Source organism: Bacillus norwichensis (assembly GCF_014836955.1).
GTDB lineage: Bacteria > Bacillota > Bacilli > Bacillales > Bacillaceae_C > Siminovitchia > Siminovitchia norwichensis.
The window spans coordinates 57,672-115,342 of sequence record NZ_JACSPV010000003.1 but is presented as its reverse complement, the minus strand read 5'-3'; the positions used below and the strand labels follow the sequence as shown (position 1 = coordinate 115,342).

Below are 57,671 nucleotides of genomic sequence, written 5' to 3'. Positions count from 1 at the left end.
CACTGACAACAGCAAGAGTTCTCGCTTTTTTTCGGGGCTGTCTATTAATTTTTCTGCGTAAGTTTTCTGCCTGATCCTTCCTCATTCACTGCCATCTCCAAAAATATAATCAACAAACAATTCCGGTACAGCTATGATGATGTCGTCTGGAACGTCCTGACCTGTTGTGACAAACGCTGTTGGCAAGTTGTACTTAAGCATAATATTCACCATCGATCCAAATACTTTTGTTTCGTCTGCTTTTGTAAAAATCAACCTGTCAATAGACATATGCTGAAAATTGTCCATAATTGACACAATATCTCTTTCTTTCATCGTTACACCCATAACAAGAAAAGTCTCAAGATCGTTTTCCATGGATAAGATGTTATGTAATGCATGAACGAACCCAGCGTCCCGATAATTTCTACCTGCGGTATCAATAAAGACTTGGTCATAGTCAGCAAAGCTTTCTACTGCTTTAATAAAATCCTCCGGCTCATAAGCAACTTCAACCGGAATATCAAGTAATCCGGCATATGTTTTTAACTGATCAATAGCGGCAATACGATAGGTATCCAAAGTAATAAATGCAACTTTCTTCTTCTCTTCCAACGCTGCATGTGCTGCCAGCTTCGCCAGAGTGGTTGTCTTCCCTACCCCCGTTGGTCCCACAAGTGCAACAAATTTTTTCTCTCCTGATGGAGAAAAGTCGAGTTGATCTATTTGTTCTGCAAGAATTTTTTTCGCTTCTTGGATGACGTCCTTTTCTGACGGCTCTTTTTTAGCCTGCCGCCAGCTTACTAGCAATCGCTCAGCGATTTTCGCTACATAGCGTTCGTCTAGTTCCTGATCTAATAAGAGTTCAAGCGCCTTTTGGATCGAAGAAGGATAAACTGCCAAATCCGGATCAATCGCTTTCTGATTGGATGTTACCATTTCTTTCAGTTCCGCTAATTCATTCAGGAGCGATTGTTCATATTCCACAGGTTTCTCTTCGATTAAATCCACGGTCTCTGTTAAAACAGGTAAAGGAACGCTTTCTTGCAACTTATTGTCATCATCCATAACAGCAACGACTTCAAACTGTTTTTTCTTGAAAAAGCCAAACACGCCACCAGTCCAAACTACCCTAGAGCTCAAAATGACTGCTTCTTCTCCAACCTCATCTTTTACTTTTTGAAAGGCTTCCGGCATTGAAGGAGCCGTGATTTTTTTTATACCCATTAAACGTTCACCACCCCGATACTTTGGACTTCCACATCCGCTTCCAATTCATTGTATGAAAGGATGGGTACCTGAGGAAAATATCTCTCAGTCAATTGGCGCATATACATCCGCACAGCCGGAGAACATAAAAAGATCGGTGTTTGCTGGATTTGTGACAGTTCTTCGATTTGAGTAGCGGCCGCTTCCAGTATCCTTTGGGATTCTCCTGGGTCCATTGCCAAATAGTTTCCATTCTCTGTCTGCTGAATGCTGTCAGCAATCATTTTTTCTACCTTCCCGGAAACCGTAATAACTTTTAATACCGGCTCATCATTCGCATATTGCTTCGTGATCTGTCTCGCCAAAGCCTGACGTACATATTCGGCAAGTATATCCGTATCCAGTGTCGCTTTTCCATAATCAGCCAGGGTTTCAAAAATCAATGGCAGGTTTCTGATCGAAACATTCTCTTTCAATAACTTAGCCAATACTTTCTGGACTTCCCCGACTGTCAGAGGATTAGGCGTTACTTCCTCAACAAGAATCGGATAAGATTCTTGCAAATGATCGATAAGCTCCTTCGTTTCTTGCCTGCCGATCAACAAATTCGCGTTTATTTTCAAGACTTCTGTTAGATGAGTTGATACGACAGACGGTGGATCTACCACAGTGTACCCCTCAATTTCAGCCTGTTCTTTCACTTCTTCCGAAATCCATTTTGCAGGAAGGCCAAATGACGGTTCAATCGTGTCAATCCCCGGTATCGTATCTTCCGTTCCTGGACTCATCGCCAGGTAATGATCCAGAAGAAGAGTTCCTCTTGCTACTTCGTCACCTTTTATTTTGATCAGATATTCATTCGGCTCCAGTTGGATATTATCTCGGATTCTAACAACCGGAATAACAACACCCAATTCCAAAGCCAGCTGCCTGCGAATCATGACAACTCGGTCTAAGAGATCTCCACCTTGGTTGACATCCGCCAATGGGATCAGCCCATAGCCAAATTCAAATTCAATCGGATCCATCTGCAATAAATCAAGAACGCTATCAGGTGATTTCATTTCATCCGCTGCCGCTTCCTCTGCTGTTAAGGCCAGAGGATCTTCGGTACTTTCAGGAATACGGCCAAGTGCGTATCCTCCCGCCGCCAATGCTCCCGCAATCGGAATGGTAATCATATTACTGATAGGGGTCGTTAAACCCAACAAGAAAATAGTTGCCGCTGAAATATAGAGGATTTTTGGATAAGCAAACAACTGCCCCGCAATATCAGACCCAAGATTGCCATCCGAAGCTGCACGTGTGACAACAATTCCCGTTGCAGTTGAAATTAAAAGTGCCGGAATCTGGCTGACTATGCCATCTCCAACAGTCAGCATTGAATATCTTGTGGCCGCTTCAGCAATTGGAAGGCCCTGCTGGACCATTCCAATCAATATTCCAAAGAGCAGATTGATAATGACAATGACAATACCCGCAATGGCATCTCCCTTTACGAACTTGCTGGCACCATCCATCGCTCCGTAAAAATCTGACTCACGTGAAACCTTTTCCCTGCGGTCTCTTGCCTCATGTTCTGAAATAATTCCTGCATTTAAATCTGCATCAATGCTCATCTGCTTACCAGGCATTGCATCAAGCGTGAACCTCGCAGCTACTTCCGAAACACGCTCCGCACCTTTTGTAATAACGATGAACTGAATAACAATTAAGATAAAAAACACAACAAGACCAACAAGTATATTGCCTCCGACTACAAACGTGCCAAACGTTTCAACAACACCGCCGGCATCTCCTTTAGAAAGGATAGACCTTGTGGTTGAAACGTTAAGCCCCAGTCTGAATAAAGTAAGGAGCAATAATAATGAAGGAAATATTGAAAACTGCAAAGGCTCATTCACGTTCATCGTAGTCAAAAGGACCAGTAATGCTAGTGATATATTGATGATAATCAAAAAACTTAACATCCATGGCGGGAATGGAATGACCAGCATGGCAACTATTAAAATAACACTTAGTAATACCGCAATTTCCTTTGTCTTCATCATGTCTGGCCCCTCCTTCCATTCGCTGAATTTCATATCTTATGCTTGATGCGATAAACATAAGCCAATATTTCGGCTACCGCCTTAAAAAACTCGTCCGGTATGGCGTCCCCTATATTAGCCTGTTTGTAGAGTGCTTGTGCTAGCGGGCGGTTTTCTACAAGCACGACCTTATGCTCTTTTGCTACCCGTTTTATTTTCTGGGCCATGAAATCAACCCCTTTGGCCACGACAACCGGGGCATCTGCTTTTTCTTCGTCATACTTCAGGGCAATGGCATAGTGGGTTGGGTTCGTTATGACAACATCAGCCTTTGGAACCTCCTCCATCATCCTTGCCATCGCTATTTCTCTTTGCTTCTGCTTAATTTTTGATTTAATCAGCGGATCGCCTTCCATATTTTTAAATTCATCTTTTACATCTTGTTTGGACATCCTAATATTTTTTTCGAAATCATACCGTTGATATAAATAATCAAATAAGGACAGAAATAATAATGCAATAGATGCACTGATCCCCATTTGTAAAGTCAGACTGCCAATCGTTTTTAAAGCGGAGGGAACTGACTTATGCGATAGGATAAGAACTTCATCAATTCGAAGCCACAAAACAAGAAATGTAATAAAGCCGACAAAGCTAATTTTTAAGATAGATTTTAACAGCTCAACAATAGCCCTGATCGAGACAATCCTTTTGAATCCCTTAATGGGATCAATTTTTTCAAGCTTCGGCTTCATTGGTTCCGCGGTAAACAGAAACCCGACTTGCAGGAGGTTTGCGCCGAGACCTGCCACCAATGCCACCAGCATGATGGGGCCTAACAGCACAGCAACCCCCAGAATCAAGTCCAAACCAATTTGATGTAAGTTTTCCGCTGTTAGATCCATGAGCATATATTGACTGAATGTCCTGCGGAAAATATCCATCACTACTTGACCCACATTAGATGAAAAAAACATCAGAAAGCCGAAGACAGACAATAAACTAATAGCGGTATTGACATCCTGGCTCTTGGCCGTCTGCCCTTTTTGTCTCGTATCCTGTCTTTTTTTCGGTGTAGCTTTTTCTGTTTTTTCACCGGCGAAAAACTGCAAATCTAGTTGTAGCAGCTTCATTCCAAACCACCGAGTCTTTCCATGACATCCCTCATTGTATGTCCAATCGTTTCAAACAAGTTTTGCACGATGCCCAAAATAACACCAATGACAATAAAAATAACAATAAAACTTACTGCAATTTTGATAGGAAAGCCGACAACAAACACATTCATCTGCGGAACGGTTCTTGCCACAATGCCCAGAGCAACATCAACAAGAAACAACACTGCCACAACTGGGACAGCCATTTGAAAAGCAATGACAAACATCATGGCAAATGCTTTGACTACGTATTCCACTAGGCCTGCATCTCCAAACCCTAGAGTTACCTTATCAATCGGGACGAATTGATAACTGTAGAATATCCCGTCCAACAGCATATGGTGGCCATCAATAGCTAAAAGCAGCAGCAGTGAAAACATATATAGATACTGTCCAATCAAAGGAGATTGGGCGCCCGTCTGCGGATCTATGACATTGGCAATCGCAAATCCCATCTGAAAATCTATGAAGCTTCCAGCTGCCTGAACGGCTGACAAAATCATATATCCCATGAAACCAATGAATAGTCCGACAAGCACTTCTTTTATAATTAACAAAAAATATTCCAGGTTAATCTCAAGAGGTGAGGCATCCACCGTATAATACATGAGCAGCGAAATAAAAAAAGCAAACCCAATCCGGAACATAGCCGGAAGTGTTCGGTATGAAAACAGCGGCATGGTTACAAAGAAAGCGGACACCCGCATAAAAATTAGGAGAAACACTGAAAAAGCCGGGACGATGTCTATCATTCTTTCAACCTACAAACCGAGTCAAATTTTGAAAAATATCTGTTGTATATGAGAGGAGCCTGCTCAGCATCCATGGACCAAAAAAGACAATTCCTACAAGGACTGCAATGATTTTTGGTATGAAGGCCAGTGTCTGTTCCTGGATTTGTGTTGTAGCTTGAAAAATACTTACAATCAATCCAACCGCCAACGCTAAAAACAGCAGCGGCCCAGCTACAATTAATATGGTAAATACTCCTTTTCCAGCTAAAGAAATGACTGATTCGGCGCTCATAACATCACCTTCCTTGGGATTGTAGTCAAATGAATAAGATATGCACTAAAAACTCTGCAGCAGCGATTTGACGACTAAATACCACCCATCAACTAAAACAAACAGTAGTATTTTGAACGGTAGCGAAATCATCACTGGCGGCAGCATCATCATCCCCATTGACATTAATACACTGGCTACAACCATATCAATCACAAGGAACGGGATGAAAATCATGAATCCGATTTGAAAAGCTGTCTTTAATTCACTTAGGGCGAAGGCTGGGACAAGTGCTGTTAATGGTATATCTTCGATCGTTTTCGGACGTTCTGCTCCCGAATAATTTAAAAATAATTCCAAGTCTTTCTGTCTTGTATAAGAGCTCATAAATTCTTTAAATGGCACCGCAGCCCGTTCATAAGATTCTTCCAAAGAAATTTCATCATTAAACAGCGGCGTCAGCGCTTCTTTGTTCACTTCGTTCAAAGTCGGCGCCATCACGAAAAAGGTTAAAAAGAGCGCCAACCCAACAATAATCTGATTCGGAGGCATCTGCTGGGTAGCCAGCGATGTCCTGACAAAAGAAAGCACAATGACTATCCTGGTAAATGATGTCATGACAATCAGGATTCCAGGTGCAATCGACAAAACTGTCAGCAACAAGAAGAGTTTCACTGATGTTGACACGGTTTCAGGTGAACTGTTGAAAAACTCCATAACTTCATTCACTTTTCATCGTGCCCCTTTCCCTGTAACTCTTTTAAAATATTTTGTCGCTGCTTCTTAATAGCATCCATTTCATTCTGGAAATGTTCTTCAAATGTGTTAGGATTTTTTTTGTCTTTTTTGGACTTCAACATGTCTTTTATATTTGCGGCAACCTTTGTCACCATATCTGCCGATTGGATGCTTCCTTCGAGCTGCTCATTATATTGAGTTAAAATTTCCTGCTGTTCTTGTTCATCCGTAATTTCCCTCAGAAGCTGGACGTTTTCCCCGACACCCAATACGAGCAGACGATTGCCGGCTTTCACAATCTGAATCGAACGGTTTCCGCCAAGAGCAGTTCCGCCTAGATTTTGGACAATGCGATTTTGCTGATATGACTGGCTCTTTTTATTAATGAATTTTAATAAGAAATAAAGCAATGCGATGACAAACACAAGGGCGAAAATCGTTTTGAACACATCCAAAAAGCCAATCGAGAAAGATTCATTTCTGCTATCATCCATTTGTGATTTGTTTAAGTCTTCTGGCTCCTCGCATTTGTCGGGGTGTTTTAAGCATTCTTCTACGGAACCCTTTGGACTCGCATGAACAAGATACGGTTTGGAGTTTGTGAGAACGATCAAAATCAAGAATAGAACCATCCATTTATTTTTCATACTTGCATACCTAAATTCATTATCATTTTTATCTTGCATGTTCCCATCTGGGTGGTAGAGCTCTTCATTAACACGATCGTTCCCTCACAATCCGATTTCAAAACTTATTTCAAATGTTGCAGACGGTTTTTTCTGCTCAAAATGTCCGTTACTCTAACCCCGAAACTCTCGTCAATGACAACAACCTCTCCTTTAGCAATCAGACGATTATTAATCAGGATGTCCACCGGTTCACCGGCTAATTTATCCAGTTCAATAATGGAGCCAGAGCCCATTTCAAGAATATCTTTGACCGATTTATGGGTTCTTCCCAGCTCAACAGTCACCTGAAGCGGGATATCGAGCAAGACATCAAGATTTTTTGTATCTGTTTGCTCTCCAAAACCATTATCAAATTGTGTAAAGCTTGCACGTTGAACATTGACATTCTGATTTTGGTCCTGAGGCGGTTCAGCAGAATAGTGCTGCGTTGGTGAAGAAACTGGTTCTTCCATCTGATTAGGTTGTTCCAAAGTTACAGCTGCAGCAGTTTCTGCTGCCGATGTCTGAACTGCTTCTTTTGCTTCACTTGTTTCCTCAGCTTGGGACCATAACTCTTTAACCAAGCTTTTAGCAAAGTTGACTGGAATGAACATCGTCAGCTTTGAATCGATAATGTCCCCAACCTTTAAGTCGAAAGATACTTGCGCAAAAGGAGATTGATCTGAAAGCTCCTGAAGCACTTCACCTAATGTTTCATTAGATACATGAAACGTCGGGGTAGAAATATCTACTCTTTTTTCGAAGAACGAGGACATCGAAGTAGCCGAGGAACCAATCATCTGGTTCATTGCCTCTTGTACAGCACTTTGCTGGATCTCGTCCATTTCTTCTGATGGATTTGTTCCATCACCGCCCATCAAAACATCCGCAATGACCGAAACATCCCTCTTTTTCAGAAATAACACATTGACACCTGAAAAACCTGATGTATAAGTGACTTGAACAGCCATACCCGGGTCTTTTGATTCTGATAAGGTCTTCCAATCGATGATGGAGACAGTTGGGGTAGTGATTTCTACTTTTTGGTTCATCATAGTGGAAAGCGCAGTCGCTGCATTCCCAAAAGAAATATTTCCCACTTCTCCCAGGGCGTCTTTTTCTAATTCACTCAGCTCATCCGTTGCCTTTGTTGATTCGTCTTCTGATTGGTTCATTTCCGCGAATAACATCTCAATCTCTTCTTGGGAGAGCTTCTCACCATTCATCGTCCTCATCTCCCTCATTTATCATATTTAAAATTTGAACAGCCAAATGGTTGTGTTTCATACCGGGCTGCCCCGTGAATTTCGGAACTCCCGCAATTTTGACAGTAAGCGGCTCGTCAATACGATTCCGAAGCTGAAATACATCGCCTTTGTTTAACGCAAGAAAATCCCTTATCGTCAAATAAGTCTTGCCCAATTCAACGTCCACCTCAACATTTGTTTCTTTAATACTTTGCTTCAGTGCATCAAGAGCTTCCGGTTTTTTTTCTTTAGATCCGGACTCCATCCAATATTGAGCAGACAGCTTTGAAATAATTGGCTCCAGAACAACATGCGGGAGCATAATATTGATCGTTCCGTTTGTATCACCAATCACCGCATGCATTGATACGACGACAACCGTTTCATTTGGTGAGACAACCTGCAAAAACTGCGGATTAACCTCTATCTCAGAGAGCTCAGGTTCAATGTGCGAAATACTTGCCCACGCTTCCTGCAAAGGATCTAGAGTCTTTTGGAATAGATTTGTCAGCAGCTTCATTTCAATATCAGTCAAAAGGGAAATTTTATTCATGCCTGTCCCTTTTCCTCCCAAAACTCGATCCATCATCGCATAAGCGATATCAGGCTGAACCTCCATGATCATCCTGCCTTTGAGCGGCGGAATTTCAATGACATTCAAAAAAGTCATGCTGTCGATTGAACGAATATATTCCCCGTAAGGAACTTGACCAGAAGAAACTACTGAAATATGTGCATAAGTCCTTAAATGCGCCGAGAATAAAGTTGTAAGCAACCGAGCAAAATTTTCATAAATTCTTGTTAAACTACGTATCTGGTCTTTCGAAAATCGGAGCGCCCTTTTAAAGTCGTAGACTTTGACGATTTTTTCAAGCTCTGTTGAAACCGGGGCCTGTTTCGGCTCTTCATTATCGTTACCGGTCGCTAGGGACGAAATCAGATCATCAATTTCTGTTTGTGATAAAACCCCTTGGGATAAGACATCGTCTGGCATTGCCGTCACCTCCTAACATTGCTTTTTCGCATCCTATGAAATGATATAAGAGGTAATGTAAACCTTGACTACTTCCCCTTCTTGCATAATTTCATTGATTTGTGATTTTACTGCCTCTTCAAATGACTGCTTGCCTTCCTTGCCTTCCAATTGGGGCGACTTCATATCAGACAGTTCAGTAATGATGATATTCTGCACTTGGAACTTTCGTTTCTCCAATTCCTCTTTTGCATCCTTACTACTTGTTTCAACCATGAAAGAAATTTTTACGTATCTGTTATCAAGCAGGTTTGTTGCAATTTCCCCCATGTCTACCGACAGCTTTATGACATCATCAATCGACTGTTCCTCACTAGCCGCTTCTTTTTTTCCGAGGCCGAGCTTGTCATAGATGAGCAGTCCGGCAGCTCCAACAAGTAAAATAACAGTAATAACAATGAGTACTTTATTCTTTTTCATCAAGATCCTCCTGCTGCCCACGTCCTAATAATTGAATCGACTGATAGAACTTGAAAATTTTCTCCCTTACAAACTCTTCAGACTCTGCCACTACATATTTCCGGCCGTTCAACATCGTGATCGTCGTATCGGGAAAAGATTCAACCGTTTCAATGTACAATGCATTCAAATGAAAGGTTTTTCCATTCAATTTCGTAATATGTATCAATGAACCATCCAGGACCGGAAAAAGCCCGGTCCTGTCCCTCCCTTACTTATCGTTTTAAATTGACAAGCTCTTGCAAAATCTCATCTGAAGTCGTTATAATTCTTGTATTTGCTTGAAATCCCCGTTGTGCCACGATCATTTCAGTGAACTCCTCTGAAAGGTCAACATTGGACATTTCGAGAACACCAGAAACAAGTTTTCCGGCTCCGTTCTCGGTTGGCCTACCCGTTTCAATTGTTCCTGCAGCGTTTGTATGAATGTAATTATTCTCACCCACTTTTTCTAGCCCGCCATTGTTGGAGAATCTGGCAATAGCTATTGTCCAATCAGAGAAAGTATCTTCACCTTTTTTATAAGAGATGACCCCATCCTCGCCAATGCTGAGATTTGATATTGTTTCTGGGTTATCAATCTTTATCCCTACGAGTTCACCGTTCGCATTATATCCCTGAACAATATCGCCGGACGCTGTTACAAGGTTACCGTTATTATCAAAGAACAGGTTACCTGCTCTTGTATACTTTTCCATACCACTTGAATCTTTAACGACCAAGTAGCCATCACCCTGTATTCCTACATCAAGTACCCTTCCGGTAGTCTGCATGCTTCCCTGTGTATCAACTGTATCAATAGATGCGAGCTGTGAACCCAGTCCGACCTGCTTCGGGTTTACCCCTCCGCGATTTCCATCTCCTGCACTTGCTCCGGAAATTGTTTGGCTTACCATATCCTTAAACGTGACACGGCCTTTTTTAAACCCGAATGTGTTGACGTTGGCGATGTTGTTTCCGATGACGTCCAGTTTGGTCTGAAAGTTTTTCATTCCGCTAATTCCTGAGTACATTGAACGAAGCATGTTCCCATTTCCCCTTTCGTGTCAGCCGGCGGCTGCTGGCCTCCTATTAAGGCCCATCTATTTTCTAGTCAACTAAAATTATTCCATCCATATTGTTAAAGATTCGTTATTGCGATGTTTTTCAGCTTGCGCTTCAGTCATACAAGGCTGGAGCTGCCTTTGTCAATTCGATAACGACTTTCCGGTCTTGCCAATTGTCTGCTTTGAATTCAAATGAAGAAGATGGCTGAAATCTTATTCTCGGTCATCTTCTTTATTCAATTTTTGTCAGCTTTTTAGATTCAACTACTGAACCATCATCCAAGATGACCGAAATCGTACCATCCTTTGATGTTACAGACTTAACTATTCCAGACTTTTCCTCCTCGCCATCCATCCACATCACTTTCTTGCCAATTAAATGGCTGGCTGTAACAAGCGAGTTTTCGCCACTGCTTTGATGCATTTCCGATATGTTCGCCGGAGTCAATTCCTTTCCATCTTCAAGAATGATTTTTACAGAATCACCCATAAACTGCACCGAGCTGACCACGCCTTTTCCTTCAATTATTTCCGGATCTTTTAACGGGTCATCGTTCTCGATGATTTGATGCCATGTCACTTCTTTGCCTACAAATTCACTAAAAGCAATTAAATTCGCTTGAGAAGCACTTTCTACAAACTTCTCTAATGTTTGGTTCATGTTTGTCAATTGTTCTAAGGAGGAGAAAGTCGCCATCTGTCCTATAAATTCTTTGTCATCCATCGGACTGAGAGGATCTTGGTTTTGAAGTTGTGCGAACAGGATTTTTAAAAAAGCATCTTTTCCTAATGAATCGTTACCTGACGTCTCCCTTTTCATCGTCTCAGTCGGCAGAAAATAATCACTGCTAATCGTGTTTGACATGCTTCGACACCTACACTTCCATCTCAAATAACACTTTTTGTAAAAAGTCGGTAAACCCTTCTTCTTCCGTTTCTTCTACAAAGGTACTTTCCTCGGAACTTTGATCTGATCCAGGCTGCTCCTGATCACTATTCCTGCGATCTTGACTGCTATAACTCTCTAGACCTTCCTGAAAGGAAACCTCTACTTTGTCCACCTGAATATTCTGCTGGGTGAAAGCCTGCCTTAGTTGATGAATCTGCGAATCTAGCATATCTTTTGCCATACTCGTGGACGTCAGAATCCTCGCGATCATAGCACCATCTCTTTGTGTTAGTTCTATCCTGAGTGAGCCAAGATGTTCCGGATACAGGCGAATTGTCATACTTTTAGTCTGAAGCCCCTGACTGAAATGTGATTTTTGCAAAACCGTTGTAAATTGTCTGACAAGCTCTCTTCCTTTCCTTTCATTGGAGCCTGTTTCAGCAAGTCGAACAATGACTTCTTCCGTTTCTTTTCTGTTCACGCTTGATGCTTGAACAGTATTTGAATCTGACTTCGTTTGTCGATTAACGATCTCTTCATTTACTTTCGCAGTGTTCTCAGTCAACGAAGCTATACGAGGAATGCCCTCTTTTGCAATATGTACGGTTTCTAAACGAATCGATCCTGGTCTTTCCTCTTTTGTTTCTGCGCTTTCCGTGTTGGATATAAATTGTAAAGGAGCATCTTTTATCCATTGCTTATCACTGTTCCCAGACTTTATATCCCAACGGGTTGGCATATTCTGCTTTACAGGTAGTTGGCCGGTCACTAGAAAGTGAGGTTCTCCGATCTTTGGGAAAACAGAGTTTAGAGATGCGCTCTGCTCCAACTTATTAGTTAACTCCTTCAATGCTGTATCCAGATTTTCGATATCTGTATCAGCATTGGAATCAAGCTGTTCAAATTCCACCAGGATCTGGTTCAAAATCAGCTCCAAGTCCACTGTTACTTTTGGGAGTTCAGTTTCCTTCAAATCCTCCAGCAAATGAATTGCCTGCTGCAACAGTTCCTGTTCGTCCTCGTCTAGGTCAGATTCACCGTTTTCCTGAAGTTCTTGCAAAGCCCCTAATACATTTGTCAATAGATCGATCAAGTCAGATTGTTCTTCATCCGCATCTGTCACTTCATTTGTGGGTTCAGACTGAAAGCTTTGAAGTTTCATATTCAGAATATCTCCAAATAGGCCGTTTCCCTGCCCACTCTTATTTTCAGGCTGGTTCACCATTCCAAGATTGGGAGAAGCTTCAAATATAGGTATCCTCACTTTATTTATCTCCCCTCGGTTGTTCTCACAGCTAGCATTTGAGTATACCCCGCCGCTTTTTCAGGCGGCATTTTTTCCATGATTCTTGCCAGTGGTTCAGAGCCCAGGCTCGATAAGATGCTAACAGCTTCTTCATCCTTCATTTCTACAATAATTGAAGCTGCTCGCTTGGGCATCATCGTTTCATAAACCGCCACGATTTCATTCATCTCTCGTTTCTTATCATTATCCACCTGGCTTTTTTCTTCAATCGTCGTTTCAAGCCTTTTCTTATCTTGGTTTAGGAGATCTATTTCAGACTCTTTATCTTCTACTTTTCTTTCTAATCGGCTAATTTTCGCATTTTTTTCTTCAATTTGGGCTTGAAGCTTTACGATGGCTTCATTGTGTTCATCAATGCTCACCGTCTCTTTTCCACCGAGGATAGAAGATATAACCGGAATCTTTCCCCCGATTTCCTTTGCTTTTTCATATACATTCACTCCGGTAAGCGTAGCAGCTAGCAAGGTGAGAAACAGTATGAGCAGCAGCGGAATCACTACCCATGAAAAAAGCTTTTGAAAAAGGCCTGTTTTCTTATTATCTTTTTGCGTATCTTCAGTACTAGCCACCTTGTCACCTAATTTCCTTTTCGATGTTGAAATTGTATGGCTGCTATTTCATCCATTTGATTATTTTCATAGTGATTGACCCACTGTTGAAAATAATCATAGCTTTTATCTTTTATCTTTTCGTATTTTTTAACTTCGATATTACTTTCAAGAAGCTTCTCTTCCCAATATTTCATCTCTTTTCGTGTCGAAATGACCTGTTTCTGCCAATAATTGATCGTTTCTTCAAGGTTATGAACGAAAATCTGATTATGCCTAATCTTTTGAATGGAGTAGCCTGTCTCCAATTTCTCTGACTGAAATTGTTCCAGGACCTCTTTTTTCTTCAATAGTTCATATAATTTTTGGGCAGCACGCTCAAATTGACGGACCGACTCTTCGTAAAGAGAAAAGGTCTCTTCCTTTTCTCTTTCTTTGAGCGTCAATATATGCTGGAATTTATAATTAAATTTCAACGAAATTCACCTGTTTCTGCCAAATTGATCAAAGACCGGATACTTTTTTCCTTCGCCGCTTTCTCGTGAGTCTCTTGCTGCAAAAATCTTATGATTTCCGGCTGATAATCAATCGCTTCATCAATCTCTTTGGATGCACCTTTCTTATAGGCACCAATATTAATCAAATCTTCTGCGTTCACATATGTACTCATATAGTTCCTAATTGTGTTAGCAGCCGTCTGATGTTCAGGTAGGGCAAGATGGTTCATGAGCCTGCTGATGCTTTTTAGCACATTAATCGCAGGATAATGACCTTTGTTTGCCAAGGAACGGTCTAAAACAATATGCCCGTCCAAGATCCCCCGCACGGTGTCGGCGATTGGCTCATTCATGTCATCACCATCCACAAGCACAGTATAGAAAGCCGTGATTGAACCCAGCGGGCTTGTCCCTGTTCTTTCAAGAAGACGGGGCAGCAAAGCGAATACGGAAGGAGTATACCCCCTTGTGGCGGGAGGCTCACCAACAGCCAGGCCTACTTCCCTTTGGCTCATGGCAACCCTCGTCACTGAATCCATCAAGAGATTTACTTTACAGCCTAAATCCCTAAAATATTCGGCTATCGCCGTTGCTGTAAAAGCTCCTTTGATTCTCATCAGCGCAGGCTGGTCTGAGGTTGAAGCCACCAGAATCGATTTTTTTAGCCCCTCTGGTCCAAGGTCATTTTCAAGAAACTCTTTGACTTCCCTTCCACGCTCTCCGATTAGAGCAATGACATTAATATCAGCCGTCGTATTTCGAGCAATCATGCCAAGCAACGTACTTTTTCCTACACCACTTCCAGCAAAAATCCCCATTCGCTGTCCGTTTCCAACTGTAAGCATGCTATCAATTGCCCTAACCCCTACTTCAAGCTGCTCTGAAATCGGAGGTCTTGTCAATGGATTAGGAGGGTCACAATCAATTTGCACCGTTGCCATGCCACGGGGGATGACCGATTCATCCATCGGATTCCCGAGTGCATCCACAACCTTACCGATCATTTCAGGACCAACATGCACCTCTAGCGGGTTTCCTGTGGACTCAACGAGACTTCCGGGAGCTATGTCCAGCAAATTGGTATAGGGCATTAAAATCAAATGTTTCTCTTTAAATCCAACAACCTCCGCCATGACCGTACGGCTATTTGCCGAATCTCCCGTATGTATAAGACAAACATCCCCGATGGAGCTTTCAGGTCCAAATGACTCAATCATGAGCCCCACAACCTTAATGACTTTCCCATACTTTTTAAGAGGATTGATATTTTTTATATGAGGCAGGAGCTCTTGAGCCTTCATGTTTTATGTTCACCGGCAAGGAGCTCTGCCAGCCTTTCTTTCAACTCGTTTAGCTGGCTATCAATGCCGGCATTGATTCTGATTGTTTCGCATTCTACAATACAATCATTCTCATTTAATTCCTCATTCGGATATATGTAGCATTGCACTTCTCGCGGAAAAACAGATTTCAAGGCATTTCTGGATGTAACAAGCAGATGAAACTTAGATGGGTGCACAAAAATCTCAATTTCTTTTTCATTTTTCAGTTCAACAAGCGCCTTTTTTACCACACCTACGAATCTCTCAGGCTCTTCAGAAAGTAATGACCCTAGGATAGATTCTGTACTTGCCACAGCCAAATCCAGAATGGTTCGCTCTGCTTGGACAGTATATGTTTGAGAGTCCAGTTTGGCCTCATTGATTGTGTTGACAGCTGTTTCAATCAAACTTTTATACTCACTTTTCCCTGCTGTTCTTCCTTCTTCCAGCCCATTTTGATATCCTTCGTTCCACGCTTCTTCAGACAACCTTCTTTTTTCATCATCCCAAAGATTCTTTTCCTCTTGAATGGCATTTCTTAAATGTTCCGCTTCTTGTGAGGCTTCTTCGATTAATTGTTCTGCCTTTGCTTCTGCTATTTCCATCAGTTCTTTGGCTTTTGATTCAACTAAAGGATCTATAGCTTCCTGTTCACAGCCAGGCTTCTCTACAATCCGTGGAGTGATTACCTTGGAACTCGTCAAAACCCGATCCGAATGAAGCTTGATGATGTTAGACAATGATTTCATCCCCTCCGCGAGCAAGGATAATTTCTCCAGCATCTTCCAGTCTGCGGATAATAGCCACAATGCTTGATTGAGCTTCTTCAATTTCACGTAAACGTACAGGTCCCATCAATTCAATTTCTTCCTGCAACGTCACTGCCATCCTAGTAGACATATTATTGAAGATCGTTTCCTTCACTTCATCACTGGCTACTCTAAGTGCCAGCATTAAGTCATCGCTGTCACATTCTCTGATCACACGCTGAATGGAAAGATTGTCCAAAATAACGATGTCTTCAAAGACAAACATTCTTTCCCTGATATCTTCTGCAAGTCCAGGATCTTGGATGCCTAGAGTATCGAGAATGGTTTTCTCAGTTGCACGGTCAACCCCTTGAAGGACCTGAACAATCGATTCGATACCGCCACTTTGTGAATAATCGTCCGTAACAGTAGCAGACAACTTTCTTTTAAGTATTTCTTCCACCTCACGGATAACGTCTGGAGATGTCCCATCCATAACTGCGATTCTTCTTGCAATATCAGCTTGCGTATCATTCGGAAGCTCCGACAAAATTTGACCAGCCTTTTCTGGATCTAAATACGAAAGGACCAACGCAATTGTTTGCGGATGCTCATTTTGAATAAAATGTAAAATTTGCCCCGCATCTGCCCTTTTTGCAAAATCAAATGGACGAACCTGCAACGAAGCGTTAAGCTTTTTCAGCATTTTTGAAGCCTCTTCATAACCGAACGCCTTTTCCAGCACTACTTTGGCATAGTCCAAACCGCCTTGTGTAATATATTTTTGGGCAAGGGCAATGTGATGAAATTCATTGACCACCCTATCTTTTCTTTCAGGCGTCACGTTTCTAAGACTGGAAATTTCCATCGTCAGTTTTTCTACTTCTTTTTCTGTCAACTGTTTATAGATTTTTGAAGCAGTATCGGGACCAAGAGAAATGAGAAGTACTGCGGCCTTTTGAAGGGCTGACATTTTTTGCTTTTTTTCCATTTCTCTAAATCTCCTCCTCGTCTTCAGCAAGCCATGCGCGCAGCAAGCTAGCAAATTGTTCCGGGTTCTCTTTCGCTAATTCTTCTAGCTGCTCCCGGTTCTCAGCTGCTTTCTGTGCAGCCAGTTCTTCCATAGACGGTCGCGGAGGCTCTTCCGGTTTATTTTCTGTGACCTCAAGCACTTCTTCAAACTCTGCTGCTTTTCGTGCTCTTGCCTTTGTCCATAAGACAATAAGAGCGGCAATGATAGCAAGTAGAAGTCCACCAATAACGTATCCCCACCAAGGTAAAATGCTCTTGGCTGATGTTTCTCCACGGTCCATATTCCCGTTAAACGGCTGGACGGTAACAACAACCTTTTCATCAATGGCTGCGTCAGAAATATCTGTACCACTTTCTTTATCAATAGATGTCCTTACAATAGTCGATAATAGCTGCCTGATATCTTCCCTTCGCTCTTCCGGGAAAGAAGCAGGCTCCTCTGAATCTGGCGGTTCAACCATGACCTGAATACCAAGATCCCGGACTTTATAAGGGCTTTCCACGATCTCCTTGCGAACTTTATTGACTTCATAATTTAATGTTTCTTCAGATCGTTCATAATCGCCTGAGTTACCGCTGCCTTCCAGGTATTGGCCTGCTCCACTATCTGCTGGATCACCGCCTTGCGGAATACCGCCAGCTTGAGCTTCATCACCTGAAAATGTTTCTGTGATTCTTTGAGCGCTAATGGCAATTCCTCGCATATTTTCTTCATCTACAGGAGTAACAAGGTTTTCCTCCCTGTTTTCTTGGGTAAAATCAATATCTGCTGTAACGGAAGTGATAACCTTATCATGTCCCATCAATGTTCCAAGCATCTGTTGCACTTGGCGTTGTATATCTCTCTCTAGCTTTTCTTTGACTTTCATTTGCTGATCAATTCCATTGTCAGCATAAGAACCATCGTTTAGGTCGAAGTATTCTAAATACTGGTTTCTGATGACAATGTTATCTGTCGGCAAGTTAGGGACACTTTTTGATACTAGGTGGTACAATGATTTAATTTGTTTCTCATTAAAATCTTGTCCCGGTTTTGTATGTAGAATGATTGACGCTGATGCTTCCTCATTGTTTTCTTTAACAAAGACACTTTTTTCCGGCATTGTAATCATTACATTTGCTTCTTCAATTCCATCAATGCTTTTGATTAGAGTTGCCAGCTCATTCTGAGTGGCATCAAGTTTCAAAACATTGAATTCATTATCTGTCATGCCAAAACCAGCGTTTTCACTGAAGAAAGAGTAGTCAATATTCCCTGATTTTGGGATACCCTCTGCCGCAAGCTCGACCATCAGGTTTTCCGCGTTTCCTTCAGGAACCATTATTGTTGTACCATTCTCCGTGATTTCCGACTTTACTCCCCTCGTATCAAGCTCTTCTTTAATAGCCCCTGTCTCTGACGGAGACAAGTTCGTATAGAGAGGAACCATTGTCGTACGAGTTGATAAGATCGTTAGAATAATAATGAATAGCAGTAAAATAATTGCCGATGAAACAAATACGAGCTTTTGTTTTTTTGTTCTTTGCAACCAATACTCTTTCAAATTTGAAAAACGCTTAAACAGTAAATCTTTCATCGATAATCCCCTTAAACATTCTGGTTACACTTGCATTCGCATGATTTCTTGGTATGCCTCGACAGCCTTATTTCTAATTTCGAGCGCTGCCTGCATCGATATGGACGCTTTCTGGCTAGAAACCATCACATCATGCAAATCTATTTTCTTACCTTCTGCAAACATTGTGGTCGCTTTGTCGGATTGAATTTGCAGATTGTTCAAATCCTGAACTGCATTTTTTAAATAATCCCCAAAATTATTCCTTTTATTTAAATTTTCAATCTCACTTTGCTTAGAAGCACCGTTTATTGAAGAAGTACTTGGCAAATGAGAGATTATTGGATTGATTTGCATCATTCACTGCCTCCCCGATCATTATTTTCCAATATCCAATGACTTCATCAGCATCGCTTTAGTGGAGTTGAGTACAGTGACATTTGCTTCATATGATCTTGTTGCGCTGATCATGTCCACCATCTCGCGAAGCGGATCTACATTTGACTGATAAATATATCCATTTTCATCCGCATCAGGATGTTCCGGGTCATAAACAGATTTGAAAGGTGTTTGGTCTTCAACAATCCTGCTCACCTTAACTCCCGCTGGGGTTTTATTTGCAGATTTCGCGCCCACCGCTTTATCAAGGGCTGAAGAAAACGAATTTTCATTCGGTTGCATTACGACCATTTTTCTTCTGTAGGGCTGCCATTCTCCATCTACAAGCTTTTCCCTCGTAGTATCGACATTTGCCATATTGGAGGAAATTACATCCAACCTTAAACGCTGAGCAGTCAATGCGGAGGAAGAAATTCCCATCGAATAGAACATTGTCACTATTACTTTCCTCCCTTAATCACATTTTGTAATAAATTAAATTTTCCACTTAATCTTTCTGTCAACACACTGTAATAAATCTGATTTGTCGCAAGATCAGACATTTCTTTATCAATATCGACATTGTTGCCATTATGTCCATATTGAGTCCGTCCATCTGAAATAGTGATACTGTCATTTTTCTGCCCTTGGCTGTTCATATGCCTGGGATCAGTTGTCCGTAATTTTGCAGCAGAAATCGCATCATCAAACACTTTCCCGAAGCTCACTTTCTTGCCCTTATAGTTCGGCGTATCAGCATTGGCAATGTTTTGAGCAGTTACTTCATGCTTCAATGCAGAATAATCTAAAGAACGTTCTATCGTTTGAAAACTGCCAGAGAAGAGATTCAAATTTAGCACCTGCCAATTTTTTCTTTTTCCTAAACTATCCACTATTGTAATCTCTTTGTCATACCACGTCTATACATACTGAGAAAAACTTGGTGAAATTTCGATGAAAAAGTCGAAAAATGAGTCTTTATACCTATTAAAAGAACAAAAAGAACGTCCGAAGAGGCTTCGAACGTTCTTTTTGTAACATTTATTACTTTAGTTTGACTTTAATTTTTCCAATTCAACAAGAAACTTGGAGTTCAACACTTTAATATAAGTACCTTTCATTCCAAGTGACCGAGATTCGATGACACCAGCACTTTCTAATTTTCTAAGTGCGTTAACAATTACTGATCTAGTAATGCCGACCCGATCAGCGATTTTTGAAGCAACAAGTAGGCCTTCTGTTCCATTAAGTTCTTCGAAAATATGTTCAATTGCTTCCAATTCACTATATGAAAGAGAGCTGATCGCCATTTGTACAACAGCTTTGCTACGTGCTTCTTCTTCGATTTCTTCAGCTTTTTCACGAAGAATTTCCATACCAACCACTGTAGCGCCGTATTCAGCAAGAATTAAATCATCATTATCAAACTCTTGCTCAAGTCTTGCCAAAAGCAATGTTCCAAGTCTTTCACCGCCACCGATAATTGGCACGATTGTTGTTAAGCCGGTTGCAAACAGATCTTTATTTTCTACAGGAAAAGCTGAATATTCACTGTTCACGTCAATGTTTGAAGAAGTTTCAGAAACATTGAACAAGCCTTTTGTATAATCTTCTGGGAACTGACGCTCCTCAAGCATGTTTTTCATTCTGTCATTTTCAATTTGCTGGCGAACAGAATAGCCAAGCACTTTTCCTTTTCTGCTCAATACATATACGTTAGCCTCAATAACATCAGATAAGATTTCAGCCATTTCCTTAAAGTTTACTGGTTTTCCCGCAGCTTTTTGCAGCATCGCATTGATAGTTCTAGTTCTTGTTAATAGTTCCATTGTTTCTCCTCCTAAATTATTAAAAACTTACAACGATTGTTGACATATTTTTTATAAAATAAACTGGCTCAAGTCTTTGTCTTTAGAAATTGCAGAAAGTTTTTGGTCCACATATTGAGCAGTAATTTCAACTTTTTCCATCGTAACATCCGGCGCTTCGAACGACAAATCTTCAAGCAGTTTCTCCATAATTGTATGCAGACGTCTCGCTCCAATGTTATCAGTATTCTGGTTCACATCAAAAGCAATCTCCGCAAGCCTGTTAATAGCATCGTCAGAAAATTCTATTTGTATACCTTCAGTTTCCAATAATGCAGAATATTGTTTAATCAAAGCATTATCGGGCTCCGTCAATATTTTGTAGAAGTCCTCTACTGTCAGTTTTTCGAGTTCAACCCGAATCGGAAAACGACCTTGCAGTTCCGGGATCAAATCAGATGGCTTCGCCATATGGAAGGCACCGGCAGCAATAAATAAAATGTAGTCGGTTTTAACTGGTCCATATTTGGTTACCACTGTTGAGCCTTCGACAATCGGAAGGATATCCCGCTGGACGCCTTCTCTTGAAACATCAGCAGATGAAGACTGGCTTTTGCTGGCGATTTTATCAATTTCATCAATAAAGATAATCCCTGTTTGTTCCGCCTTGAAAATTGCCATCTGCGTCACTTCATCCATATCAATCAGCTTCTGGGCTTCATCATTCGTTAAAACTTTTCGTGCCTCTTTAACGGGAAGCTTCCTTTTCTTCAGCTTTTTAGGCATCAGGTTACTCAAAGCGTCCTGCATATTCATGCCCATCTGCTCCATGCCGGAACCTTGGAACAGATCAAACATAGATGGCTGCTGTTCTTCAACCTCCACTTGCACAATTTCGTCTTCGAGTTCTCCATTTGCAAGCTTTTCTTCAATGACCCTTCTTTTTTCACGGATGCTCAAATCTTCCTGCTCATCTTGAGTTGATGAACTTTCAGACTGCTGGTTTCCGCCAAAGATCATTTCAAAAGGATTCTTAAAGTTCTCAGCTTTCTTTTTTCTTGGTACAAGCAGCTCAACAAGACGGCGGTTCGCCTGTTTCTCCGCACGCCCCCTTACTTCCTGCATTTTCTCTTCTTTGACAATCCTGATCGATGTTTCAGCTAAATCGCGAACCATTGATTCGACATCACGACCTACATAACCCACTTCGGTAAATTTGGTCGCCTCCACTTTCACAAACGGAGCTCCAACCATTTTAGCCAAACGACGGGCAATTTCAGTCTTTCCGACACCGGTGGGTCCCATCATCAGAATGTTTTTCGGGATAATCTCATCTCTCAGTTCTTCGCTTAAAAGCCCCCTGCGGTAACGATTGCGGAGTGCCACCGCCACTGATCTCTTCGCCTCATTTTGACCGATGATATATTGATCGAGCTTTTCAACAATTTGCCTAGGAGTCATGGCGGCTCCATTGTTAACGATTGTCAAAATAGTCCCTCCCTCTTACAGTAACGTATTGCGCGTTCGACATGTGTTACAATTCTTCGACAATTATTTGTCGATTTGTGTAGACGCATATATCCGCCGCAATTTCCAATGCAGCTTTTGCCATTTCTTTTGCAGTGAGATGCTCAGCCGCATAATTTTTCAAAGCTCTGCCAGCAGAAAGTGCGTAATTGCCTCCTGATCCTATGGCCAGAATCCCATCATCTGGTTCAATGACCTCTCCTGTACCGGAAATGAGCAGCAAATCTGTTTCATCCATTACAATCAACATAGCTTCAAGTTTTCTTAAAACCTTGTCACTGCGCCATTCCTTTGCTAATTCAACTGCGGCTCTTGACAGGTTCCCATTGAATTCCTCCAGCTTTCCTTCGAACTTCTCAAATAGTGTAAAAGCATCTGCCACTGATCCTGCAAAACCGGCCAATACTTTACCATTGAATAGTTTACGCACCTTGCGTGCAGTATGTTTCATTACAACTGCATTTCCAAATGTCACTTGCCCATCACCGGCCATGGCGCTTTTGCCTTTATGATGAACGGCGAATATTGTCGTTGCATGGAACTTATCCATTGTTTACCTCCTTGTCTTCAAGCCCGTGGATGACTATTCATATATGTTTTCCTTAAATGTTCTTTTGTAACATGGGTATAGACCTGCGTTGATGACAGGTGGGTATGCCCGAGCAATTCCTGGACAGTCCTCATATCCGCTCCATTGTTTAGCATGTGTGTCGCAAAGCTATGACGAAACATATGCGGGTGGATTTTCCCAGATAAAGACGCCTTTTTCATTATGTCATTGAGGACATGACGGATTCCCCTTTCAGTCAAAGGGCCACCTCTGGCATTCACAAACAAACTCCGGTGTTCAGAGCCTCGGACCAGCATACTTCTTGCATCATTCATATAGGACTCAATTGCCTTGGCAGCAAAAATTCCAAAAGGGACATACCGTTCTTTCCTACCTTTTCCCTTTACGAGAATGGTTGAGAAGTCAAAGTCTATATCATTCATCATGATATTAGCACATTCGCTTACCCTGATCCCAGTAGCATACAACAATTCTATCAACGCAAGGTTTCGCTTTCCCAATGGCGTCGAATCATCGCAGGAATCGAATAATTGCTGCATTTCCTCTTCATAAAGAAAGCTAGGAAGCCTTACTCCTTTTTTAGGCTGAATGACCAAAATAAAAGGATTTTCATGTACAATCTTTTCCCTTAACAAAAACTTGAAGAAACTTCGCAGACTAGATATTTTCCTGGCAGCACTCGTCCTTGCATATTGCTGTTCATACAATGAAGATACATAGAGACGGGCGTCGAAATACTCTACGTCGTCAAACATTTCAATGCTCTGTTCTTTCATGAACAAACAGAAATGCTCAATATCTTTTTTATAAAATTCGACTGTGTAAGATGAATAGTTCTTTTCAATCTGCAAGTATTCCAAAAATGAACGGATCTGATCCTTCATCTCCCCACCTCGATTTTAAAGCCTTCTAAATATTATCACAATTCATTTTTTCACGCAAAGGAAATTATATATTTTGTGCTAAGATTCGAATGGAGCTTAAGGCACGTTCAGCATATTGTTCATACTTCAGTTTTTTATTTTTAATTCTTTGAGGCAGTTCCGGAAGCAATCCAAAATTGACATTCATCGGCTGAAACGTCTTGGAACTAGTAGATGTAATATAATGGGCCATACTTCCAATCATAGTTTCCTTCGGAAAAACTGTCGGCTCTTTTCCCTGTGCCAGTAAGGCAGCATTTAAACCTGCAACCAAACCGCTGGCTGCTGATTCCACATAACCCTCAACCCCAGTCATTTGCCCTGCAAAGAATAGATCATCCCTTTCCTTAAATTGATATGTTCGATTTAGAACGGACGGAGAATTGATAAACGTGTTGCGGTGCATGACACCATAACGGACGATCTCGACTTCTTCCAATCCAGGAATCAGCCTGAGCACCTCTTTTTGCGGCCCCCATTTAAGATGAGTCTGAAATCCTACTATATTATAAAGTGTGCCCGCAGCATCATCCTGACGAAGTTGGACAACGGCATAAGGTTTTTTTCCAGTTTTCGGATCTTCAAGCCCAACTGGTTTCAAAGGACCAAAAAGCATGGTTTTTTTTCCTCTTTGAGCCATTACTTCAATTGGCATACAGCCTTCAAAGAAAATTTCTTTTTCAAATTCCTTCAGTGGAACTGTTTCGGCTTGAGTTAGTGCTTCGTAGAACCGATTGAATTCATCCTCGTCCATCGGACAATTTAGGTAAGCCGCTTCCCCTTTGTCATAGCGTGATTTCAAATAAACTTTATCCATATTTATGCTGTCTTTTTCAATAATAGGAGCTGCTGCATCATAAAAGTACAAATGATCTTGCCCAGTCAACTCCTGGAGTTTTTTGGACAGGCTGTCGCTTGTCAATGGGCCTGTTGCAATAATCGTAATACCAGGAGGGAAATCAGTCATTTCCTCCTGATGGATAGTAATGAGCGGGTTTTCGCGAATTTTCTCCGTTACATATCCCGAAAAATCATGTCTGTCAACAGCCAGTGCGCCGCCTGCGGGAACAGATGATTGGTCCGCAGCTTCGATAATGAGTGAATCTAGAATTCTCATTTCCTCTTTCAGAACACCAACTGCATTCGTTAGTGAATTAGCCCGTAACGAATTGGAGCAAACGAGCTCGGCAAATTTGTCAGTATGATGGGCAGGCGTTTGCTTAACTGGCCTCATTTCGTATAAATCAACATGAATTCCTCGCTTGGACAACTGCCAAGCAGCTTCGCTTCCTGCCAAGCCCGCTCCTATAACATTTACTGATTGCATGTGTGAAACCTCCAATATATGATCAATCTTTCACAATTATTCTCTTTAATCCCTATAGCATTTTACCCTAAAAGCCTGGCAAATAAAAACGATGCGCATTACAAGAAAAGTGAAAGCGCTCGTTTAGCGACGTACAGACTGGACGACTCCTGACGAGATAAAGGAAACACGGCGATGCCGAAGGCGAGCCGATGTTGACTTATCGTAGGAAGGAGAAGGAAGTCTGATAGTCGCTGAGCGCTGCAACTGGACATCACGAAAAGCGGAAGCGCCTTGATCGGCCTCGACAAGCACACGGCGGGTCCCGAGGAGGCAGTACTTCAGCCACCACAGGGAAGCGCATTGTGACCTCGAGAGGCCAGGCGCTGTAGCTGGACATTAGAAAAGTGAAAGCGCTCGTTTAGCGACGTACGGACTGGACGTTTCCTGATGAGCAATGCCGAGTCCACCAGAAAAGTGAGTGCCTGTTCTTAACGATTTCCAACAAACGCGCTCACTAATAGCGGATCAACTTCAAGATAAGAGAAAGTATTCCGCCTTTTTTGGAAGTATCCTCTTGCTTGGACAGTATTTTGTCGAAGTTGGACAGAGTTTCTGTTTTTCAGACAGTATTTTCCTTTTTCGAATCGCATTTTGGTAATCTCGATTGTATTTTGCTTTTCCGGACAGCATCCGCCGGCAGCTCTTTAAGGGACCTTCTACAAATGCAAAATCAGGAGGAGGGAAACGATTCGTTTTCCTCCTCCCGATTTATTTAAGAAGCTTGTTGGACAGACCCTTCTCTATTTTTGAGGCTCTTCTTTATAGTCACAGCTGACACACTGAACCTGATTCCCTTTTTTGAGCTTCTTTTCAACCAGAAATCCTTCACATTTTGGACAAGGACGGCTAATCGGCTTATCCCAGGAGAGGAAATCACACTCGGGATAACGGTCACATCCGTAAAAAATGCGCTTTTTCTTACTTTTGCGCTCTATAACATTACCTTCTTTACATTTCGGACATTTCACACCGATTTCCTTCACAATCGGTTTTGTATTTCTGCAGTCTGGAAAATTGCTGCAAGCCATAAATTTGCCAAAGCGTCCCATTTTGATCACCATAGGGTTTCCGCAGATTTCACAATCTTCCCCTGCGTACTCATCTTTGATTTCTACTTCTTTCATTTCAGCTTCGGCTTTTTTCAAGTTCTTTTCAAAGTTTTGGTAAAAGTCATCTATGATCTTTACCCATTCGGCATGACCGTCTTCAATTTCATCGAGATTATTTTCCATTTTGGCTGTAAATTCCACATCAAGTACTTCCGGGAAAAATTCCATGATCAGTTCAAGAACAATCTCTCCCAATTCTGTTGGTATGAAGCGTTTGTTATCAAGGGCTACATATCCACGCCTTTGGATCGTATCTAAGGTAGGTGCATAGGTTGAAGGTCTCCCAATGCCCAATTCCTCCAATGCTTTTACCAGCCTTGCTTCCGTATACCTTGGAGGTGGCTGTGTAAAGTGCTGCTTGGGGTTTAATTTTTCCGAAAGAACTTTCTCACCTTCAGCAAACGAAGGAAGGACATTCTCTTTTTCTTCAGACTGATCGTCAGTTCCTTCCACATAAACTTTCATGAATCCAGGAAATTTGATTTGCGATCCATTCGCACGAAATGTTACTTCCCCGTTCACCAGATCAACAGCCACTGTATCCATGATTGCGGGTGCCATTTGACTTGCAACGAAACGCTCCCAAATCAATTTATACAGCCTTAACTGGTCACGGCTTAAAGACGCTTTTACTGCATTTGGCTCCCTCATTGTACTCGTCGGACGTATGGCTTCATGCGCATCCTGCGTGTTTGCCTGCTTTTTTTCCTTACGGTTGCCGGTAGCCAAATATTCTTTACCATATTGATCTGTAATATATTCTGCAGCTTCCTTTACCGCAATATCAGAGACTCTCGTTGAATCTGTACGCATATAAGTAATAAGACCAACCGTACCTTCTTTTCCGAGATCAATTCCTTCATATAATTGCTGTGCGAGAAGCATCGTTTTCTTTGCCCGGAAATTCAACTTACGAGCAGCTTCTTGCTGAAGGGAAGATGTTGTAAAAGGACGAGCAGGATTTCTTTTTCTTTCCTTCTTTGTTACGGATTGGACAAGGAAGTCTTTACCATCAATTTTTCCTAGAACTTCTTTTACATCATCTTCTGATTGTAATTTCTTCTTCTTCCCATTTAAACCATAAAAGTAAGCTTGGAATTGGTCCTTTCCTTTTTTAAATAGTCCTTCTACTGACCAGTATTCTTCAGGAATAAAGTCCTTGATTTCATTTTCTCTGTCGATGATCAGTCGGACTGCAACAGATTGTACCCTGCCCGCACTCAAGCCTTTTTTCACTTTCTTCCAGAGCAGAGGGCTGATATTATATCCTACAAGGCGATCTAAAATCCTTCTTGCCTGCTGAGCATCTACAAGATCCATGTTAATTGGCCTAGGATGTTTAAAAGAATCCCTGATTGCATCTTTCGTAATTTCATTGAAAATGACACGGCAATCCGAATGAATGTCTACATCAAGACTATGGGCCAGATGCCAAGCGATCGCTTCGCCTTCCCTATCGGGGTCAGCTGCGAGATAGACTTTTTTTGCTTTTTTAGCAGCAGTTCTCAATTCTTTTAAAACAGGGCCTTTTCCCCTGATTGTTATATATTTCGGTTCATAGTTATTTTCAACATCTACACCCATTTGGCTTTTCGGCAAATCTCTGACGTGCCCCATAGATGCTCTCACTTTATATTTTTTTCCTAAATATCGTTCAATGGTCTTCGCCTTTGCAGGCGATTCCACTATTACCAAGTAATCCGACATGCAGTAATCCTCCCCAGAGGTAAATTCAGTAAATCAGAATAAATCTTATACGTGTATCATATGTTTGTCAACGAAATAAATAGAACAGGCGCTGTAAAGCACGCTGTCTTAGGCGACAAGCACTAGGTAAAATGTGTGAAGGGAGTACTTCAGCCACCATAGAAATATTGCTTGTTATCCTATATATAGACATTATTTTATATTCAATTTCATTTTTTATAAAGATTGCCTGTTTCAAGCTTATGTTGATGAATCTATCCCACTTTCCACAAAATTGCAAGTTTTTTTGATTTTAACTAGTAAGAAAATCGAAAGTCGTGCAGCCGTAGGCGACAAGCACTAGGCAAATATTGATGAGCGAGTTCCTCAGCCATCACAGTAAAGCTGCTCATTTCAATTACATGTGAAAAGCTTCCTTGATGCCCTTCAAGCAGCTTTGTGATGAGGGAAACTTACGCTTCCTTGAATAAGCTGTGCCGGAGGAATACATTCTCTTTCGCGTGACTTGATTCTTGCGCCGAGGGCGTCTGGCCCTATCGCGACATCCTATCGCTTCGCTTACACTAGTAATTCCTGTACGCCGGCAGGCTCAGGGCGCGACGTCCTGTACGTCGTAGCTAGACATATAAAAACTTCATTCGATTAAAATATTTCATCTGATTTTTTACTCTATGAAAAAGCTCATTCGATATACAGCTCTTCCAATATATCATATCCGGAAGTAACAAGCTTTGCCCCTTGTTGAATCAGGCGGTTTGTCCCTTCTGACAGAGGTTCGCCTATGGGACCCGGCACTGCAAAAACTTCCCTGCCCTCCTCCAAAGAAAAATCTGCAGTAATCAGTGAGCCACTCCTTGATTTTGCCTGGACGATGACTGTACCCATGGATAACCCGCTAATGATGCGGTTCCTTTGAGGGAAGTGCCACTTTTGAGGACGCCAGATTGGTGGATATTCAGAAATGATTAAATGTTCTTCCTTCATTTGTTCAGCGAGCTGCATGTTTTCCGGCGGATATAAATGAAAGAATCCTCCACCCAGTACAGCGATCGTTTTTCCTCCGAACTGGATGGTCTGTTGATGGGCTAAGGTGTCAGTACCTTTGGCTAATCCGCTGACAATGACAAATCCACTTTCTAGAAGAGGAGCAAGAAGCAAGGCTATCGCTTTTCTTGCATAATCATCAGAAAGCCTAGCTCCTACAACGGCAATCGCTTGCTTTTTAAGCAGGGTATTTTCTCCCATGGTAAAAAGGACAAGCGGCGCATCATGAATCTCTCTGAGTATTTTAGGGTATTCCTCATCCTTAAAAGTAATGATTGAAATTCCACTAGCTTGGTATTTTTCTAGTATTTTTTGGATATTGATTCTTTGAAAGTCATGGAAGAATTTCTTGAAGAGGGAGTGATTCAACTGAAAAATTTGTTGAAGTTTGGAGGTTGAAAAAGAATAAAGGTTCGAAAGGGTGGGGTCATGTTTCAGTAGCTTTCTAATTGCTGCGTTCCCCAATTGCGGACAATGGATTAAATGAAGCAGCTTTTCGGTAAAAATTCCGATCACTTCCTTGTTCATTTTTTAAAAGGAAGCCTCTCTGATTTAGAGGCTTCCCATAAATTAATTAATGTGTCTTACATTTTTCATAGAGTCCTCTATCCTTCAAGACTCCAATCAATGTTTCACCAATAACGGCAGGAGTATCAGCAACTTTGATTCCGCATTCGTTCATAACACGGATTTTTTCATCTGCTGTTCCTTTTCCGCCTGAAATGATGGCACCTGCATGTCCCATACGCTTTCCTGGAGGTGCAGTACGTCCGCCGATGAACCCTACAACCGGCTTAGTCATATTCGCTTTTACCCACTCAGCAGCTTCCTCTTCTGCTGTACCACCGATCTCACCAATCATGATCACAGCCTCTGTTTCTGGATCCTCATTAAAAGCTTTCAGCACATCGATGAAATTTGTTCCATTTACAGGATCTCCGCCGATTCCAACTGCAGTAGACTGTCCAACTCCTGCTTCAGAAAGCTGATGTACCGCTTCATAAGTCAATGTTCCTGAGCGAGAGACAACTCCAACATGTCCTTTTTTGTGAATGTAGCCAGGCATAATTCCAATTTTACACTCCTCAGGAGTAATAACTCCTGGACAGTTTGGACCGACGAGTCTTGTTTTCTTGCCTTCCATATAGCGAACAACCTTCACCATATCTAAAACCGGAATATGTTCAGTGATACAAATGGCTAAGTCTAACTCCGCATCGACCGCTTCCAAGATCGCATCAGCAGCAAACGGTGCTGGAACGTAAATGACTGATGCGGTGGCTCCTGTTTTCTTTACAGCTTCGTCTACTGTATCAAAAACCGGAACTCCTGCAACCTCTTGTCCACCTTTTCCTGGTGTCACGCCGCCAACAATTTGTGTGCCATATTCAATCATCTGTTCTGTATGAAAAAGGGCTGTTGAGCCTGTAATTCCCTGTACAATTACTTTTGTGTCTTTATTGACAAAAACACTCATGATTTTCCCTGCCTTTCAAATGATCTTTGATTTAACAACATTGATTCCAAAGCATTTGGTCAGATTGACTTACTTGACCAGTTCAACGATTTTTTGTGCACCATCGGCCATGGAATCTGCAGCTGTAATATTCAAACCAGATTCGTTCAGGATTTCTTTTCCTTTGTCGACATTTGTTCCTTCAAGCCTTACAACTAAAGGAACTTCTAGTCCAACTTGTTTGACAGCTTCGACCACTCCAGCAGCAATGACATCACACTTCATGATACCACCGAAAATGTTAACGAAGATTCCTTTGACCGCTTCATCAGAAAGAATGATTTTAAATGCTTCCGTTACTTTTTCAGCAGTTGCTCCGCCCCCAACATCAAGGAAGTTTGCGGGTTCTCCGCCATAATATTTAATAATATCCATTGTGGACATAGCAAGGCCTGCACCATTTACCATACACCCAATGTTGCCGTCCAAAGCGATATAGCTCAAATCATACTTAGATGCCTCAATCTCTTTTGGATCCTCCTCGTCAAGATCACGGTATTCAAGGATATCTTTATGTTTAAATAAAGCGTTATCATCGAAGTTTAATTTGGCATCAAGAGCTAGTACATTTCCGTCTCCTGTCACAACAAGAGGGTTGATTTCAGCAATTGAAGAATCGTTGTCAACGAAAGCGTTGTAAAGGCTGATCATGAATTTGGCAGCTTTTCCAACCAGTTCTTTAGGAATATTGATATTGAAAGCAATTCGGCGTGCTTGGAAGCCAGTTAAACCAACAAGTGGATCAACAACTTCTTTAAAGATTTTTTCAGGTGTTTTTTCAGCAACTTCCTCGATTTCAGTACCGCCTTCTTCGGAAGCCATCAAGACAACTCTATCAGTGCCTCTATCAACAACAAGACCGACATAATATTCCTTCTTGATATCGCAACCTTCTTCAATCAGTAAACGTTTTACCTCTTTGCCTTCAGGGCCTGTCTGATGCGTAACAAGGGTTTTTCCGAGAATCTCTTCAGCATATGTACGGACTTCATCCAAGTTTTTCGCGACTTTTACCCCACCCGCTTTTCCGCGGCCGCCTGCATGGATTTGGGCTTTTACGACAGTAACATCAGTACCGAGTTCTTTAGCGGCTTCCACTGCCTCATCCACGGTGAATGCTACTTTTCCATTAGGTACAGATACTCCGTATTTTCTAAGGATTTCTTTACCCTGGTATTCATGGATATTCATTTTCCGTCCTCCTATCATTACTATAAAAAAAATAGATTGCGTGTTTATTGTATTAAAATGGCGACAGGAAGTCCACTTTTTACGGTTGCCTAGTTTTACTTTCCGACATTTTCCAATCCAGCTTGTAAATAAATGCAAAAACTTCCGCAACTGCTTCAAATAGTTCTTCCGGTATCGCCTCGTTCAAATCAAGCTGTCCCAGCAGTTCAACTAGCGCCGGATCTTGCTGGATTGGTATTCCATGTTCTTTAGCGGCTTCGATTATTTTTTCTGCTGTTACCCCTTTTCCCTTCGCTCTTACGATAGGGGCATTTCCAACTTCGTCTTGGCCGCTTAGGGCCACCGCTTCCATCATTTGGCTTTTATTCATATTTGAATATCAACTCCTGAGTAAGGACGGGGACTGAGTGTTTGCGACTGCTTGTTTTTTTGGCTGACAGGTGGTTTAAAGTGGACAGCTGACAACTCATAACCATGCTCTTTCAGTTTTTCCTTCAATGCAGGAATGAGCATGGGCGCAAGTACTTTGATTTCTGGAGAATGCGTATTTATAACAGTAATATTCATTATCCGATTTTGGATTTTTACATCAACTACAGTCTGATCAAGGTTCTGCATGTTCAGATAAAAAATAACCCTGCAATAATCCGGATCGATTTTCCCATCCTCTCTCCGCTTTCCCTCCCATTGGAAAGAAAGTTCTGTCCTATGACCATTTAATTCTATCGGAAGATCAAAAAATATTTGCTGTATAGGTCCAGAATCAATAGATATCAGCTGTTGGCCATTCATTCTATGAAGCAGTTGCTCTGCCGCCTGCCGAGCAGTAGGATTTAGACTTGTTCCCGGTCGCCCCAAATATTCGATAAGGAGGGCTTTAAGAGATTCCGCACTGGTTTCATTATCGTGAATGATCGCATGCTCATAAAACAGTCCCATTTGGCGAATGGTGTGCTTTATGTTCGCCATTGCTGTTTTACCTTGCCATACAAACGGTTCCGCGATTGCCCCTTTTTGTGACGACTCTTTACCCAATTCATCAATCAGAGCAACAATTCTTTGGCTGGTTGAATCCGGATCTTTTTCTGAACCAAGAGCCATATGCAAAGTAGATATGACTTCAGTTAACGGCTGCTTGCTGCCTACAACAACCAGCGACTTGAAAATACTTTCAGTAAAGGGCATATCTCTTGTGCTCATCAGTTTAATGGCATCTAGTGCAAGTTTTTTGTCCGCTGCTTTCCCGACCCACTGACCAGCTTGTTGAATTTGCTCGCGAGTTAGGCTTAAAGATTCTTTTGTAAAGAACTCAGTGAGGGCATGGTACTCTTTTTCATTTGGCAGAGATAATTGTCTCACAAGAGAGAACTGATCCGCCTGTTTTGATCCGATCAGCTTCAGCTGCGGTTCTCCCTCGACAGACTCAACTTGAAGGAAATAGCCTTTTCCACTTTCTAAAGGCGCCTCAAGTCTTGCAATTAGCTTGTGAGTACCAAGTTGTATTTCTGCGTGCTGATTTGGAAAAATTCTATGTACATGGGCAAAAAATATTTGTCCATTCCTCAATGTAAGAGGCTGGGTTTGACTCGAACTTAGAGTTTGAAACAAATCTTGGATCAATGTCTGTATATCCAAATCGCTCCCCCCTCATGATCGGTTCATGATTGCTTGAACCGGAGCAAATGATTGCCTGTGGATCGGACAAGGACCGAGCTTTTTTAGAGCATCTAAATGAGCTTTCGTTCCGTAACCTTTATGTATTCCAAAGCCATACCCCGAATATTGCTGTTCGTATCCAGCCATAAGCCGGTCGCGGGTGACTTTTGCAATGATAGATGCAGCCGCAATAGAATTACTGTTTGCATCTCCTTTTATAATCGATTCCTGTGGATAAGGGGCTTCTATTGTCATAGCGTCCAAAAGCAAAAAATCTGGCTGGATAGCCAATTCGCTGACAGCCTGATTCATCGCTTTTTTTACCGCCTGATATATATTGAGCCGGTCAATTTCCTCGGAGGAAATAATGCCAACACCTACAGCTCGCGCTTCTTCATGAATTCGATCAAAAAGTTCATTTCTTTTTAATTCACTCAGCTTCTTTGAGTCATCCAATCCATAAATACAACTATCTTCATTTAATATAACAGCTGCGGCAACTACTGGCCCAGCCAAAGGGCCCCGACCAGCTTCATCGATTCCACCGATCCACTTGAACCCTTGTTTCCTAAGCCGATTTTCATGTGCCGACATCCGTGTGTACCGTTCATGCTCCTTGCGTTCTTTTTCCTTTCCGGCTTTCCAACTATTCAAAAGGGCTTGAACACCTTTACGGGAATCTGATTGCAATTCCGTAAAAAAAGGATCATTTTCACTTGTTATTTCTCTTAAGACTTCCTTTATTTCTGCGATTGTCTGATTTTTCATCCAGTCCCATTACCTTTCAAAAAGTGATTGGCATACCATATATGTGGCAATCTATCGTAAGAATGCTGTGTCCTGCCAATAACCTAAAAGCAAAAAAGATAGATTGCTCGTAAAAATCAGTGATATTTTGCTGATATTTATCTATGTTTTCCCAGACACATATAGGCGTTACTCTATGATCTCATCCGGCATATCGAAAGTAATATTTCCAAGCTTCTGCGACCGAATATCCATAATGACTGTCTCCGCAGTTTTTTCATAATCAATCTCTCCGCCGGATGTCAGGCATCCGCGAAGCTTTCCAATATGATCAAATAAAACCACTATATCTTCAGGCACCTCATTAAGTTGATATCTTTTTTTCATATTGTTGAGATAGTGAGCTTCAAGGAACCTAAGAGCAAAAACAGCTATATCCTGCATATTCAAAAGAGAATCTTTTATTGCGCCGGTCAAAGCAAGCTTATAACCTATCTCCTGATCTTCAAACTTGGGCCATAGTATGCCTGGAGTATCCAGAAGTTCAAGGTCTTTTCCCACTTTGATCCATTGCTGCCCTCTTGTGACTCCAGGTGTATTACCCGTCTTGGCGATATTTTTCTTTGCCAAACGGTTAATTAGCGTGGATTTCCCAACATTTGGGATGCCAATAATCATCGCTCTGATAGCTCGCGGCTTTAATCCCTTTGCTTTCCTGCGCTCTCTTTTCTCCCTTAGCAACTCCTCCGCTGCCTTTATGATCTCGTTTAATCCTCTCCCAGACTGGGAGTTGATTGCAAGTGCTTTATTCCCCTCTTCCGAGAAATGGCTGATCCACTGTCTTGTCACATCCGGATCTGCCATATCTGCTTTATTAAGGAGAATCAGTCTCTGCTTTTGTTGTATGATCTCCTGTAGCATCGGATTGGCAGATGAAACGGGAATCCGTGCATCCACCAATTCAAATACGATATCTACCAGCTTTAATTTTTCCGTCACTTCCCGGCGTGCTTTTGCCATATGTCCGGGGAACCATTGGATAGTCATGAATTACGTTCCTCCATCGTCACTTAACAATTCTTATATCTTTAATCGGCCAATAGACAATGCTAGTATCTCCTATAACCTTGTCCATAGAAATGGTTCCTATATGGCGGCTATCTTTGCTTGAGCGTCTGTTGTCACCCATAACAAAAAGCTCGCCTTTTGGAACAGTCTTTTGGCCTGTAATTTCTTCCAATGTGAAATCTTCAGTAAGGGGCCCTTCAGGCGTTTGCTCTTTATAAGTTTCCAAATAGGGCTCTTCATATGCCTTACCATTTACATAAAGAGTATCGCTTACATATTCGACTGTGTCGCCTGGAAGACCGATGACCCGTTTGATGTAATCCTTCTGCTCAGGAGCATGAAAAACAATGATATCAAACCGGTCTGGCTCGCTAAGTTTATTTACAATCATCCGGTCCCCGTTATGCAGGGTTGGCATCATCGAAAAACCATCTACCACAATCGGGGTAAAAAGCGCGTATCGAATAAGCGCAGCCAATCCTACAGCGATAAGCAAAGCCTTTGTCCATTCCCAAAGCTCGTTTTTCTCCTTTGCCACTTTGTCACCATCCAATCATGTACTGTAGAAATCTACAAAAACTGTAACAATATTATTGTACAGTATATTATGCCTTAAAAACACTGTAAACTTGCTGCCAAGAGAAATAGAAAAAGGAGCTTGAATTCAAGCTCCTTTTCTAGTAACGGATTTACTTATAATCCAGCAAGGTTTTCTTCCGTCAAGAAACCAAGCGTAAATTAACGAATTTCTTTAATACGAGCTGCTTTACCGCGTAGTTTACGCAAGTAGTAAAGTTTCGCACGGCGAACTTTACCGCGACGCACGACATCGATTTTAGCAATCCTTGGTGTATGAAGAGGGAAAGTACGCTCGACACCAACCCCGTAAGAAATTTTGCGGACAGTGAAAGTTTCGCTGATTCCGCCTCCACGGCGTTTGATGACTACACCTTCAAACAACTGGATACGCTCACGTGTACCCTCCACAACTTTCACGTGGACACGAACAGTGTCACCTGCGCGAAATGCTGGAAGATCTGTACGCAATTGTTCTTTAGTTACTTCTTCAATTAGTTTGTGCATCGTATTCATCTCCTTCCAACCGATGCTCTTACAAAACATTTCGTTGCAGCGGAACACCGTAGTTACAGACGGACAATCTTAATTGTCACAGTCACAAAGGTAATAATACCACATCGAATGCAGATTTACAATTAATTTTTGAAGCAGTTTTCTATCATTCAGACTGTTTTTTCTCCTCTTCGGTATGAAGGTATTTTTCATAGAGATCAGGCCGGCGCTCTTTTGTCCTTTTCAAGGATTCATTCAGCCGCCATTCTTCAATTTTACTATGGTTGCCGGATAACAATATGTCCGGAACCTTCATCCCCCGAAAATCTGCTGGCCTTGTATAATGAGGATGCTCTAGCAAACCAGTGGAAAAGGAATCTTCCACAGCCGAATTTTCATTCCCCAATACTCCTGGCAGCAGCCGCACAACAGAATCAATAATCGTCATTGCTGCCAGTTCCCCGCCTGTCAAAACAAAATCTCCAATGGAAATTTCGTCCGTAACGATCTGTTCCCTTATACGTTCATCATATCCTTCATAATGCCCGCATATAAAGATTAAATGATCCTCTTTCGCCAGTTCCTCCGCTTTGCTTTGACTGAAACGCTCCCCCTGCGGACACAACAAAATGACGCGTGATTCCCCGCTTTCTTTTTTTACATGGGACACCGCATCAAAGATTGGCTGGGGTTTGAGCACCATACCTGCTCCGCCACCGTATGGATAGTCATCGACGGTTTTATGTTTATTCGTGGAAAAATCACGAAAATTTATAAGATGATAGGCAACTGAATTTTTTTCAGCAGCTTTTTTTAAAATGGAAGACCCGAATACTCCTGTAAACATCTCAGGAAAAAGAGTCAATACGTCGATCCTCATGACAATAAACCCTCCATAGGATCAATGATGATCTTTTTCTCTTCAATGGATACCTCTTTTACAACATCTGGAATATAAGGAATTAATATGTCTTTACCATTGCTGCCGTCAACAACCCATACATCATTTGCTCCTGGAGTCAAAATTTCTTTCACAGTCCCTACTTCTTCTCCCTGTTCAGTTACAACCTGACAGCCGATGATTTCATAGAAATAATATTCTCCTTCGGAAAGCTCCGTCAACTGATCCTCTTTTATTTTTAATATGGAGTTTTTCCATTTCTCCACATCATTAATATTTTCAAACCCTTCAAAACTAAGAAGATCAAAGTTTTTATGCTTTCGATGCGTTTTAACTATTAATGGAGTTGGTTCCTTATGGTTTCCGGGGAATAGATAAAGGGTGCTGCCGGGGGCATATCTTTCATCTGGGAAATCGGTGGAGGAAATGACCCGTACCTCACCACGGATGCCATGTGTATTGACGATTTTCCCAACATTAAACCAATTTTTCATGTTTCACCTCTCCCTGATCTCTGCTATGATTCCGTCTTTGACAATAATTGTTTTTCCATTGATGATATCTTCCCATTGATCTCCAACCTGAATGTCAATTAAAGCTTGGACATCCTGATCTTTCAATTCACTTCCGTACGGAAGCATACCAAGCTGTTCAATCTGAAAGTCAATTAACTTAATCTTTTCCTTGCGCAGCTCGATTTCTTTATCAAACTGTGCTTTAAGTCCAGAGGCAGAGAATTTCTTTGTTCTTTCAAGTTTTTTCATTTCAAACAACAATTGGTCACACTCTTTTTGAAGCTGTTGTTTCGATTTTGTATATTTGACAGAAAGTTCCTCTCTGCTTTTTTCAGTTAAAACCTGTTTGACGGTGACTGTTTGAATTATTTTCACAACCTCATCCTCCGCCCAGTTTTAATTAGACATACCGCAATACCCACTAGATATCAAAAAATTGTCTGATTCGACTTTTTTTCCTTATAAAAAAAGGGGGTGTTTCAGCCCCCTTATTCGTCGATCTCTAAAAAAATCCTCTTATGTTGTTTTGATCCTGCTGCAGCGTAGACGACCGTTCTAATGGCTTTAGCCACCCTGCCATGTCGTCCGATCACTTTTCCGATATCATCTTCATGAACAGACAAGTGATAAGTAATACGCTTTTCGCTTTCATCCATCCGAATTTGAACATCTTCAGGATGATCCACAATCGGCTTTACAATCGACATAATTAATTCCTGCATATTTATCACGTTTATTTGCTATTTTTAGCGTTATGATATTTCTCCATGATACCTTGCTTGGAGAACAGGTTTCTTACTGTGTCGGATGGTTTTGCACCATCTTGAAGCCATTTTAAAACACTCTCTTCGTTGATGTCAACAATCGCTGGCTGAGCGACTGGGTTGTATGTGCCCACTTCCTCAATGATTCTTCCGTCACGTGGTGAACGAGAATCTGCAACAACGATACGATAGAAAGGAGATTTCTTTGCTCCTAAACGTTTCAAACGAATTTTAACTGCCATTTTACATAGCACCTCCGAATTGTTTTACACAAATCAGTATAATATCAATCTGTGTTTTGTTTGTAAAGTGTTTTTTCTTAACACATTAAAATTTTTCATGAAAACTTGCCTATACGCCTACTTAGCAGACGTTTTTTGATGTCTACATAAACGGGAATTTAAATCCCTTCTTTTTGCCTTTTTGCTGCATTCCACTCATCTGTTTGAGCATTTTCTTCATTTCTTCAAATTGCTTTAACAGCCGGTTGACTTCTTGTATCGTCCTACCGCTTCCTCTCGCGATCCGACGGCGTCTGCCGGCATTAATAATGTCAGGATTTTCCTTTTCCTCTTTTGTCATGGACCGGATAATCGCTTCAACGTGCCCAATTTGCTTTTCATCGACCTGAATATTATCCAGGCCTTTCATTTTATTGGCACCGGGCATCATTTTGATTAACTCATCCAATGGTCCCATGTTTTTTACCTGCCCAAGCTGGTCAAGGAAGTCATCAAAAGTAAAGGAGGCTGTACGGAATTTATGTTCCATCTCCTTGGCTTTTTCTTCATCAACGGAAGCCTGTGCTTTCTCAATTAACGTCAGCACATCGCCCATCCCAAGTATCCTTGAGGCCATCCTTTCAGGATGAAACGCCTCAAGAGCATCCATCTTCTCTCCCATACCGACAAATTTGATCGGCTTTTGGGCAACTGAACGAATGGACAGAGCGGCTCCCCCGCGGGTATCTCCATCTAGTTTGGTCAAAATAACCCCTGTGATATCAAGCTGTTCATTGAAATTCTCGGCAACATTCACAGCATCCTGTCCAGTCATGGCATCCACAACAAGGAATATTTCGTCAGGCTGAGCCAATTCCTTGATGTCCCTTAATTCCTGCATCAGCTCTTCATCAATATGAAGGCGCCCCGCAGTATCAATGAGAACATAGTCATAATGCTCTTCTTTCGCCTTTTCGATGCCCTGGCGAACAATCTCTACAGGGCTGACCTTGTCTCCAAGTGAAAAGACAGGCATATTCAACTGTTTTCCGATTGTTTCAAGCTGCTTGATTGCAGCAGGACGATAAATGTCCGCCGCAATAAGAAACGGTTTGCGATTATAGCTTTTTCTCAGTAGATTGGCAAGCTTTCCTGTTGTTGTCGTTTTACCTGCCCCTTGAAGGCCTGACATCATAATAACAGTCGGCGGACGCTTCGCTACCTCGATTTTACTCTGCTCACCACCCATGAGTTCTGTGAGCTCTTCCTTAACGACTTTGATGACTTGCTGGCCTGGTGTGAGACTTTTCATCACTTCCTGGCCTACCGCTCTTTCGCTTACTTTTTTCACAAACTGTTTGACTACTTTAAAGTTGACATCCGCTTCCAGCAGTGCAAGACGCACCTCGCGCATCATCTGTTTGACGTCCGCTTCGGTGACTTTGCCTTTGCCGCGGATCTTTTGGATGGTCGTTTGCAAGCGGTCGGCCAATCCTTCAAATGCCATTTATCTCCGCCCCCTAATCCAATTCCTCTAATTCATCCAAATAACGGTTCAGTTTGTCATTGTCATCCGGATTTTCATTTACGCCTTGCTTAATCAAAGCGATCAATTTCTTTCGCTCTTCAAATTTCCAGAACAAAGAAAGCTTCTGTTCGTACTCTTCTAGCAATATTTCTGTTCTTTTAAGATTGTCGTATACTGCTTGTCGGCTGACTCCGTAGTTTTCAGCAATCTCACCTAGCGAATAATCATCACGGTAGTATAGAGACATATAGCTGCGCTGCTTCGGAGTCAACAACGATTGATAAAAATCATACAAATAGTTCATTCGCGTTGTTTTCTCAAGCATACTTTCAATCTCCACCTTGTTAAGTCAAAAACCTTTACACTTTATAAATGATATACTCTTTCTCTTGCCGCGTCAAGGTAATTTCCTTTCATTCAATCCTCAGTCTTTTCAATGGCATCTGAAAATAACCCATAAACATATTTTTCAGGGTCAAAGATCTGAAGATCATCCATTTGCTCGCCAAGACCAACAAATTTCACCGGAATGTTCATTTCATTTCTGATTGCCAGTACGATACCACCCTTCGCTGTTCCATCTAGCTTCGATAAGACGATACCGCTGACATCTGTCGCTTCTTTGAACGTTTTTGCCTGAATGAGCGCGTTTTGTCCCGTCGTTGCATCCAGCACAAGGAGAACTTCATGAGGTGCTCCTGGAATTTCGCGCTCAATCACTCTTTTTATTTTTTCAAGCTCGTTCATCAAATTGACTTTATTTTGGAGGCGACCTGCTGTATCACATAGCAGTATATCTACTTGGCGGGACTTGGCAGCCTGTACAGCATCATACATAACTGCAGCGGGGTCTGACCCCTCTGCCTGCTTGATAACATCGACTCCTACACGATCCCCCCAAACCTCAAGCTGATCGATGGCCCCAGCCCGGAAAGTATCACCTGCTGCAAGTAGGACAGTTTTCCCTTCCTTTTTAAATTGATGAGCCAGCTTGCCAATGGTCGTGGTTTTTCCAACTCCATTCACCCCAACAAACAGAATGACGGTAAGCTCATTTTCCTGAATATTAAGGGTGCTTAGATTCTCTTCCCCAGACTCGTAAATCTCTATCAGTTTCTCAGATATAACAGATTGTACATCCGCCGGGTCTTTTATATTTCTTTTCTTCACTTCTGTTTTCAGTTCTTCTATTAGCTCCATGACGGTTTCAAACCCGACATCCGCCTGAATCAAGATTTCTTCCAGTTCTTCAAAGAAATCTTCATCGACTGTACGATAACGGGCAACTAGGTCATTAATTTTGTTGGAAAAATTATCACGGGTCTTTACTAGTCCTTCTTTAAATTTTTCCGAGATGGAGTCACCGGAAGCCGTGAATTTTTCTTTCAGCCTCTTAAAAAAACTCATTTACCTCACCTCAATTGTTATATTTGTGCCATCATCCGCTCTTCTTCCAATTTGACCGATACAAGCTTAGACACTCCCGATTCTTGCATCGTGATCCCATATAAGACATCGGCACCCGCCATTGTTCCCTGCCTGTGAGTGATTACGATGAACTGGGTATGTTCACTAAATTTCTTTAAATACTCACTAAAACGATTGACATTCGCCTCATCAAGGGCCGCTTCCACCTCATCCAATACGCAAAAAGGTACAGGGCGTACTTTTAAGATCGAAAATAACAATGCAATCGCGGTAAAAGATCTTTCTCCACCAGACAGCAAGCTTAGATTTTGTAGTTTCTTACCTGGGGGTTGTGCAATGATGTCAACACCTGTTTGAAGCAAATCATCAGGTTCTGTCAATTTCAATTCTGCTCTTCCCCCGCCAAACAACGAGGAAAATACCCCTTGAAATGCTTCTTGTATGGACTGAAAGGTGCTGCCGAATCTCTTTTTCATTTCATCGTCCATTTCATCCATGATTTGGTAAAGGGTTTCTTTCGCTTGCGTGAGGTCCGTCTGCTGTTCCAATAAAAATTGGCTGCGACTATTTACCCTTTCATATTCCTCGATTGCCCCTATGTTCACTGTGCCAATCTCCGATATTTGCCTTTTTAGGGCATCCCGCCTTTGTTCCGCTTCCGGTGTCTCAAGCGATAAACTAAATACCTTTTGGGCACGCTCAAATGAGATGGTGAATTCATCTCTCAACGTCTTTATGAGATTCTCCATCTCAAGTTCAAGGCGGTTAACCTTCAATTCTTCGTTTTTTAATTTATCCGCAGATCTTTTTTGCTGTCTCGTTAGTTCTTTTAACTCAACTTCCTTATCAGTGACAGATTCCTGAAGCCGCGCTCTTTCGTTTCTGCTAATTGAAATATTTTGCAGAGTCTCTTCTCTCATTGTCTGAGTTTTCTCTGTTTCTTTCTGGAGCTCAGCCACTTGGCCTAATATATTCTCATTTTCATCCTCAAGATCCTTCAATTCTTTTTCAGCAGATTCTGCCTGAAGGCCGGTTTGTTCAATGGAAGCATCGATCCGTTTCAGATTGGATTTAGCTGCAACTAACTGCTCCTCCAACTGTGCAGTTTGTATGCTCAATTGATTGATTGCAGTCAAAATCTGGTCTTTTGAGCTTTGTTGTGAGCTTTTCTCTTCTGTAAGGTCCTTGATTTTTTCTTCCAATAAAAGAATAGACTGTCCCTTATTCTTGATCGCTGCAGCCATTTTCTCTTTTCGAAGTTGTAATGCCTCACCTTCAGTAGCGAGCTCTTTCGTTTCCATGTCGCTGAGAGAAAGAAACTCCTGGGTGTTTTTCAATGCAATATCCAATCGTGCAACCTCTGACTGAAGCTCATAAAGCATACTTTCCAGTTTTTTCTTTTCCGCCTGACCATGGGAAACCTGACTTTCGAAATCAGTCATTTTTTGTTTGATGGTATTTACAGTGATTTCAGTGGAGGATATGTCCCGTTCCAAAACAGCCAGTTCTTTTTTGATGTGTTCAAGCTGATTCTTTCTTCCGAGCAAAGAGCTCCTTTTCTGTTTGGAGGCTCCTCCTGTCATGGATCCTCCCGGGTTAATGATTTCTCCAGCCAAAGTAACAATACGGAGCCGATATTCAACCAGCTTAGCCAACTCACCGGCCCCTTTTAAATCTTTTGCTACAATTACATTTCCAAGCAAATACCTGATGACAGGTTCATACTTCTTTTCGCACCCTACAAGGTCCGCGGCCACCCCTAGAAATGAGCTATGCCGCTGAAGCCCAGTCTTCTGGCTTGTGCTAAGATATTTCGGTTTTATGACGTTTAATGGAAGAAATGTAGCTCGTCCCAACCGATTTTTTTTCAAATAATTGATGGCTTCGCGGCCGTCGGCTTCAGTTTGGACAACCACATGCTGAACGGCACCGCCGAGGGCTGTTTCAATCCCTGTTTCAAGGTCTTTTGGCACATTGATAAGATCGGCTGCACTTCCTTCGATGCCTTGTAAAAGTGCTCCTTTAGCTTTCAACACTTCACGTACACCTTGCATGTAGCCAGTAAAATCTTCCTCCATCGTCTCAAGACTTTCTTTTCTCGCTTTCATTTGCTGGTTGTTACGGTACAATTGAAAGAGCCTTGATTGCTGATACTCCCTTTGTTCTTTGAGTGAGTCCATTTCCTTTAGAATGTGCTGTTGCTCATTTTCAAATGAACTAATTTGGTCTTTAAGCTCCCGCAGCTTCTTCTGCTTGCCTTCTATCTTTTTTTCTACGGAAATTTTTTCTTTCTCATATTTTGCTTTATCTGTTGCAAGTCTTTGCAGCCTGATATTCTGCTGATCTAACTGCTTTTCAATATACTGAAGCTCATTTTTATCTGAGACGTGCTCATTCATGAAATCAACATAGTCACTTTTTAACGATTCAATTGTTTGATCAAGTGTGCCATCCAATAGAGTCAATTCTCGTTTTTTACCCGACAATTGTTTGTTCAGTTCGTCAGCTTCAGCCTGTTTATGTGAAATGATTTGTTCTGTTTTATTTTTTTCTAGCAACAATTCGTTGTTTTTTTCATGCTCACTCTTGATCTTGTCTTTCAGCACTTCCATATTACGAATTGCATTCCTGCTTTTTTCCTGAAGCACCTGGCGTCTTCCTTCCAGTTTCTCTAAATGCTCAGAAACCGAAAGTAACTCCTCCTGAAGACGATTCACTTTTTCGTCCAATTCATTTTGGCTTTTTCTTTCATCGTCCGTAGCCATTTCAAGCTTGCGTATTTCATTGGACAGCATAATTTCTGAATCCGTTTGAGTTTCAAGCTCACCTTTAACTTTTTCCCACTTGGCATACAGACTCTCAATTTCTCGAACAATAAGAGATCCCTCAATTTGCTTTAGTTCTTTCTGCTTCGCGAGAAATTGCTCAGCTGTTTCCGCCTGTTCTTTCAAAATAACAAGCTGGCCATCCAATTCATGAAGGATATCTTGGACACGATTGAGATTTTCTTCCGTTTCAGCAAGCTTTTCTTCAGTCTTTTTCTTGCGTCGTTTATACTTAAGCACGCCGGCTGCCTCTTCAAAAATCGTCCGGCGTTCCTCGGGTTTGCTGTTTAAAATTTGATCTACTTTCCCCTGGCTGATAATGGAAAAAGCTTCCCTGCCCAAACCCGAGTCTGTAAACAGATCTACAATATCTCTCAACCTGCAAGGATTGTCGTTTATGAAAAACTCACTTTCCCCTGTTCGAAATACCCGCCTTTTTACACTGACCTCGTTATAATCAATGGGCAGCTTTCCTTCCTGGTTATCAAGAATAATCACTACTTCAGCATAATTTAGGGCCTTTCTTGTATCACTGCCAGCAAAAATGACGTCTTCCATCGTTCCACCGCGCAGCGATTTGGCAGATTGCTCTCCAAGAACCCAACGAAGGGCATCCGTTACATTGCTTTTTCCACTGCCATTTGGCCCGACAACCGCAGTCACACCAGGGACAAATTCAAGTTCTGTCTTTTCTGCAAATGACTTGAAACCGTAAAGGTTCAACTGTTTGAGGAACAATATTTTTCCTCCTTTTCATTTACCAAGTATCACTGTGCATTCAATTTTCCAAGAGCCATCTGTGCAGCATGCTGCTCAGCCTCTTTCTTGGAACGGCCTTTTCCCTCACCTAGCACTTCTCCGTTTAAAACGACCTGTGACTCAAACAACCGATTATGTGCCGGTCCGTGTTCCTTTAAAATTTGGTACTCAAGTGTGCCGGAACCATCCCTTTGGACAACTTCCTGCAGTTGGCTTTTAAAATCCATCACATGAGAAAAAGCACCTATCTCTACTTTAGGAAAAACAACCTCATCCAAAAATGACTTGGTTTTCTCCAATCCCTGATCAAGGTATAAAGCACCAATGAATGCTTCGAAGGCGTCCGCAAGCAATGCGGGCCTTTTCCTTCCTCCCGTCATCTCCTCCCCTTTTCCGAGCAGGACAGCCTCACCAAACTCCAATTCGTTGGCAAAAGTGACAAGAGATGGCTCACAAACAATGGCCGCTCTTAATTTCGTCAATTCTCCTTCGCTCATCATGGGATATTTTTCATATAAAAATTGGGAAACTGTCAATTCCAAAACAGCATCACCCAGAAATTCAAGGCGTTCATTGTCTTCATACGGCTTTTTACGATGCTCATTCACATAGGATGAATGTGTAAAAGCTTTCTTCAAAAGTTTTTCATCTGAGAAATGAATGCCTGTACGTTCCTGCAGCTTTTTAAACAGGTAGGCCTCTCTTTCCGCCGCTTTTGCATCTTTTCTTAATTTTCTCATTGTCTATCCACCTTATAAGGTAAAGTTAAAGTAGAAAAAGCCCCGCTGGCAATCAACGGGACATTTAGTTTCCAACGACTAGCTATTGCTTTTTATGTAATTAACCGCGTCGCCGACTGTAGCAATTTTCTCAGCATCTTCATCGGAAATTTCCATATCAAACTCATCTTCCAATTCCATGACAAGTTCAACAACGTCAAGCGAGTCAGCTCCAAGATCATCTTTGAAAGAAGATTCCAATTCAACTTTTGATTCTTCTACTCCAAGACGGTCAATGATAATTTTAGTCACTCTTTCTTGAATATCTGCCATCCGATTCACCTCCCCTCAAGACATTATAATCGAAACACGTTAAAAATAAAATATTCTTCATTCATTACATGACCATTCCGCCATCAACATGTATGGTCTGGCCGGTAATATAATTGGCATCCTCTGACGCCAGGAATAATACTGTATTGGCAATATCAGAGGCCTGTCCAAACTGTGCTAGAGGAATTTGCTGCAGCATGGCATCCTTTTGCTCGTCTGTTAATTGGTCGGTCATGTCTGTCGAAATAAATCCAGGTGCGATAGCATTGACTGTGATGCCACGGGAAGCAAGCTCTCTAGCTGTTGATTTCGTTAAGCCGATTACTCCTGCTTTTGCCGCCACATAATTTGCCTGTCCAGGGTTTCCGATAACACCAACAATAGATGCAACATTAATAATCCTGCCGCTTCTTTGCTTCATCATCTGCCTAGTGACAGCTTTCGTGCAAAGGAAGACTCCTTTCAAGTTTGTGTCAATCACATCATCCCATTCATCCTCTTTCATTCTCATCAGAAGATTATCCCTGGTGATGCCAGCATTGTTCACAAGAATATCTAGCCTTCCGAACTTTGCTACTGTATCCTTGATCATCGTTTGTACTGCCTCACTGTCTGACACATTGCACTGATAAGTAATAGCTTCTCTTCCGAGAGCTCTTATTTGTTCTGCCACTTCATTGGCTTTATCGGTACTGCCCGCGTAATTTATAACTACATCAGCTCCCGCTTCCGCCAGCTTAACAGCTGTTGCTCTGCCGATTCCTCTTGAGGCTCCTGTTACAAGTGCTACCTTTCCTTCCAGTTTCATACTATTCCCCCCTTAATAATTTTATAGCTTCTTGACAGCTCTCTGGATCTTGGACTGAAATCGTCCTAACCTTTCGATCTACTTTTCGTACTAAGCCGGACAATACTTTCCCAGGACCAATTTCAACAAACGTATCTACGCCTAAATCAATAAGCTTTTGCACAGAATCTTCCCACAATACTGGGGAATATAGCTGCTCAATCAGTTTTTCCTGGAAAGCTTCCTTTGTTGTTTCAGGTGCAGCTGTCACATTAACGACGACAGGAACAGCTGCATCTTGGATAGAAATTTCATTTAAGATATTGCCGAATTTTTCCGCTGCAGGCTTCATAAGACTTGAGTGAAATGGCCCACTAACTTGCAAAGGCAGAACGCGTTTAGCACCCTGTTCTTTTGCTTTTTCGCCGGCTTTTTGGACTCCTTCCACTGTTCCTGAAATAACAATTTGTCCAGGGCAGTTCAAATTGGCCAGTTGAACAGCGTCCCCTTCTTCGGAAACACTTTCGCAAACCTCATGAAGAATGCTTCGATCAAGGCCTAAAACAGCCGCCATTGTGCCTTTTCCGTCCGGAACGGCTTCCTCCATATATTCACCGCGTTTATGTACAGCATAAACAGCATCCGCAAAATCGATTGCTCCACTCGCGACAAGCGCGGTATATTCACCAAGACTATGACCCGCTGTATAATCAGGAGTGATGCCTGCTTCGCTCAGGCTTTGCAAAAGAGCAATACTTGTTGTCAAAAGAGCAGGCTGTGTATTAGCTGTTAATGTCAACTTCTCCTGAGGACCCTCAAAAATAATGGAAGAGAGTGAATATCCCAGACGTTCATCCGCCTGATCAAAAAACTGTTTGGCCTTTTCATTTGAATCAGCCGCTTCTTTCCCCATGCCAACGGCTTGTGAGCCTTGGCCTGGAAAGATAAATGCTATTTTCCCCAATATCCTCTACCCCTTTATTCCTTTTGTTTGGCAACTGCGGTTTTTATTGTGCCAGCCACATCATTCACCACGATTTCCCTCGTTTGGCGAATGGCATGATAAACCGCGTTTGCATTGGAGGATCCATGAGCTTTAACAACTGGAGCCTTCAGTCCGAACAGTGCAGCCCCTCCATACTCCGAATAATCCATTTTATTTTTCAGCTCAAGCAAATCAGATTTAATCAATCCGGCAGCAAGCTTGTTTTTAAGACCGCTCATAAATGTTGATTTTAACATTGAAAAGAGGGAAGCAGCGGTCCCTTCGATAGCTTTAAGGACAACATTTCCGGTAAAGCCGTCTGTAACAACAACATCTGCGTGTCCTTCAAGCAATTCCCGCGCCTCAATGTTCCCCACAAAATTAACTTCAGAACCCTCTAGAAGTTCAAATGCTTTTTTTGTTAATTCATTACCTTTATTTGCCTCAGATCCGATATTTAACAATGCGACCCTTGGTTTTTCAATATTCCTCACCTTTTCAGCATATATCTGCCCCATGAAAGCATATTGAAGCAGATGCTCAGGCTTCGCATCCGCATTTGCTCCTAAATCAAGCATCAAAAATCCTTTTCCATCAAGAGTTGGAAGAGTAGGAGCCAATGCAGGCCGTTCGATTCCTTTAATTCTGCCAACAATAAATAAACCCGCGGTCATCAGAGCACCTGTGTTTCCTGCAGATATGCAAGCATCAGCTTCACCGTCAGCTACAGCCTGAGCCATTTTCACCATAGACGCTTCCTTTTTCCGGCGCACAGCTCTGACCGGCTCATCCGTCGCGCTTATTACTTCAGTCGTATGGACAATCGTTACCTTGTCATTTGACTGAAGATGTTGCTTTATTTGTTCCTCATCACCATATAAGATAAATTCAATATTAGAAAATTCCTGGACTGCCTTGTTAACGCCGAGAATAATCTCTTTTGGCGCGTGATCGCCGCCCATGGCATCAATTGCTATTTTCATCACTATCTCCCTTTTTCTCAAAACTAAGGCAGAGATTATTTTTTTATTACAAGATGCTGGGCCGTTCTTATTCACTAGAACGATACATTTCAAATTCGCCCCTGAATACCAGTTCCCCGCCTACAAAGCTCTCAACATCCACGATTGTACGTTTATCGTTTTTTTTAAAAGGGCCGACCTTGGCTTTCGCTACTACCCTTTCCCCCACTTTTACGGATCGGTTGAAATGGATTTTTGCTCTAACGGTTAAAGCAAGCTCATCATTAATCACCGCGACTGCAAGTGAGTTAGCTTGGGCGAATAAATGATGGCCACGAGCAATGGAATTGCGGGTAAAAACATGTTCCTCCCGGACGTCAAATATGGAAATCGCATTTTGATCCAGGTTGAGGTCTATTACTTCTCCGATCACTTCGCTCATCGGAAGTGATTTCACCTCATTCTCCACATGTTTTTCTGCCACAGTTTTTATTCTTTCCCTCAATTCGGGTATTGCCAACTCCATACGATCCAGCCTGATTGTCTGCACGCTTACTCCAAATTTTTCAGCGAGCTCTTCATCCGTTACAAAAGGGTTGGCCTCTATCGTCTCTATGAGCAATCTCTGTCTTTCCTTTTTTGAAGGCTTCATTTGATTCACATCATTTCCCGATATTAAGACTTGGTACTAATAGTAGTATATAAAATGCACTGCCAGCTTGCAACTATTAATCGACAGCTATACTAACTTAATCAAGTTTTTCTTCAGACAGAACTCCAGACTCTTCCAAATGATTTCTTAACGAAGAAAATTGCTCTTCCTTCCAAAAAGACTCGGATTTGATTAGCTCCATCGCATCATTTCTTGCGATTTCTAAAACTCGGTAATCATGAACCATATCAGCTACTTTAAATTCTGGAAGACCGCTTTGTTTTTTTCCGAAAAAATCACCCGGTCCCCTCAATTCTAGATCACGCTCACTTAACACAAACCCATCATTTGTTTCGGTCATGATTTGCATTCTTTCTTTCCCAATTTCCGTTTTGGGGTCCGCAAGCAAAATACAATAAGATTGGCTGCTACCCCTTCCAACCCGGCCACGCAATTGATGAAGCTGAGCCAATCCAAATCTTTCCGCATCATAAATCATCATAAACGTCGCGTTTGGCACATTCACTCCAACTTCCACCACAGTTGTAGATACCAACAGTTGAATCTCATTTTTGCTGAATGCTTTCATGACATCATCTTTTTCGGCTGTTGGCAGACGACCATGCATCAGGCCTGTCTTAAAACGGCCTTTGAAATGGTTGGATAGCATATCATATACATCGATCGCATTTTGGACATCTAGCTTGTCGCTCTCTTCAATTAAAGGACAGATGACATAGGCCTGCCTGCCTTCGCGAAGTTCTTTCTCCATGAAATCTAATACCCTGTCCAGCATATCATGCTTAGCCCAATATGTTTCAATCGGCTTTCTTCCTTTTGGAAGCTCGTCAATGATCGAAACATCCATTTCCCCGAACACTGTAATGGCTAATGTCCGAGGGATAGGTGTGGCTGTCATGAACAAGACATCCGGGCTTTCACCCTTCTCCTTGAAGACTCTGCGCTGTTCCACACCAAAGCGGTGCTGCTCATCCGTAATAACAAGGCCAAGATGATGGAAATCTACATCCTCCTGGATCAGGGAATGGGTACCGATCATGATATCTATTTCACCGTCACGAAGACGATTTAATATGTCTTCTCTCTTTTTTCCCTTTACAGAGCTAGTCAAAAGTTCGATCGATAAATCTGTATGGGAAAAAATATTTTGAAGCGATTCAACATGCTGTTCTGCCAGTATCTCAGTCGGCACCATGAGAGCCCCTTGATAACCAGCAGTTACACTCGCAAACAGCGCCACAGCGGCAACAACTGTTTTTCCTGAACCGACATCTCCCTGGAGTAGCCGGTTCATTTTATAAGGGGATTTCAGATCAAAACAAATCTCATTCACTGCTTTTTTCTGAGCATTCGTAAGGGAGAAAGGAAGGGAAGACAGGAAGGCTTTTAGTTTGTGAAGGTCGTAGTTTTGACCGACACCCCGAGTACCTTCCCTCCTCTTCCTGCGAAGAGCTTGCATTTTAAGTTGAAATAAAAGAAATTCTTCGTATACAAAGCGTCTGCGCCCCTGTTTCATTTCAGTTCCCGATTCCGGGAAATGCATAAACTTCAATGCATCAGCAATCCCAGCAAGCTTGTATTTTTCCAAAAAAGATGTAGGAAGGGACTCTTCAATATACCCGTCGAAAGCTTCAAATCCCTCTTTAATAAAGCGGCGCAATGACTTCACCGTTAATTGGCCTTTAACAGCATATACCGGCTGAAAATCCTGAACTCCTTCATGTGGCCCGAGTACAACCTCATTACAAGTGATCGTTTGCCGATGTTTATCCCACTTTCCGGTAACAGTGATCGTGCTTTGCAGTTGCAGCTTTCCTTTCAAGTAACCGCGATTAAACATGACGGCTTTCACTAAATATCTTCCAACAAGCAGACGTACAGTCAGCCGATTACGTTTCCTTCCATAATAGACAAGGGAAGGTTCACTATGAACCTTCCCTTCAATCGTAATGCGCTCATCATGTTCTACCTCGGACAGATCACGCAGCCTCATGTCATCATATCGATAAGGAAGATAGTACAGTAAATCGCGGATTGTATGAATACCCAGGTCTGCCAGTTGAGCGGAGGTCTCATCGCCTATTCCCTTTAAAACTGTCACATCTTGATCCAATGGATTATTCATGATCTGCAAAACTGTCCTCCTTACTCAGTAATTTATTCAACAGAAAAAATGTAGGTGTATACCGGCTGTCCCCCATCATGAACCTCTACTTCAACATCTTGAAAATTTTGATGGACAAACTCGACAAGCTGATCCAATTCAGACTTGTCCGCATCTTTGCCGTAAAGAATCGACAAAATTTCCGAGTCTTCATCAATCATTTCGTTCAGCAGATTTTTAGCGGTGTTCAATAACTGAGGTCCAGACGTTACGATTTTGCCATCTGCTATTCCCATATAATCGTCTTTAGTGATTTTCACCCCATCAATAGCGGTATCTCTCACAGCATAGGTAACCTGCCCCGTTTTTACATACTCCATCGCTTCTGTCATACCGTGTTGGTTATTTTCTAATGAAGCGGTCGGATTAAAGGCAAGAATCGCTGCCATTCCCTGAGGCAGTGTCTTTGATGGAACAACGACGACATTTTCTTCCGCAATTTCCGCAGCCTGTTCGGCAGCCATAATGATATTTTTATTATTCGGCAGGATCAAAACATTTTTTGCATTTACTGTTTTTATAGCTTCTACGATATCTTCAGTGCTTGGATTCATCGTTTGACCACCTTCAATAACAGCAGAAGCCCCGATGCTTTTAAGCAGTTTTTTGATGCCTTCTCCCATTGAAACAGTAATAATGGCATACTCTTGTTTTTCCTTTGCGGGAGCTTGTCCCACCGGATTTTCATTCGTGAGAGCGCTATGTTGCTCCCTCATGTTTTCAATTTTCATATGGATCAAAGGGCCGTATTGCTGTCCGTACGATAACACCTCGCCAGGACGTTCCGAATGAATATGGACTTTCGCCACATCATCATCTGAAATCACAAGAAGCGAATCACCGAACTGGCTTAGATCCGAGCGGAATTCATCTTCGTCATAAGAACGTTTGCCGGCTTCTAACCGCACCATGAACTCGGTGCAATATCCGAACTCAATATCTTCTGTATTCATAAACCCATGGACATTTTGATGATGTTGTGCACTGACTAGCTCATCCATTGATGGGACGGCCAGCCCTAGTCCAGGAAGCTCCTTCCCAGTAAGAGATGATAAAAAGCCTTCATAAACGAATACAAGTCCTTGACCGCCGCTGTCTACGACTCCAACTTCTTTCAGCACTGGCAGAAGATCCTGCGTTCGTTCAAGTGACTTTTTTGCCTCTTCTAATGTTCTTTCCATGATTTCTATAAGATCATCCGTTTTTCCGGCCGCATGAACGGCTGCATTCGCAGCATCCTTAGCCACTGTTAATATGGTACCTTCGACAGGTTTCATGACCGCTTTGTAAGCTGTTTCCATGCCAGCTTTCAATGCATGGGCAAATTCCACCCCTGTAATAGTTGACTTATGCTCTATATCTTTAGAAAATCCCCTGAAAAGCTGGGATAGAATGACACCCGAATTCCCTCGGGCACCCATCAGCAAACCTTTGGCAAAGGCTGCACCAACCTTTCCGATATGGTCCTGCTTATTCGCCTGGGCCTCTTTTGAACCAGAAGTGATGGATAGCTTCATATTTGTACCCGTATCACCGTCCGGTACGGGAAAAACATTTAGAGCATCAACGATTTCAGCATTTGCTGACAAATGATTCGCCCCGCTTAAAATCATTTCGGCAAAGCGGTTCCCATCCAAAGATGTTATCGACACAAACTTTTCCTCCTCATTACGGATTCGTCACACGAACCCCCTGAACATAAATATTGACTGTATCGGCAGACATTCCGATTGTTTTTTGCAAAGTATATTTGACTTTTGATTGTACATTGAAGGCGACTTCAGAAATTTTCGTTCCGTAGCTCACAATAATGTACATATCAATATGCAGTTCGTCTTCTTCCTGACGAATAACAACTCCTCTGGAGAAGTTTTCTTTTCTAAGAATTTCGGTCAAGCCGTCACGAATCTGGTTCTTAGAAGCCATCCCGACAATTCCGTAACAATCGATGGCAGCTCCGCCGGCAATCGTAGCAATCACTTCATTGGAAATATCAATTTGGCCAAATTTTGTTTTCATTTCAATGGACACAAAATATCCCCCCTATTTTAATGATCCACGTACTTTTTTTGTTCCTTTTAGTACGTGTTCAACGAGCAAAGCTTCAAGCAACTGACTTTCAGCGGTTATATTGACATCAAGTTGCTCCACTGAAAGTGGGCGTTTTAAGGGAAGCTCCTCCCTATAGCTGCATGAATAACACAGAAATAAGCCAACAAAAAGATGGCTGTTTATCATTTGGTGACTTTAGAATATCCACTTTTTATGCTAGAGCTATGATTATATTACTATAACGGGTTCCATTTTAAAAGCGGAAACATAAAGGCAATTTTCAAGCCAATAGCGGCTGTCAAGGAAAGAGACATGACAGGGTTGAATGATTTGTTGCATTGCGAACCTTTCTATGATAAATTATTAAAGTATCTTTTCATAAAAAAGGATGAAATAATCATTCGATTATTTATGGTAATGCCAGTGACAGGAGGGGAATCATCAATGTCTAAAAAATGTGTGATTACAGGACGTAAAACAGCCACAGGCAACAAACGTTCACACGCAATGAACGCCAATAGACGCACTTGGGGTGCAAACCTTCAAAAAGTTCGCATTTTGGTCGATGGAAAGCCAAAGCGTGTATGGGTTTCAGCTCGCGCTCTTAAATCAGGTAAAGTCGAAAGAGTATAATACAAAAGCGAAAGCCGTTTAGTCTGGGTGACAAGCACCTGACGCTGAAAAAAAAGAAACCTAAGTTTGAAACACAAAAGAGGCACCTTCAGAGGGTGCCTCTTTTTTGCAAGAAAAAATATAGCATTCAGCCTGACTTGCGCCGCGTTCTGAGCCTGCCGACGCCAAAGAACGCGCCGACATTATGCGGCCAGCGCTTGTCACCCCTAAACTCTTCCACATTTCAGCTTAGTCCGTACGTCGATGAGGTTTACGCTTTTAAATTAATCTTTCTTAAACGTTCCCAGCATCGCCCTCACAATTCCCCCTAAAAACCTCGGAAGCTTGATTGTATAGAACTTCATACAGGTTCCCTCCTCATAACTATCAAGAAACTGACATTTTCTCACTCATATCATATTCATGATCTATACATAAGTACACATGCCCGATTCATTCAAGCCAATATTAATCCTTACTTCTTATCATCATAAGTATGCCTTTTTCGAATGAAAAATGACCAGTTTCCTGAATAAGTTCATTGCTGATGCATAACGAGGAACCGACTGGAACATTATGTTGATTGAGGGGATATTTGAATCCTTCCAATGTAACTCCAGATACGTCTGAAAAAACCGGTATGAAAGAGACAAACTTCTTTTTATTTCGTTTTATTTCATATCTGCCCGGCAAATATATAGATAGATTGTTTTGAACATCAATCATTTCAAAGTGGATATCAGGGTGAGCCTGCTTAAATGTGGCTAACATCAACGCATTAGCCATGAAATGATCAAGCCGGCCTCCCGTTCCCCCGAAAACTTTTACAGTGGATGCGTTCATTTCCAATGCCCACAGAATGGCTAATTCCATATCCGTTTCATCTTTTTCTTGTTTAAACCTCCTAAGTGAGGCTACTTCACGCTCAATCTTTTCCCATTCTTCTTGACTAATTGAATCAAAGTCGCCAACAGCCAGATCTGGATAGATACCTGCGTGCATAATCGTATGGACTCCCTTATCAACGCCAATCCATACGATGTTTTCATTTTCGTTTTCCGATAAATCCGGAATTAATGATTCCGGTCCTCCGGCAACAATATGAATTGTTTTTTTAAATGGACCTGCACTACCTGTCATCATTGTTCCAGTTGCTTTCGAATGTCTTCTATCGCTTTTTTCCGATCAGTCTGATTAAAGATGAAAGAACCAGCGACAAATACATTTGCTCCTGCTTCCTGACACAAACGTGCCGTTTCAGAATTAATTCCTCCATCCACTTCGATTTCCAAATCCAGCCCTTTTTCATCCGCCATCTCTTTAATTTCTGTTATTTTTGGAAGAACTGATTCAATAAATGACTGTCCGCCAAAACCCGGATTGACCGTCATTAATAAAACCATGTTGATGTCCTCCAAAACATATTTGATAGATTCGGCCGGTGTGGCTGGATTCAATACAACCCCCGGCTTGACACCGTGTTTTTTTATCTCTTGAAGCGTGCGATGAAGATGTGGATCGGCTTCAACATGGATTGTTAAATAATCCGCTCCTGCCTTGGCGAAGTCTTCCACATACAGATGTGGATTATCAATCATCAAATGGACATCAAGCGGAAGATCTGTCACCGATTTAATAGCCGCTACAGTACCAGGACCCATTGTGATGTTTGGAACAAAATGTCCATCCATGACATCAATATGAATATAATCCGCTCCCGCTGCTTCTACTTCCTTTATGTCTTCCCCAAGCTTCAAAAAATCTGCTGCAAGAATCGATGGTGCTATCTTCATCGTTAATACCTCGGCTTTCTATTCTTTATTTCTTGATAAAAATCTTGATAATGATCATAGCGATATTGGCGAATTTCTCCTGATTCGACTGCCAGCTTCACCTTACAACCCGGTTCATTTATATGCAGACACCCCCGAAATTTACAGTTTTCCCCATATTCCTGTATTTCCGGAAATGTAAACGGCAAATCAGCGATCTCCATTTCCGGGAACTCCAATGAACTGAATCCCGGGGTATCAGCAACGAGGCCGCCCCCTATTTGAAGGAGCTCAACGTGGCGTGTCGTATGCTTTCCTCGCCCAAGGTGATCAGAAATGTCCGCTGTCTTTATTTCCAATGAAGGATGCAGCGAGTTGAGTAGAGAAGATTTTCCGACACCTGATTGTCCAGCCAACACGCTGATTTTCCCATTAATTAATGGGTCTAACTGTTTCAGCCCATCTCCGGTCACTGCCGACAACTGAAAAACCTCATAATCAATCGACCGGTACCCATCAATGTACCAGTCGATCTTATCCTTCTCCTCCTCAGATAGTAAATCCATTTTAGTTATGCAAATGACAGGAGTAATGTCATTCGCTTCAATGACTGCTAAAAAACGGTCCAGAAGCAGCGAACTAAAGTCCGGCCGAGCTGCTGAAAAAACCAATATCGCCTGATCGATGTTAGCAATCGGGGGACGGATGAGTTCATTTTTTCTCGGCTTAATTTCCATGATGTAGCCATCCGTTTCGTTTTCAGATTTAAAAACGACATAATCCCCGACAAGAGGGGTCACATTTTTTTTTCGAAAAACCCCTCTTCCACGACATTGAATAATGCTCTCACCATCAAGAACATAGTAAAATCCGCTCAATGCTTTAATGATCTTTCCTTCTGACATGGCATCCTTCCTTTCTCATGATCAGTCATCCGAATATGGAACTTCTTCATCTAATATAACCGTATTATCCCTCACAACTTTATAACCGGCTTTCTTGCCCTTTTCAATTGTAAATTCCAGTTGTTTTTTCACAGTTGAATGAATTGTGAATGTTTCCGCCGGTACCGTCATACTGTGATTCATGTCTTCAATGAAGATCCGGACCTCCTGAGGCTTCCCTTCTTCCTCTGGTTCATACGGTATGGTTACCTCTTTGTTCACTTTCCCAGGCGGGATTTCTTCCTGCCCTTTTGACATGGTCACTTTAACGGTAGAGCCTTTCATCACCTCAGTACCGGGAGCGGGATCCTGTCTTATGACAAGCCCCTCTGGTACATCATCTGAGTACTCCTCATCGGAAAAATCAATCTTCAACCCCGATGACTCCTCATAATTCTCGAGCCCCTTTTGATTGTTGCCTGATAAGTCTTTCACTGTAACCAATTCTTCACCGAGGCTCACTTTAAAAATGATCGTGGTTTCAGATGGAACCACTTTAGTGCCTGGAGCAGGATCTTGCCCGATAATTGTACCGGGAGCAGCAGAATCATATTCTTCTTCTTTATCAATAT

The 57,671-nt window shown here is 41.9% G+C and carries 63 protein-coding genes (2 of these 63 cut by a window edge); 1 reads left to right on the top strand and 62 read right to left on the bottom strand.

The window, feature by feature from the left end:
* The 57 genes from H9631_RS03005 to H9631_RS02725 form a co-directional block, all read right to left on the bottom strand.
* Window positions 1–85: the 5' portion of a MinD/ParA family protein gene (locus H9631_RS03005; RefSeq protein ID WP_191809795.1), read on the bottom strand. The gene continues 782 nt to the left of window position 1, outside the view; only the first 85 of its 867 coding nucleotides appear in the window; its start codon is at window positions 83–85; its stop codon lies off the left edge, out of view.
* The gene (gene flhF, locus H9631_RS03000; protein ID WP_191809792.1) at window positions 82–1,206 is read right to left on the bottom strand and encodes a flagellar biosynthesis protein FlhF; all 1,125 of its coding nucleotides are present in this window, start codon (window positions 1,204–1,206) and stop codon (window positions 82–84) included. The genes H9631_RS03005 and flhF overlap by 4 nt, the downstream gene beginning before the upstream one ends.
* Window positions 1,206–3,236, bottom strand: a complete 2,031-nt coding sequence (gene flhA, locus H9631_RS02995; RefSeq protein ID WP_191809916.1) for a flagellar biosynthesis protein FlhA — start codon at window positions 3,234–3,236, stop codon at window positions 1,206–1,208. Before flhA ends, flhF begins: the two co-directional genes overlap by 1 nt.
* A 32-nt stretch (window positions 3,237–3,268) precedes the next feature.
* Window positions 3,269–4,351, bottom strand: a complete 1,083-nt coding sequence (gene flhB, locus H9631_RS02990) for a flagellar biosynthesis protein FlhB (protein ID WP_191809789.1) — start codon at window positions 4,349–4,351, stop codon at window positions 3,269–3,271.
* Window positions 4,348–5,127 (bottom strand): flagellar biosynthetic protein FliR, encoded by a 780-nt coding sequence (gene fliR, locus H9631_RS02985; protein ID WP_191809787.1) that lies wholly within the window; start codon window positions 5,125–5,127, stop codon window positions 4,348–4,350. The genes flhB and fliR overlap by 4 nt, the downstream gene beginning before the upstream one ends.
* Before the next feature lie 4 nt (window positions 5,128–5,131).
* Entirely contained in the window at window positions 5,132–5,401 is a 270-nt protein-coding gene (fliQ, locus tag H9631_RS02980) for a flagellar biosynthesis protein FliQ (protein WP_191809785.1), read from the bottom strand.
* A 45-nt stretch (window positions 5,402–5,446) separates the two neighbouring features.
* Window positions 5,447–6,097 (bottom strand): flagellar type III secretion system pore protein FliP, encoded by a 651-nt coding sequence (gene fliP, locus H9631_RS02975; RefSeq protein WP_225220828.1) that lies wholly within the window; start codon window positions 6,095–6,097, stop codon window positions 5,447–5,449.
* 8 nt (window positions 6,098–6,105) lie between these two features.
* Window positions 6,106–6,765, bottom strand: coding sequence for a flagellar biosynthetic protein FliO (locus H9631_RS02970; RefSeq protein ID WP_191809781.1), 660 nt, complete (start codon window positions 6,763–6,765; stop codon window positions 6,106–6,108).
* A 104-nt stretch (window positions 6,766–6,869) separates the two neighbouring features.
* Entirely contained in the window at window positions 6,870–8,012 is a 1,143-nt protein-coding gene (gene fliY, locus H9631_RS02965) for a flagellar motor switch phosphatase FliY (RefSeq protein WP_191809778.1), read from the bottom strand.
* Window positions 8,002–9,027, bottom strand: a complete 1,026-nt coding sequence (gene fliM / locus H9631_RS02960; protein WP_191809776.1) for a flagellar motor switch protein FliM — start codon at window positions 9,025–9,027, stop codon at window positions 8,002–8,004. Before fliM ends, fliY begins: the two co-directional genes overlap by 11 nt.
* Before the next feature lie 33 nt (window positions 9,028–9,060).
* Complete coding sequence (gene fliL, locus H9631_RS02955; protein WP_191809774.1) at window positions 9,061–9,486, bottom strand: flagellar basal body-associated protein FliL; 426 nt, start codon at window positions 9,484–9,486, stop codon at window positions 9,061–9,063.
* The gene (locus tag H9631_RS02950; RefSeq protein WP_160705220.1) at window positions 9,473–9,694 is read right to left on the bottom strand and encodes a flagellar FlbD family protein; all 222 of its coding nucleotides are present in this window, start codon (window positions 9,692–9,694) and stop codon (window positions 9,473–9,475) included. The genes fliL and H9631_RS02950 overlap by 14 nt, the downstream gene beginning before the upstream one ends.
* Window positions 9,695–9,740: 46 nt before the next feature.
* The gene (gene flgG / locus H9631_RS02945; protein WP_191809772.1) at window positions 9,741–10,550 is read right to left on the bottom strand and encodes a flagellar basal body rod protein FlgG; all 810 of its coding nucleotides are present in this window, start codon (window positions 10,548–10,550) and stop codon (window positions 9,741–9,743) included.
* Between the two features lie 253 nt (window positions 10,551–10,803).
* Window positions 10,804–11,436 carry a flagellar hook assembly protein FlgD gene (flgD, locus tag H9631_RS02940; RefSeq protein ID WP_191809771.1) on the bottom strand — a complete coding sequence of 211 codons (633 nt, stop codon included), beginning with the start codon at window positions 11,434–11,436 and terminating at the stop codon, window positions 10,804–10,806.
* 10 nt (window positions 11,437–11,446) lie between these two features.
* A complete protein-coding gene (locus tag H9631_RS02935) occupies window positions 11,447–12,724 on the bottom strand; it encodes a flagellar hook-length control protein FliK (RefSeq protein WP_318246763.1) in 1,278 nt (425 codons plus the stop codon).
* Window positions 12,725–12,729: 5 nt separating this feature from the next.
* The gene (locus tag H9631_RS22680) at window positions 12,730–13,335 is read right to left on the bottom strand and encodes a MotE family protein (RefSeq protein WP_191809769.1); all 606 of its coding nucleotides are present in this window, start codon (window positions 13,333–13,335) and stop codon (window positions 12,730–12,732) included.
* An 8-nt stretch (window positions 13,336–13,343) separates the two neighbouring features.
* The gene (fliJ, locus tag H9631_RS02925) at window positions 13,344–13,790 is read right to left on the bottom strand and encodes a flagellar export protein FliJ (protein WP_191809767.1); all 447 of its coding nucleotides are present in this window, start codon (window positions 13,788–13,790) and stop codon (window positions 13,344–13,346) included.
* Window positions 13,787–15,112: a flagellar protein export ATPase FliI gene (gene fliI / locus H9631_RS02920; protein WP_191809765.1), complete on the bottom strand. Its 1,326-nt coding sequence runs from the start codon at window positions 15,110–15,112 to the stop codon at window positions 13,787–13,789. Before fliI ends, fliJ begins: the two co-directional genes overlap by 4 nt.
* Window positions 15,109–15,873 (bottom strand): flagellar assembly protein FliH, encoded by a 765-nt coding sequence (fliH, locus tag H9631_RS02915; protein ID WP_191809763.1) that lies wholly within the window; start codon window positions 15,871–15,873, stop codon window positions 15,109–15,111. The genes fliI and fliH overlap by 4 nt, the downstream gene beginning before the upstream one ends.
* Window positions 15,866–16,873, bottom strand: a complete 1,008-nt coding sequence (gene fliG / locus H9631_RS02910) for a flagellar motor switch protein FliG (RefSeq protein WP_191809762.1) — start codon at window positions 16,871–16,873, stop codon at window positions 15,866–15,868. Before fliG ends, fliH begins: the two co-directional genes overlap by 8 nt.
* 4 nt (window positions 16,874–16,877) lie before the next feature.
* The gene (fliF, locus tag H9631_RS02905; RefSeq protein ID WP_191809760.1) at window positions 16,878–18,491 is read right to left on the bottom strand and encodes a flagellar basal-body MS-ring/collar protein FliF; all 1,614 of its coding nucleotides are present in this window, start codon (window positions 18,489–18,491) and stop codon (window positions 16,878–16,880) included.
* A gap of 24 nt (window positions 18,492–18,515) precedes the next feature.
* Window positions 18,516–18,830, bottom strand: coding sequence for a flagellar hook-basal body complex protein FliE (fliE, locus tag H9631_RS02900; protein WP_191809758.1), 315 nt, complete (start codon window positions 18,828–18,830; stop codon window positions 18,516–18,518).
* Window positions 18,831–18,848: 18 nt separating this feature from the next.
* Window positions 18,849–19,301, bottom strand: coding sequence for a flagellar basal body rod protein FlgC (gene flgC, locus H9631_RS02895; RefSeq protein ID WP_191809912.1), 453 nt, complete (start codon window positions 19,299–19,301; stop codon window positions 18,849–18,851).
* Window positions 19,302–19,309: 8 nt separating this feature from the next.
* Window positions 19,310–19,699 (bottom strand): flagellar basal body rod protein FlgB, encoded by a 390-nt coding sequence (gene flgB, locus H9631_RS02890; protein ID WP_191809910.1) that lies wholly within the window; start codon window positions 19,697–19,699, stop codon window positions 19,310–19,312.
* A 198-nt stretch (window positions 19,700–19,897) separates the two neighbouring features.
* Entirely contained in the window at window positions 19,898–20,677 is a 780-nt protein-coding gene (gene codY / locus H9631_RS02885) for a GTP-sensing pleiotropic transcriptional regulator CodY (protein WP_191809756.1), read from the bottom strand.
* Between the two features lie 51 nt (window positions 20,678–20,728).
* Entirely contained in the window at window positions 20,729–22,117 is a 1,389-nt protein-coding gene (gene hslU / locus H9631_RS02880; RefSeq protein ID WP_191809908.1) for an HslU--HslV peptidase ATPase subunit, read from the bottom strand.
* Between the two features lie 73 nt (window positions 22,118–22,190).
* The gene (gene hslV, locus H9631_RS02875) at window positions 22,191–22,733 is read right to left on the bottom strand and encodes an ATP-dependent protease subunit HslV (RefSeq protein WP_160705232.1); all 543 of its coding nucleotides are present in this window, start codon (window positions 22,731–22,733) and stop codon (window positions 22,191–22,193) included.
* A 17-nt stretch (window positions 22,734–22,750) separates the two neighbouring features.
* Complete coding sequence (gene xerC / locus H9631_RS02870) at window positions 22,751–23,638, bottom strand: tyrosine recombinase XerC (RefSeq protein WP_191809754.1); 888 nt, start codon at window positions 23,636–23,638, stop codon at window positions 22,751–22,753.
* Between the two features lie 64 nt (window positions 23,639–23,702).
* A complete protein-coding gene (gene trmFO, locus H9631_RS02865) occupies window positions 23,703–25,004 on the bottom strand; it encodes an FADH(2)-oxidizing methylenetetrahydrofolate--tRNA-(uracil(54)-C(5))-methyltransferase TrmFO (RefSeq protein WP_191809752.1) in 1,302 nt (433 codons plus the stop codon).
* A gap of 782 nt (window positions 25,005–25,786) precedes the next feature.
* The gene (gene topA / locus H9631_RS02860; RefSeq protein ID WP_191809750.1) at window positions 25,787–27,862 is read right to left on the bottom strand and encodes a type I DNA topoisomerase; all 2,076 of its coding nucleotides are present in this window, start codon (window positions 27,860–27,862) and stop codon (window positions 25,787–25,789) included.
* Window positions 27,863–28,543: 681 nt separating this feature from the next.
* On the bottom strand, window positions 28,544–29,434 hold the full coding sequence (gene dprA / locus H9631_RS02855; RefSeq protein WP_191809748.1) for a DNA-processing protein DprA: 891 nt from the start codon (window positions 29,432–29,434) through the stop codon (window positions 28,544–28,546).
* Window positions 29,435–29,480: 46 nt separating this feature from the next.
* Window positions 29,481–30,383 (bottom strand): succinate--CoA ligase subunit alpha, encoded by a 903-nt coding sequence (sucD, locus tag H9631_RS02850; protein ID WP_191809746.1) that lies wholly within the window; start codon window positions 30,381–30,383, stop codon window positions 29,481–29,483.
* A 69-nt stretch (window positions 30,384–30,452) separates the two neighbouring features.
* Window positions 30,453–31,613: an ADP-forming succinate--CoA ligase subunit beta gene (sucC, locus tag H9631_RS02845; RefSeq protein ID WP_191809745.1), complete on the bottom strand. Its 1,161-nt coding sequence runs from the start codon at window positions 31,611–31,613 to the stop codon at window positions 30,453–30,455.
* 79 nt (window positions 31,614–31,692) lie between these two features.
* Window positions 31,693–31,983 carry an EscU/YscU/HrcU family type III secretion system export apparatus switch protein gene (locus tag H9631_RS02840; RefSeq protein ID WP_191809743.1) on the bottom strand — a complete coding sequence of 97 codons (291 nt, stop codon included), beginning with the start codon at window positions 31,981–31,983 and terminating at the stop codon, window positions 31,693–31,695.
* Window positions 31,980–33,248: a hypothetical protein gene (locus H9631_RS02835; RefSeq protein WP_191809741.1), complete on the bottom strand. Its 1,269-nt coding sequence runs from the start codon at window positions 33,246–33,248 to the stop codon at window positions 31,980–31,982. Before H9631_RS02835 ends, H9631_RS02840 begins: the two co-directional genes overlap by 4 nt.
* A gap of 12 nt (window positions 33,249–33,260) precedes the next feature.
* Window positions 33,261–34,037: a ribonuclease HII gene (locus H9631_RS02830; protein WP_191809739.1), complete on the bottom strand. Its 777-nt coding sequence runs from the start codon at window positions 34,035–34,037 to the stop codon at window positions 33,261–33,263.
* Between the two features lie 168 nt (window positions 34,038–34,205).
* Entirely contained in the window at window positions 34,206–35,063 is an 858-nt protein-coding gene (gene ylqF / locus H9631_RS02825) for a ribosome biogenesis GTPase YlqF (protein WP_191809737.1), read from the bottom strand.
* A 19-nt stretch (window positions 35,064–35,082) separates the two neighbouring features.
* The gene (lepB, locus tag H9631_RS02820) at window positions 35,083–35,622 is read right to left on the bottom strand and encodes a signal peptidase I (protein ID WP_191809736.1); all 540 of its coding nucleotides are present in this window, start codon (window positions 35,620–35,622) and stop codon (window positions 35,083–35,085) included.
* 200 nt (window positions 35,623–35,822) lie between these two features.
* Window positions 35,823–36,167 (bottom strand): 50S ribosomal protein L19, encoded by a 345-nt coding sequence (rplS, locus tag H9631_RS02815; protein ID WP_018705160.1) that lies wholly within the window; start codon window positions 36,165–36,167, stop codon window positions 35,823–35,825.
* Window positions 36,168–36,321: 154 nt separating this feature from the next.
* Window positions 36,322–37,035 carry a tRNA (guanosine(37)-N1)-methyltransferase TrmD gene (gene trmD / locus H9631_RS02810; RefSeq protein WP_191809735.1) on the bottom strand — a complete coding sequence of 238 codons (714 nt, stop codon included), beginning with the start codon at window positions 37,033–37,035 and terminating at the stop codon, window positions 36,322–36,324.
* The gene (gene rimM, locus H9631_RS02805) at window positions 37,032–37,550 is read right to left on the bottom strand and encodes a ribosome maturation factor RimM (protein WP_191809734.1); all 519 of its coding nucleotides are present in this window, start codon (window positions 37,548–37,550) and stop codon (window positions 37,032–37,034) included. The genes trmD and rimM overlap by 4 nt, the downstream gene beginning before the upstream one ends.
* A 3-nt stretch (window positions 37,551–37,553) precedes the next feature.
* The gene (locus tag H9631_RS02800; protein ID WP_191809732.1) at window positions 37,554–37,946 is read right to left on the bottom strand and encodes a YlqD family protein; all 393 of its coding nucleotides are present in this window, start codon (window positions 37,944–37,946) and stop codon (window positions 37,554–37,556) included.
* Window positions 37,947–38,059: 113 nt separating this feature from the next.
* Window positions 38,060–38,293 (bottom strand): KH domain-containing protein, encoded by a 234-nt coding sequence (locus tag H9631_RS02795; protein ID WP_120115316.1) that lies wholly within the window; start codon window positions 38,291–38,293, stop codon window positions 38,060–38,062.
* Window positions 38,294–38,304: 11 nt separating this feature from the next.
* On the bottom strand, window positions 38,305–38,577 hold the full coding sequence (gene rpsP, locus H9631_RS02790; RefSeq protein WP_191809730.1) for a 30S ribosomal protein S16: 273 nt from the start codon (window positions 38,575–38,577) through the stop codon (window positions 38,305–38,307).
* A 142-nt stretch (window positions 38,578–38,719) separates the two neighbouring features.
* The gene (gene ffh / locus H9631_RS02785; RefSeq protein ID WP_191809728.1) at window positions 38,720–40,063 is read right to left on the bottom strand and encodes a signal recognition particle protein; all 1,344 of its coding nucleotides are present in this window, start codon (window positions 40,061–40,063) and stop codon (window positions 38,720–38,722) included.
* A 13-nt stretch (window positions 40,064–40,076) separates the two neighbouring features.
* Window positions 40,077–40,409: a putative DNA-binding protein gene (locus tag H9631_RS02780; RefSeq protein ID WP_191809727.1), complete on the bottom strand. Its 333-nt coding sequence runs from the start codon at window positions 40,407–40,409 to the stop codon at window positions 40,077–40,079.
* Window positions 40,410–40,501: 92 nt separating this feature from the next.
* Entirely contained in the window at window positions 40,502–41,491 is a 990-nt protein-coding gene (gene ftsY / locus H9631_RS02775) for a signal recognition particle-docking protein FtsY (RefSeq protein ID WP_191809725.1), read from the bottom strand.
* A gap of 17 nt (window positions 41,492–41,508) precedes the next feature.
* On the bottom strand, window positions 41,509–45,075 hold the full coding sequence (gene smc / locus H9631_RS02770) for a chromosome segregation protein SMC (RefSeq protein WP_191809723.1): 3,567 nt from the start codon (window positions 45,073–45,075) through the stop codon (window positions 41,509–41,511).
* 29 nt (window positions 45,076–45,104) lie between these two features.
* Window positions 45,105–45,836 (bottom strand): ribonuclease III, encoded by a 732-nt coding sequence (gene rnc / locus H9631_RS02765; protein WP_191809721.1) that lies wholly within the window; start codon window positions 45,834–45,836, stop codon window positions 45,105–45,107.
* Window positions 45,837–45,914: 78 nt separating this feature from the next.
* A complete protein-coding gene (gene acpP, locus H9631_RS02760) occupies window positions 45,915–46,148 on the bottom strand; it encodes an acyl carrier protein (protein WP_160705254.1) in 234 nt (77 codons plus the stop codon).
* A 64-nt stretch (window positions 46,149–46,212) separates the two neighbouring features.
* A complete protein-coding gene (fabG, locus tag H9631_RS02755) occupies window positions 46,213–46,956 on the bottom strand; it encodes a 3-oxoacyl-[acyl-carrier-protein] reductase (RefSeq protein WP_191809719.1) in 744 nt (247 codons plus the stop codon).
* Between the two features lies 1 nt (window position 46,957).
* Window positions 46,958–47,899: an ACP S-malonyltransferase gene (gene fabD / locus H9631_RS02750; protein WP_191809717.1), complete on the bottom strand. Its 942-nt coding sequence runs from the start codon at window positions 47,897–47,899 to the stop codon at window positions 46,958–46,960.
* A gap of 14 nt (window positions 47,900–47,913) precedes the next feature.
* Window positions 47,914–48,903 carry a phosphate acyltransferase PlsX gene (gene plsX / locus H9631_RS02745; protein WP_191809715.1) on the bottom strand — a complete coding sequence of 330 codons (990 nt, stop codon included), beginning with the start codon at window positions 48,901–48,903 and terminating at the stop codon, window positions 47,914–47,916.
* Between the two features lie 67 nt (window positions 48,904–48,970).
* The gene (gene fapR / locus H9631_RS02740; RefSeq protein WP_191809714.1) at window positions 48,971–49,534 is read right to left on the bottom strand and encodes a transcription factor FapR; all 564 of its coding nucleotides are present in this window, start codon (window positions 49,532–49,534) and stop codon (window positions 48,971–48,973) included.
* A 97-nt stretch (window positions 49,535–49,631) separates the two neighbouring features.
* A complete protein-coding gene (gene recG / locus H9631_RS02735) occupies window positions 49,632–51,680 on the bottom strand; it encodes an ATP-dependent DNA helicase RecG (protein ID WP_191809906.1) in 2,049 nt (682 codons plus the stop codon).
* Between the two features lie 32 nt (window positions 51,681–51,712).
* The gene (locus H9631_RS02730; RefSeq protein ID WP_191809712.1) at window positions 51,713–53,371 is read right to left on the bottom strand and encodes a DAK2 domain-containing protein; all 1,659 of its coding nucleotides are present in this window, start codon (window positions 53,369–53,371) and stop codon (window positions 51,713–51,715) included.
* Between the two features lie 16 nt (window positions 53,372–53,387).
* On the bottom strand, window positions 53,388–53,750 hold the full coding sequence (locus H9631_RS02725; RefSeq protein ID WP_191809710.1) for an Asp23/Gls24 family envelope stress response protein: 363 nt from the start codon (window positions 53,748–53,750) through the stop codon (window positions 53,388–53,390).
* 465 nt (window positions 53,751–54,215) lie between these two features.
* Here H9631_RS02725 and rpmB point away from each other — a divergent pair, with 465 nt between their 5' ends.
* Window positions 54,216–54,404, top strand: a complete 189-nt coding sequence (gene rpmB / locus H9631_RS02720) for a 50S ribosomal protein L28 (protein WP_191809904.1) — start codon at window positions 54,216–54,218, stop codon at window positions 54,402–54,404.
* A 263-nt stretch (window positions 54,405–54,667) separates the two neighbouring features.
* On the opposite strand, the gene spoVM is transcribed toward rpmB, so the two are convergent.
* The 5 genes from spoVM to pknB all read right to left on the bottom strand — a co-directional run.
* Window positions 54,668–54,748, bottom strand: a complete 81-nt coding sequence (gene spoVM, locus H9631_RS02715; protein WP_018705181.1) for a stage V sporulation protein SpoVM — start codon at window positions 54,746–54,748, stop codon at window positions 54,668–54,670.
* A gap of 103 nt (window positions 54,749–54,851) precedes the next feature.
* Window positions 54,852–55,526 (bottom strand): thiamine diphosphokinase, encoded by a 675-nt coding sequence (locus H9631_RS02710; protein WP_225220816.1) that lies wholly within the window; start codon window positions 55,524–55,526, stop codon window positions 54,852–54,854.
* Entirely contained in the window at window positions 55,523–56,176 is a 654-nt protein-coding gene (gene rpe / locus H9631_RS02705; RefSeq protein WP_191809709.1) for a ribulose-phosphate 3-epimerase, read from the bottom strand. The genes H9631_RS02710 and rpe overlap by 4 nt, the downstream gene beginning before the upstream one ends.
* A 2-nt stretch (window positions 56,177–56,178) precedes the next feature.
* Window positions 56,179–57,060: a ribosome small subunit-dependent GTPase A gene (gene rsgA / locus H9631_RS02700; RefSeq protein WP_191809708.1), complete on the bottom strand. Its 882-nt coding sequence runs from the start codon at window positions 57,058–57,060 to the stop codon at window positions 56,179–56,181.
* A gap of 21 nt (window positions 57,061–57,081) precedes the next feature.
* Window positions 57,082–57,671 carry the end of a Stk1 family PASTA domain-containing Ser/Thr kinase gene (gene pknB / locus H9631_RS02695; RefSeq protein WP_191809707.1) on the bottom strand. Its footprint extends 1,372 nt past the window's final position, so only the last 590 of its 1,962 coding nucleotides appear in the window; its start codon lies off the right edge, out of view — the gene reads right to left on this strand; the stop codon is at window positions 57,082–57,084.

What these genes read in the sequence shown, in the direction of transcription:
- flhF (WP_191809792.1), bottom strand. Translation starts at nt 1,206, where the DNA reads ATGGGTATAAAAAAAATCACGGCTCCTTCAATGCCGGAAGCCTTTCAA.
- flhA (WP_191809916.1), bottom strand. Translation starts at nt 3,236, where the DNA reads ATGAAGACAAAGGAAATTGCGGTATTACTAAGTGTTATTTTAATAGTT.
- flhB (WP_191809789.1), bottom strand. Translation starts at nt 4,351, where the DNA reads ATGAAGCTGCTACAACTAGATTTGCAGTTTTTCGCCGGTGAAAAAACA.
- fliR (WP_191809787.1), bottom strand. Translation starts at nt 5,127, where the DNA reads ATGATAGACATCGTCCCGGCTTTTTCAGTGTTTCTCCTAATTTTTATG.
- fliQ (WP_191809785.1), bottom strand. Translation starts at nt 5,401, where the DNA reads ATGAGCGCCGAATCAGTCATTTCTTTAGCTGGAAAAGGAGTATTTACC.
- fliP (WP_225220828.1), bottom strand. Translation starts at nt 6,097, where the DNA reads ATGGAGTTTTTCAACAGTTCACCTGAAACCGTGTCAACATCAGTGAAA.
- H9631_RS02970 (WP_191809781.1), bottom strand. Translation starts at nt 6,765, where the DNA reads ATGAAAAATAAATGGATGGTTCTATTCTTGATTTTGATCGTTCTCACA.
- fliY (WP_191809778.1), bottom strand. Translation starts at nt 8,012, where the DNA reads ATGAATGGTGAGAAGCTCTCCCAAGAAGAGATTGAGATGTTATTCGCG.
- fliM (WP_191809776.1), bottom strand. Translation starts at nt 9,027, where the DNA reads ATGCCAGACGATGTCTTATCCCAAGGGGTTTTATCACAAACAGAAATT.
- fliL (WP_191809774.1), bottom strand. Translation starts at nt 9,486, where the DNA reads ATGAAAAAGAATAAAGTACTCATTGTTATTACTGTTATTTTACTTGTT.
- flgG (WP_191809772.1), bottom strand. Translation starts at nt 10,550, where the DNA reads ATGCTTCGTTCAATGTACTCAGGAATTAGCGGAATGAAAAACTTTCAG.
- flgD (WP_191809771.1), bottom strand. Translation starts at nt 11,436, where the DNA reads ATGTCAAACACGATTAGCAGTGATTATTTTCTGCCGACTGAGACGATG.
- fliI (WP_191809765.1), bottom strand. Translation starts at nt 15,112, where the DNA reads ATGAAGGCTCAAGAGCTCCTGCCTCATATAAAAAATATCAATCCTCTT.
- fliG (WP_191809762.1), bottom strand. Translation starts at nt 16,873, where the DNA reads ATGGAAAAAAAGCAAAAAATGTCAGCCCTTCAAAAGGCCGCAGTACTT.
- fliF (WP_191809760.1), bottom strand. Translation starts at nt 18,491, where the DNA reads ATGAAAGATTTACTGTTTAAGCGTTTTTCAAATTTGAAAGAGTATTGG.
- fliE (WP_191809758.1), bottom strand. Translation starts at nt 18,830, where the DNA reads ATGATGCAAATCAATCCAATAATCTCTCATTTGCCAAGTACTTCTTCA.
- flgC (WP_191809912.1), bottom strand. Translation starts at nt 19,301, where the DNA reads ATGTTCTATTCGATGGGAATTTCTTCCTCCGCATTGACTGCTCAGCGT.
- codY (WP_191809756.1), bottom strand. Translation starts at nt 20,677, where the DNA reads ATGGAACTATTAACAAGAACTAGAACTATCAATGCGATGCTGCAAAAA.
- hslU (WP_191809908.1), bottom strand. Translation starts at nt 22,117, where the DNA reads ATGACTCCTAGGCAAATTGTTGAAAAGCTCGATCAATATATCATCGGT.
- hslV (WP_160705232.1), bottom strand. Translation starts at nt 22,733, where the DNA reads ATGGATAAGTTCCATGCAACGACAATATTCGCCGTTCATCATAAAGGC.
- xerC (WP_191809754.1), bottom strand. Translation starts at nt 23,638, where the DNA reads ATGAAGGATCAGATCCGTTCATTTTTGGAATACTTGCAGATTGAAAAG.
- trmFO (WP_191809752.1), bottom strand. Translation starts at nt 25,004, where the DNA reads ATGCAATCAGTAAATGTTATAGGAGCGGGCTTGGCAGGAAGCGAAGCT.
- topA (WP_191809750.1), bottom strand. Translation starts at nt 27,862, where the DNA reads ATGTCGGATTACTTGGTAATAGTGGAATCGCCTGCAAAGGCGAAGACC.
- dprA (WP_191809748.1), bottom strand. Translation starts at nt 29,434, where the DNA reads ATGAACAAGGAAGTGATCGGAATTTTTACCGAAAAGCTGCTTCATTTA.
- sucD (WP_191809746.1), bottom strand. Translation starts at nt 30,383, where the DNA reads ATGAGTGTTTTTGTCAATAAAGACACAAAAGTAATTGTACAGGGAATT.
- sucC (WP_191809745.1), bottom strand. Translation starts at nt 31,613, where the DNA reads ATGAATATCCATGAATACCAGGGTAAAGAAATCCTTAGAAAATACGGA.
- H9631_RS02840 (WP_191809743.1), bottom strand. Translation starts at nt 31,983, where the DNA reads ATGAATAAAAGCCAAATGATGGAAGCGGTGGCCCTAAGCGGCCAAGAC.
- H9631_RS02830 (WP_191809739.1), bottom strand. Translation starts at nt 34,037, where the DNA reads ATGAAAAATCAGACAATCGCAGAAATAAAGGAAGTCTTAAGAGAAATA.
- ylqF (WP_191809737.1), bottom strand. Translation starts at nt 35,063, where the DNA reads ATGACTATCCAATGGTTCCCCGGACATATGGCAAAAGCACGCCGGGAA.
- rplS (WP_018705160.1), bottom strand. Translation starts at nt 36,167, where the DNA reads ATGCACAAACTAATTGAAGAAGTAACTAAAGAACAATTGCGTACAGAT.
- trmD (WP_191809735.1), bottom strand. Translation starts at nt 37,035, where the DNA reads ATGAGGATCGACGTATTGACTCTTTTTCCTGAGATGTTTACAGGAGTA.
- rimM (WP_191809734.1), bottom strand. Translation starts at nt 37,550, where the DNA reads ATGAAAAATTGGTTTAATGTTGGGAAAATCGTCAATACACATGGCATC.
- H9631_RS02795 (WP_120115316.1), bottom strand. Translation starts at nt 38,293, where the DNA reads ATGCAGGAATTAATTATGTCGATTGTAAAGCCGATTGTGGATCATCCT.
- rpsP (WP_191809730.1), bottom strand. Translation starts at nt 38,577, where the DNA reads ATGGCAGTTAAAATTCGTTTGAAACGTTTAGGAGCAAAGAAATCTCCT.
- ffh (WP_191809728.1), bottom strand. Translation starts at nt 40,063, where the DNA reads ATGGCATTTGAAGGATTGGCCGACCGCTTGCAAACGACCATCCAAAAG.
- H9631_RS02780 (WP_191809727.1), bottom strand. Translation starts at nt 40,409, where the DNA reads ATGCTTGAGAAAACAACGCGAATGAACTATTTGTATGATTTTTATCAA.
- ftsY (WP_191809725.1), bottom strand. Translation starts at nt 41,491, where the DNA reads ATGAGTTTTTTTAAGAGGCTGAAAGAAAAATTCACGGCTTCCGGTGAC.
- rnc (WP_191809721.1), bottom strand. Translation starts at nt 45,836, where the DNA reads ATGAGAAAATTAAGAAAAGATGCAAAAGCGGCGGAAAGAGAGGCCTAC.
- acpP (WP_160705254.1), bottom strand. Translation starts at nt 46,148, where the DNA reads ATGGCAGATATTCAAGAAAGAGTGACTAAAATTATCATTGACCGTCTT.
- fabG (WP_191809719.1), bottom strand. Translation starts at nt 46,956, where the DNA reads ATGAAACTGGAAGGAAAGGTAGCACTTGTAACAGGAGCCTCAAGAGGA.
- plsX (WP_191809715.1), bottom strand. Translation starts at nt 48,903, where the DNA reads ATGAAAATAGCAATTGATGCCATGGGCGGCGATCACGCGCCAAAAGAG.
- fapR (WP_191809714.1), bottom strand. Translation starts at nt 49,534, where the DNA reads ATGAAGCCTTCAAAAAAGGAAAGACAGAGATTGCTCATAGAGACGATA.
- recG (WP_191809906.1), bottom strand. Translation starts at nt 51,680, where the DNA reads ATGAATAATCCATTGGATCAAGATGTGACAGTTTTAAAGGGAATAGGC.
- rpmB (WP_191809904.1), top strand. Translation starts at nt 54,216, where the DNA reads ATGTCTAAAAAATGTGTGATTACAGGACGTAAAACAGCCACAGGCAAC.
- spoVM (WP_018705181.1), bottom strand. Translation starts at nt 54,748, where the DNA reads ATGAAGTTCTATACAATCAAGCTTCCGAGGTTTTTAGGGGGAATTGTG.
- H9631_RS02710 (WP_225220816.1), bottom strand. Translation starts at nt 55,526, where the DNA reads ATGATGACAGGTAGTGCAGGTCCATTTAAAAAAACAATTCATATTGTT.
- rpe (WP_191809709.1), bottom strand. Translation starts at nt 56,176, where the DNA reads ATGAAGATAGCACCATCGATTCTTGCAGCAGATTTTTTGAAGCTTGGG.
- rsgA (WP_191809708.1), bottom strand. Translation starts at nt 57,060, where the DNA reads ATGTCAGAAGGAAAGATCATTAAAGCATTGAGCGGATTTTACTATGTT.